The organism is Halorubrum sp. GN11_10-6_MGM, from assembly GCF_005435165.1.
Lineage (GTDB): Archaea > Halobacteriota > Halobacteria > Halobacteriales > Haloferacaceae > Halorubrum.
The window spans coordinates 1-50,312 of record NZ_SGUC01000022.1; the positions used below are offsets into that span (position 1 = coordinate 1).

Annotated in this window: 48 protein-coding genes and 1 pseudogene; 29 read left to right on the plus strand and 20 right to left on the minus strand. The window is 71.5% G+C overall.

The window, feature by feature from the left end; genetic code table 11:
* Positions 1–239: 239 nt before the first annotated feature.
* The 3 genes from mutL (at position 240) to EXE46_RS11200 (ending at position 4,249) form a co-directional block, all read left to right on the plus strand.
* Positions 240–2,573 carry a DNA mismatch repair endonuclease MutL gene (mutL, locus tag EXE46_RS11190; RefSeq protein ID WP_137688476.1) on the plus strand — a complete coding sequence of 778 codons (2,334 nt, stop codon included), beginning with the start codon at positions 240–242 and terminating at the stop codon, positions 2,571–2,573.
* An 81-nt stretch (positions 2,574–2,654) separates the two neighbouring features.
* Positions 2,655–3,815 carry a thiolase family protein gene (locus EXE46_RS11195; protein ID WP_137688477.1) on the plus strand — a complete coding sequence of 387 codons (1,161 nt, stop codon included), beginning with the start codon at positions 2,655–2,657 and terminating at the stop codon, positions 3,813–3,815.
* Complete coding sequence (locus tag EXE46_RS11200; RefSeq protein ID WP_137688478.1) at positions 3,812–4,249, plus strand: Zn-ribbon domain-containing OB-fold protein; 438 nt, start codon at positions 3,812–3,814, stop codon at positions 4,247–4,249. Before EXE46_RS11195 ends, EXE46_RS11200 begins: the two co-directional genes overlap by 4 nt.
* A 20-nt stretch (positions 4,250–4,269) precedes the next feature.
* On the opposite strand, the gene EXE46_RS11205 is transcribed toward EXE46_RS11200, so the two are convergent.
* From EXE46_RS11205 to EXE46_RS11215, 3 genes are read right to left on the minus strand one after another with little or no spacing between them, the layout of a single operon-like run.
* Positions 4,270–5,055, minus strand: coding sequence for a metallophosphoesterase (locus EXE46_RS11205; protein ID WP_137688479.1), 786 nt, complete (start codon positions 5,053–5,055; stop codon positions 4,270–4,272).
* The gene (locus tag EXE46_RS11210; protein WP_137688480.1) at positions 5,055–6,713 is read right to left on the minus strand and encodes a hypothetical protein; all 1,659 of its coding nucleotides are present in this window, start codon (positions 6,711–6,713) and stop codon (positions 5,055–5,057) included. Before EXE46_RS11210 ends, EXE46_RS11205 begins: the two co-directional genes overlap by 1 nt.
* Positions 6,710–7,984: a Single-stranded DNA binding protein gene (locus EXE46_RS11215; protein ID WP_137688481.1), complete on the minus strand. Its 1,275-nt coding sequence runs from the start codon at positions 7,982–7,984 to the stop codon at positions 6,710–6,712. The genes EXE46_RS11210 and EXE46_RS11215 overlap by 4 nt, the downstream gene beginning before the upstream one ends.
* 138 nt (positions 7,985–8,122) lie before the next feature.
* On the opposite strand from EXE46_RS11215, the gene EXE46_RS11220 reads away from it, so the two are divergent.
* The gene (locus EXE46_RS11220) at positions 8,123–8,437 is read left to right on the plus strand and encodes a hypothetical protein (RefSeq protein ID WP_137688482.1); all 315 of its coding nucleotides are present in this window, start codon (positions 8,123–8,125) and stop codon (positions 8,435–8,437) included.
* A 323-nt stretch (positions 8,438–8,760) separates the two neighbouring features.
* Here the strand turns inward: EXE46_RS11220 and EXE46_RS11225 are convergent, their stop codons facing one another.
* The 6 genes from EXE46_RS11225 to EXE46_RS11250 all read right to left on the minus strand — a co-directional run bounded on the left by EXE46_RS11225 (position 8,761) and on the right by EXE46_RS11250 (position 13,177).
* Entirely contained in the window at positions 8,761–9,789 is a 1,029-nt protein-coding gene (locus EXE46_RS11225) for a glycosyltransferase family 4 protein (protein WP_137688521.1), read from the minus strand.
* 131 nt (positions 9,790–9,920) lie between these two features.
* Complete coding sequence (locus EXE46_RS11230; RefSeq protein WP_137688483.1) at positions 9,921–10,199, minus strand: DNA-directed RNA polymerase subunit L; 279 nt, start codon at positions 10,197–10,199, stop codon at positions 9,921–9,923.
* Positions 10,200–10,395: 196 nt separating this feature from the next.
* Positions 10,396–11,043, minus strand: a complete 648-nt coding sequence (locus tag EXE46_RS11235) for a 30S ribosomal protein S3ae (RefSeq protein WP_137688484.1) — start codon at positions 11,041–11,043, stop codon at positions 10,396–10,398.
* A complete protein-coding gene (locus tag EXE46_RS11240; RefSeq protein WP_137688485.1) occupies positions 11,040–11,447 on the minus strand; it encodes a KEOPS complex subunit Pcc1 in 408 nt (135 codons plus the stop codon). Before EXE46_RS11240 ends, EXE46_RS11235 begins: the two co-directional genes overlap by 4 nt.
* A gap of 1 nt (position 11,448) precedes the next feature.
* Positions 11,449–12,657 carry an exonuclease RecJ gene (locus EXE46_RS11245; RefSeq protein ID WP_137688486.1) on the minus strand — a complete coding sequence of 403 codons (1,209 nt, stop codon included), beginning with the start codon at positions 12,655–12,657 and terminating at the stop codon, positions 11,449–11,451.
* Positions 12,658–12,709: 52 nt separating this feature from the next.
* Positions 12,710–13,177: a 30S ribosomal protein S15 gene (locus EXE46_RS11250; protein WP_137688487.1), complete on the minus strand. Its 468-nt coding sequence runs from the start codon at positions 13,175–13,177 to the stop codon at positions 12,710–12,712.
* A gap of 382 nt (positions 13,178–13,559) precedes the next feature.
* Between EXE46_RS11250 and EXE46_RS11255 the strand changes: the two genes are divergently transcribed.
* From EXE46_RS11255 to EXE46_RS11270, 4 genes are all read left to right on the plus strand, one after another.
* Positions 13,560–15,134, plus strand: coding sequence for a Na+/H+ antiporter NhaC family protein (locus tag EXE46_RS11255; protein WP_137688488.1), 1,575 nt, complete (start codon positions 13,560–13,562; stop codon positions 15,132–15,134).
* A complete protein-coding gene (locus tag EXE46_RS11260) occupies positions 15,131–15,397 on the plus strand; it encodes a hypothetical protein (RefSeq protein WP_137688489.1) in 267 nt (88 codons plus the stop codon). The genes EXE46_RS11255 and EXE46_RS11260 overlap by 4 nt, the downstream gene beginning before the upstream one ends.
* Positions 15,398–15,908: 511 nt before the next feature.
* Positions 15,909–16,592 (plus strand): PHP domain-containing protein, encoded by a 684-nt coding sequence (locus EXE46_RS11265; RefSeq protein WP_137688522.1) that lies wholly within the window; start codon positions 15,909–15,911, stop codon positions 16,590–16,592.
* Positions 16,593–16,596: 4 nt separating this feature from the next.
* The gene (locus EXE46_RS11270; protein ID WP_137688490.1) at positions 16,597–17,859 is read left to right on the plus strand and encodes an asparagine synthase C-terminal domain-containing protein; all 1,263 of its coding nucleotides are present in this window, start codon (positions 16,597–16,599) and stop codon (positions 17,857–17,859) included.
* Between the two features lie 278 nt (positions 17,860–18,137).
* Here the strand turns inward: EXE46_RS11270 and EXE46_RS11275 are convergent, their stop codons facing one another.
* Entirely contained in the window at positions 18,138–18,818 is a 681-nt protein-coding gene (locus EXE46_RS11275; RefSeq protein WP_137688491.1) for a uracil-DNA glycosylase family protein, read from the minus strand.
* Between the two features lie 309 nt (positions 18,819–19,127).
* On the opposite strand from EXE46_RS11275, the gene EXE46_RS17175 reads away from it, so the two are divergent.
* Positions 19,128–19,304: a hypothetical protein gene (locus tag EXE46_RS17175; protein WP_199234155.1), complete on the plus strand. Its 177-nt coding sequence runs from the start codon at positions 19,128–19,130 to the stop codon at positions 19,302–19,304.
* Between the two features lie 197 nt (positions 19,305–19,501).
* Positions 19,502–20,233: an archaeal proteasome endopeptidase complex subunit beta gene (psmB, locus tag EXE46_RS11280; protein ID WP_137688492.1), complete on the plus strand. Its 732-nt coding sequence runs from the start codon at positions 19,502–19,504 to the stop codon at positions 20,231–20,233.
* A gap of 85 nt (positions 20,234–20,318) precedes the next feature.
* On the opposite strand, the gene EXE46_RS11285 is transcribed toward psmB, so the two are convergent.
* The 3 genes from EXE46_RS11285 to EXE46_RS11295 all read right to left on the minus strand — a co-directional run bounded on the left by EXE46_RS11285 (position 20,319) and on the right by EXE46_RS11295 (position 23,301).
* The gene (locus EXE46_RS11285) at positions 20,319–21,059 is read right to left on the minus strand and encodes a protein sorting system archaetidylserine synthase (protein ID WP_137688493.1); all 741 of its coding nucleotides are present in this window, start codon (positions 21,057–21,059) and stop codon (positions 20,319–20,321) included.
* 99 nt (positions 21,060–21,158) lie between these two features.
* Positions 21,159–22,211 (minus strand): Brp/Blh family beta-carotene 15,15'-dioxygenase, encoded by a 1,053-nt coding sequence (locus tag EXE46_RS11290; RefSeq protein WP_137688494.1) that lies wholly within the window; start codon positions 22,209–22,211, stop codon positions 21,159–21,161.
* Between the two features lie 709 nt (positions 22,212–22,920).
* On the minus strand, positions 22,921–23,301 hold the full coding sequence (locus EXE46_RS11295) for a SlyX family protein (RefSeq protein WP_137688495.1): 381 nt from the start codon (positions 23,299–23,301) through the stop codon (positions 22,921–22,923).
* 178 nt (positions 23,302–23,479) lie between these two features.
* Between EXE46_RS11295 and EXE46_RS11300 the strand changes: the two genes are divergently transcribed.
* Positions 23,480–24,259: a bacteriorhodopsin gene (locus tag EXE46_RS11300; RefSeq protein WP_137688496.1), complete on the plus strand. Its 780-nt coding sequence runs from the start codon at positions 23,480–23,482 to the stop codon at positions 24,257–24,259.
* A gap of 64 nt (positions 24,260–24,323) precedes the next feature.
* Positions 24,324–24,545, plus strand: a complete 222-nt coding sequence (locus EXE46_RS11305) for a hypothetical protein (RefSeq protein ID WP_137688497.1) — start codon at positions 24,324–24,326, stop codon at positions 24,543–24,545.
* A 25-nt stretch (positions 24,546–24,570) separates the two neighbouring features.
* Here the strand turns inward: EXE46_RS11305 and EXE46_RS11310 are convergent, their stop codons facing one another.
* Positions 24,571–26,637, minus strand: coding sequence for an AAA family ATPase (locus tag EXE46_RS11310; protein WP_137688498.1), 2,067 nt, complete (start codon positions 26,635–26,637; stop codon positions 24,571–24,573).
* Positions 26,638–26,838: 201 nt separating this feature from the next.
* Between EXE46_RS11310 and EXE46_RS11315 the strand changes: the two genes are divergently transcribed.
* The 4 genes from EXE46_RS11315 (at position 26,839) to EXE46_RS11330 (ending at position 31,212) form a co-directional block, all read left to right on the plus strand.
* On the plus strand, positions 26,839–28,842 hold the full coding sequence (locus EXE46_RS11315) for a bacterio-opsin activator domain-containing protein (protein ID WP_137688499.1): 2,004 nt from the start codon (positions 26,839–26,841) through the stop codon (positions 28,840–28,842).
* Positions 28,839–29,297: an SRPBCC family protein gene (locus tag EXE46_RS11320; RefSeq protein ID WP_137688500.1), complete on the plus strand. Its 459-nt coding sequence runs from the start codon at positions 28,839–28,841 to the stop codon at positions 29,295–29,297. The genes EXE46_RS11315 and EXE46_RS11320 overlap by 4 nt, the downstream gene beginning before the upstream one ends.
* 78 nt (positions 29,298–29,375) lie before the next feature.
* Positions 29,376–30,512: an SPFH domain-containing protein gene (locus EXE46_RS11325; RefSeq protein WP_137688501.1), complete on the plus strand. Its 1,137-nt coding sequence runs from the start codon at positions 29,376–29,378 to the stop codon at positions 30,510–30,512.
* A gap of 88 nt (positions 30,513–30,600) precedes the next feature.
* The gene (locus EXE46_RS11330) at positions 30,601–31,212 is read left to right on the plus strand and encodes a MarR family transcriptional regulator (RefSeq protein WP_137688502.1); all 612 of its coding nucleotides are present in this window, start codon (positions 30,601–30,603) and stop codon (positions 31,210–31,212) included.
* 28 nt (positions 31,213–31,240) lie between these two features.
* On the opposite strand, the gene EXE46_RS11335 is transcribed toward EXE46_RS11330, so the two are convergent.
* The 3 genes from EXE46_RS11335 to EXE46_RS11345 all read right to left on the minus strand — a co-directional run bounded on the left by EXE46_RS11335 (position 31,241) and on the right by EXE46_RS11345 (position 33,118).
* Positions 31,241–31,513 (minus strand): hypothetical protein, encoded by a 273-nt coding sequence (locus EXE46_RS11335; protein ID WP_137688503.1) that lies wholly within the window; start codon positions 31,511–31,513, stop codon positions 31,241–31,243.
* 223 nt (positions 31,514–31,736) lie between these two features.
* A complete protein-coding gene (locus tag EXE46_RS11340; RefSeq protein WP_137688504.1) occupies positions 31,737–32,321 on the minus strand; it encodes a DUF84 family protein in 585 nt (194 codons plus the stop codon).
* Positions 32,318–33,118 carry a cobalamin-binding protein gene (locus EXE46_RS11345; protein WP_137688505.1) on the minus strand — a complete coding sequence of 267 codons (801 nt, stop codon included), beginning with the start codon at positions 33,116–33,118 and terminating at the stop codon, positions 32,318–32,320. The genes EXE46_RS11340 and EXE46_RS11345 overlap by 4 nt, the downstream gene beginning before the upstream one ends.
* A 129-nt stretch (positions 33,119–33,247) precedes the next feature.
* Here EXE46_RS11345 and EXE46_RS11350 point away from each other — a divergent pair, with 129 nt between their 5' ends.
* The 6 genes from EXE46_RS11350 to EXE46_RS11375 all read left to right on the plus strand — a co-directional run bounded on the left by EXE46_RS11350 (position 33,248) and on the right by EXE46_RS11375 (position 38,132).
* Positions 33,248–33,583 carry an AN1-type zinc finger domain-containing protein gene (locus tag EXE46_RS11350; protein ID WP_137688506.1) on the plus strand — a complete coding sequence of 112 codons (336 nt, stop codon included), beginning with the start codon at positions 33,248–33,250 and terminating at the stop codon, positions 33,581–33,583.
* A gap of 186 nt (positions 33,584–33,769) precedes the next feature.
* Positions 33,770–34,744 carry a transcription initiation factor IIB family protein gene (locus EXE46_RS11355; protein WP_137688507.1) on the plus strand — a complete coding sequence of 325 codons (975 nt, stop codon included), beginning with the start codon at positions 33,770–33,772 and terminating at the stop codon, positions 34,742–34,744.
* A gap of 80 nt (positions 34,745–34,824) precedes the next feature.
* Complete coding sequence (locus tag EXE46_RS11360) at positions 34,825–35,544, plus strand: type I 3-dehydroquinate dehydratase (protein ID WP_137688508.1); 720 nt, start codon at positions 34,825–34,827, stop codon at positions 35,542–35,544.
* A 358-nt stretch (positions 35,545–35,902) separates the two neighbouring features.
* Complete coding sequence (locus EXE46_RS11365; protein WP_137688509.1) at positions 35,903–36,883, plus strand: rhomboid family intramembrane serine protease; 981 nt, start codon at positions 35,903–35,905, stop codon at positions 36,881–36,883.
* Positions 36,883–37,767 carry an endonuclease V gene (locus EXE46_RS11370; RefSeq protein WP_137688510.1) on the plus strand — a complete coding sequence of 295 codons (885 nt, stop codon included), beginning with the start codon at positions 36,883–36,885 and terminating at the stop codon, positions 37,765–37,767. The genes EXE46_RS11365 and EXE46_RS11370 overlap by 1 nt, the downstream gene beginning before the upstream one ends.
* Positions 37,768–37,859: 92 nt before the next feature.
* Positions 37,860–38,132, plus strand: a complete 273-nt coding sequence (locus EXE46_RS11375) for a hypothetical protein (protein WP_137688511.1) — start codon at positions 37,860–37,862, stop codon at positions 38,130–38,132.
* A gap of 54 nt (positions 38,133–38,186) precedes the next feature.
* On the opposite strand, the gene EXE46_RS11380 is transcribed toward EXE46_RS11375, so the two are convergent.
* Positions 38,187–39,515, minus strand: a complete 1,329-nt coding sequence (locus tag EXE46_RS11380) for a rhodanese-like domain-containing protein (RefSeq protein WP_137688512.1) — start codon at positions 39,513–39,515, stop codon at positions 38,187–38,189.
* 517 nt (positions 39,516–40,032) lie between these two features.
* Here EXE46_RS11380 and EXE46_RS11385 point away from each other — a divergent pair.
* The 6 genes from EXE46_RS11385 (at position 40,033) to EXE46_RS11410 (ending at position 47,031) form a co-directional block, all read left to right on the plus strand.
* On the plus strand, positions 40,033–40,800 hold the full coding sequence (locus EXE46_RS11385; RefSeq protein WP_137688513.1) for an AAA family ATPase: 768 nt from the start codon (positions 40,033–40,035) through the stop codon (positions 40,798–40,800).
* Entirely contained in the window at positions 40,797–41,396 is a 600-nt protein-coding gene (locus EXE46_RS11390) for a hypothetical protein (RefSeq protein WP_137688514.1), read from the plus strand. The genes EXE46_RS11385 and EXE46_RS11390 overlap by 4 nt, the downstream gene beginning before the upstream one ends.
* 183 nt (positions 41,397–41,579) lie before the next feature.
* Positions 41,580–42,209: a hypothetical protein gene (locus EXE46_RS11395; protein WP_137688515.1), complete on the plus strand. Its 630-nt coding sequence runs from the start codon at positions 41,580–41,582 to the stop codon at positions 42,207–42,209.
* Positions 42,210–42,587: 378 nt separating this feature from the next.
* Complete coding sequence (gene ppsA, locus EXE46_RS11400) at positions 42,588–44,942, plus strand: phosphoenolpyruvate synthase (protein ID WP_137688516.1); 2,355 nt, start codon at positions 42,588–42,590, stop codon at positions 44,940–44,942.
* 77 nt (positions 44,943–45,019) lie between these two features.
* Complete coding sequence (mfnA, locus tag EXE46_RS11405) at positions 45,020–46,129, plus strand: tyrosine decarboxylase MfnA (RefSeq protein WP_137688517.1); 1,110 nt, start codon at positions 45,020–45,022, stop codon at positions 46,127–46,129.
* Positions 46,130–46,392: 263 nt separating this feature from the next.
* A complete protein-coding gene (locus tag EXE46_RS11410) occupies positions 46,393–47,031 on the plus strand; it encodes a halocyanin domain-containing protein (RefSeq protein ID WP_137688518.1) in 639 nt (212 codons plus the stop codon).
* Positions 47,032–47,082: 51 nt separating this feature from the next.
* Here the strand turns inward: EXE46_RS11410 and EXE46_RS11415 are convergent, their stop codons facing one another.
* Complete coding sequence (locus EXE46_RS11415) at positions 47,083–48,132, minus strand: glycosyltransferase (protein WP_137688519.1); 1,050 nt, start codon at positions 48,130–48,132, stop codon at positions 47,083–47,085.
* A gap of 121 nt (positions 48,133–48,253) precedes the next feature.
* Between EXE46_RS11415 and EXE46_RS11420 the strand changes: the two genes are divergently transcribed.
* On the plus strand, positions 48,254–50,059 hold the full coding sequence (locus EXE46_RS11420; protein WP_137688520.1) for a S9 family peptidase: 1,806 nt from the start codon (positions 48,254–48,256) through the stop codon (positions 50,057–50,059).
* A gap of 154 nt (positions 50,060–50,213) precedes the next feature.
* Here EXE46_RS11420 and EXE46_RS11425 read toward each other — a convergent pair.
* Positions 50,214–50,312, minus strand: a pseudogene (locus EXE46_RS11425) (IS1595 family transposase); the annotation flags it as partial.

The following is a 50,312-nucleotide window of genomic DNA, read 5'->3' on the forward strand; positions in this document are numbered from 1 at the left end:
GTCCCACCCCGCACAGCCCCGCACCTCACGCCTCCCCAGCCTCGTCGGTCGGCCTCCGCGTTGCTCCGGCCGACCGACTCCCTCGCGCGTGCTGTCTCGCGGTCGCCGGGGGCGACCGCTCACAGGCACGCGCCACCGCAGTTCGGCTTATGAATCGTCGTCGCCCGATACGCGTTCCGTCCCGGTCGCCGCCGCCGACAACGCCTTGAAGTGCGCGCTCGTCGGACTGACGGTAACGCATGGAGCCGCCAGACATCGAGCGGTTGGACGAGCGGACCGTCCAGCGGATCGCGGCGGGCGAGGTCGTCGAGCGCCCCGCGAGCGTCGTGAAGGAGTTGGTCGAGAACAGCCTCGACGCGGGCGCGAGCCGCGTCGCCGTCTCGGTCGAGGCGGGCGGCACCGAGGGGATCCGCGTCCGCGACGACGGCGTCGGGGTCCCCGAAGACCAGTTGGAGGCGGCCGTCGCAGAGCACGCCACCTCGAAGATCGGCGACATCGAGGACCTCGACCGCGGCGTCGGCACGCTCGGCTTCCGGGGCGAGGCGCTGTACACAGTCGGCGCCGTCTCGCGACTGACGGTGCGGTCGCGTCCGCCCGACGCCGAGGCGGGCGCGGAGATCACCGTCGAGGGGGGCGACGTGGGCGAGGTCCGCCCCGCCGGCTGTCCGGCCGGGACGACCGTCGAGGTCGACGACCTCTTCTATAATACGCCCGCGCGCAAGAAGTTCCTCAAGCGGACCGCCACGGAGTTCGACCACGTGAACACCGTCGTGACGGGGTACGCGCTGGCGAACCCCGACGTCGCGGTCTCGCTGGAACACGACGGCCGGGAGACGTTCGCGACCGAGGGGAACGGCGACCTCCGGTCGGCCGTCCTCGCCGTCTACGGCCGCGAGGTCGCCGAGTCGATGATCGACGTGGCGTGGACGCCGGATGGGCGCGAGGGCGACGCGAGCGACGGCGCCGAGACCGACACCCCGGTCCACCGGGTTACGGGGCTCGTCTCGCACCCGGAGACGGCGCGCTCGACGCGCGATTACCTCTCGACGTACGTCAACGGGCGGTACGTCACCGCGAGCGCGCTCCGCGAGGCGACGCTCGACGCCTACGGCGGCCAGCTGGCGCCGGACCGCTACCCGTTCGCCGTCCTCTTCGTCGAGGTCCCGCCCGGCGACGTGGACGTGAACGTCCACCCGCGCAAGCTGGAGGTCCGCTTCGACGAGGAGCCGGCGGTCCGCGGCGCGGTCGAGACGGCCGTCGAGGAGGCGCTGCTCGACCACGGCCTGATACGCTCGACGGCGCCCCGCGGCCAGTCGGCCCCCGACGAGACCGCCGTCGACCCGGAGACGCCCGACGCCGAGGCCGTCGGCGGCGCGGACACCGACCACGAGCGCGCCGCGTTAGAGGGGCGCACGTCGGCGACATCGACCGAATCGGCGAACTCGACCGAGCCCGCGAGTTCCGAACGCTCCCGGGACACCGCGCTCGACGCCGAGACGACGCGGACCGACGCCGAGACGACGCAGACTGACGCCGACGCCCGCGACCCCTCGACCCCGACCGAGCTGGACCCCTCCGACGACGCCGCGTGGGCGGTCGACGGCCTCGGCGACCAAGACGGTGGATCGGACGGAGCGACCGAGCAGTCGACGGGTAGCGGGGGCGGCGACGCGACCGATGCCCGGCCTTCCCCGCGCAGCTGGCAGGAGGACTCCGCGGAGCGCGCGCCGAGTCCGTCGACGGGAGCGGACGGGTCGGCCCGCGACGAGGCGTCGGCCAGCGAGGCGTCGCTCGGCGGGGACGACCCGGCCACGGACGAGACCGGTTCCGCCGACCGGGCGGCCGAGGGCGAGGAGCCAGCCGTCCGGTCGGCGGCGCGGTCGGCTCCCGGAGCCCGCCCGCCGACGCGACAGCGGACCCTCGACGGCGAGGCGACCGAGAGCGAGCGCGCGTTCGACTCGCTCCCCTCGCTGCGGGTGCTGGGACAGCTCCACGAGACGTACGTCGTCGCCGAGGCGCCCGACGGGCTCGTGCTGATCGACCAGCACGCCGCCGACGAGCGCGTGAACTACGAGCGGCTGAAGGCGACCTTCGCGGACGGCGCGGACGCGCAGGCGCTCGCGGAGCCGGTCCGGATCGAGCTGACGGCGCGCGAGGCGGCGCTGTTCGAGGAGTTCGTTGACGACCTCGCCGAGATCGGGTTCCGCGCGGAGCGCGCCGGGGACCGCGAGGTCGCGGTGACGGCGGTCCCGGCGGTCTTCGACGCCGCGCTCGATCCCGACCTCCTGCGGGACGCGCTGTCCGCGCTGGTCGACGACGCCGCCGCGGGCGACGAGCCGGTCGCGGACGTCGTCGACGAGCTGCTCGCCGACCTCGCCTGCTACCCCTCGGTGACGGGGAACACCTCGCTGACCGAGGGCCGGGTCGTCGACCTCCTCGATCGGCTCGACGCCTGCGAGAACCCCTACGCCTGTCCGCACGGGCGCCCGGTCGTGATCCGACTCGACCGCGACGAGGTCGGGTCGCGGTTCGAGCGCGACTACCCGGGCCACGGCGGTCGGCGCGCGGAGTAGCCGGCGGGGAGACCGGCCGTCGGCCGGTCCCCGCCGACCGCAGAGAGGTACGTTTTAGGTGACTGCGGTGGACCCACGCGTATGGAACGCGTAGCGATCGTCGGCGCGTCGATGACCCGGTTCGGGCAGCGCGACGCCTGGGTTCGGGAGCTGCTGGCGGAGGCGGGCGCGGCCGCGCTCGACGACGCCGGCGTCGACGGCGACGACCTCGATCACCTGTACGTCTCGAACATGGCCAGCGGCGAGTTCGAGGGGCAGACCGGCGTCCCGAACGCCCTCGCACACGATCTGGCGGCCCAGCCGGCCTACACCGCGCGGATCGACCAGACCTCCTCGTCGGGCGGCGCGGGCGTGTACGCCGCGTGGCAGTCGGTCGCCTCGGGCGCGAGCGACCTCACCATGCTCGTCGGCGGCGAGAAGATGACCCACCGGACCACGTCCGAGGCGACCGACGTGATCGCGTCGCTCACGCATCCGGTCGAGTACAAACAGGGCGTCACGCTCCCGTCGTTCGCGGGGCTCACCGCTCGGCTCTACCTCGACACCTACGACGCGCCCCGAGAGAGCCTCGGGAAGGTCGCCGTGAAGAACCACAGGAACGGCGTGGACAACCCCCACGCGCAGTTCCGGAAGGAGGTCGACCTCGACACCGTTCTCGACTCGCCGATCGTCGCCGACCCCCTCCGGCTGTACGACTTCTGCCCGATCACGGACGGCTCCGCGGCGCTCGTGTTCTGTCCCGAGTCCGTCGCGGAGGAGTACGCGCCAGACGGCAGCTACGCCGTCGTCTCGGGGATCGGCGGCGCAACCGACACCCACGTCGTCCACGAGCGCGCGGACACGACGACGATGGGCGGCGTCGTCGACTCCTCCGAGGTCGCCTACGAGATGGCCGGGATCGGCCCGGACGACGTCGACGTGGCCGAGCTCCACGACATGTTCACCATCCTCGAGTTCCTCCAGAGCGAGGACCTCGGCTTCTTCGAGAAAGGGGAGGGGTGGAAGGCCGTCGAGGAGGGCGTCACCGACCGCGACGGCGACCTGCCGATCAACACCTCGGGCGGACTCAAGTCGAAGGGGCACCCGCTCGGGGCCAGCGGCGTCGCACAGGTGTACGAGATATTCAAGCAGGTCACGGGCGACGCCGGCCCGCGACAGGTCGAGGCCGACACTGGGCTCGCCTGCAACGTCGGCGGGTTCGGGAACTGCGTGACGACGACGATTCTGGAGGGAAGCCAATGAGCGAGAACACCCAAACGGACGAACAGACCTTCGAGGCGGCGGAGTACGCGGACGGAACCGTCACCTACCCCCCTCACACCGTGAGCCCGAACGGCGCCGAGCGCGTCGGGACGATCGACCTCCGCGAACACGAGGGACGCGTCCTCACGTGGACGACCTCGACCGCGACGCCGCCGGGCGTCCGCGAGCCCAACACCCTCGCGATCGTCGAGTTCGACATGGGCGAGGGGTACGACGGGCCGCCGGTCCGCGCGCTCGGACAGATCGCGGAGCGCGAACCCACCGGAGAGACGTTCGACGTCGACATCGGCGACCGCGTCGAGCCGGTGTACGCCGACGAGCTGCGCGAGCCGGGCGCCGGCATCCGCGAGCCCGACAGCCAGGAGTGGGACGGGTTCCGGTTCCGGCCGGTCGAGGAGTCGGTCGAAGCGTAGTCGACGTCCCTTTCCGCGGGTCAGACCCTCCGATAGTCGCCGAGCCGCGTCCCGTCGAGCAGGTACGCGTCCGCGGCGGGCAGCGCCGCGGGGAGGTACGGCGCGAGGAACGACTCTCCCTCCACGTTGACCCACGTGCCGCCGGACCGCTCGTTGAACGCGGGGAAGACGACGAGTTCGGGCGGGTCGGCGGGAGCGGTCTCCCCCGCATCGCTCTCCGCCCCGTCCTCGCAGAACGCGTCGGGGTCGAGTTCACCCCGGAGCCACGCGCGCTCGACGCGCGAGCCGCCGACCGCGTCCTCCAGCCGCACCTGCGGGTGTTCGTGGCCGGTACATATCACGTCGCCGTCGAGGAGGTTCGGGTTCGGCCACGTGTGGCCGTGACAGACCGCGACGTCCGACCCGGATCCGCCGCCGAGAAACCCGCCAGCGGGCCCGATCACGTCGAGGTCGTCGGCGAACGCCTCCGCGACGCCCGCGTCGTGGTTCCCCTCGACGAGCGTCATCGGCACGCGGTCGGTGACGGCGGCGATCAGCGTCTCCAGTTCCTCGCGCTCGTCGCCGTCGGGCGCGCCGATCCGGTGGGCGAGGTCGCCGAGGACGACGAGTCGGTCCGCGTCGGTCTCGGCGAGGAGAGTACAGAGCCGCTCGCGGCGCGAGTCGGCGCGGGAGTCGAGCTCGACGCCGCGCTCGTAGCGCAGGCCGACCTCGATGCCGGCGTGGACGTCCGCGACGAGCAGCGCGCGCTCACCGCCGAGGTCGGCCACGGCCGCGGGCTCGCCGACGACCGGCTCGACCCGCGCCATCAGATCGGCTTGAGCAGTCCGTCGCCGGGCTCGTAACACTGGCCGCTCATCAGGGCGTCCTGAATGGCGTCGTCGACCGCCCCCGGCTCGACGCCGTGGTCGGCGGCGACGCGCTCGACGACCGCCTCGCGGGGCGCCCCGTCGCCGTCGTCGAGGTCGTCCATCGCCGCGACCGCCGCGGCTTCGAGGTCGACGTCGTCAGCGTCGTCCCCCGACTCGTCATCCTCCGACTCGTCTCCGCCCTCAGGGGGTGCGGCGTCGGCCCCATCACTCTCGCCGGCGTCAGCGTCGTCCGGGGCGGAGGCGGGGTCGTCGACCGGCTCGTCGTCGAGGTCCTCCGGATCGGGGACGTCGATGTCGGCCTCGCCGGGCTCGTCGACCTCGGTCCCGGTCGCGAAGTCGGTGCCGAACTCGGACTCGATCTCCTCGCGCTCCTCGTCGTCGAGCTGGTACATGTCGTCCGCGTCCGCGTCCGGACCGACGTCGGCCGTCGCGTCCGGCTCCGAGTCGGCGTCCGCAGTCGCGTCTCCCCCGTCGCCGGCGTCGAAGTCACCGAGTCCGCCGTCGTCGGTCGCGGCATCGGGAGCGGACTCGTCGGCCGCGGCGTCGTCGCCCGCTGCGTCGCCGTCGGCGATCGTCTCGGCGGGAGTGGTCGCGTCGCCGACCGATTCGGGTTCGGCGTTCGAAGTCGACCCGGGATCGGACGCTTCGTTCGTCTCGGGTTCGGCGGGCTCGTCGGACGCCGTCTGGGTCGTCTCGTCGGCAGGCGACGAATCGGCGTCGGGAGGCGACGAATCGGCGTCGGCGGTCGGCTCCGAGTCAGCGATCGGTTCGGCGTCGCTCTCCCCGGCGGACGGTTCCGGCTCGGAATCGTCGCCCACGTCGACGGGGCGGTCGGTCTCGCCCGTCGCCGCCGGCTCCGCGACCGTCACGTCGGTCTCGGGGAGCGGTCCGATCGCGGTCTCGCCGCCCTCGTCGGGGGCGAGGTCGAGCGCGCGGACCTCGTCGCGGTCGCCCGCGATCATTTCGAGGGCGTCGACCGCGAGCCGACGGACCGCCTCCGCGTAGGCCGCGGTCGTGCCGTAGTGGTCGAGCGCCCGCGGGATTCCCGCGGCGAGCGGTGCCGGGGCGCCGCCCGCCTCCAGCGCCGCGCGGAGGTCGTCGCCGCGCAGGTCGGATTCGAGCGCCTTCGCGAACACCGCGAGGCGGTCGAGGGTGGCCTCGGCGGCGGAGACGACCCAGCGGTCGCGGGTGTCGGCGTCGACCTCGTTGAGGCTCTCCGGGCGGACCGAGGTGAACACGCGGTCGGAGTCCTCCGGCTCGAAGGTGCGCGCCTTCCCCGTCAAGGCGACGAACGCCGGCGGTTCGGCGCGCTCCAAGAAGGTCTGCGCCTCCGGCTGGTACTGGCCCGCGTACGTGACGAAGGCGCCGGAGGGGTCGACGACGCGGCCGCGGCGCGTCTCGTCGTTGACGCGCTCGACCTCCGTGAGCACGCCGGCCGTGAACAGCCGGTTCACCCGCGCGCCGGTCGGGGTGACGACGTAGTTCGGGGCGCGCTCCTCGTCGCTCTCGGAGTACGACAGCGAGGCGTCGTCGAACTCGGCGGCGAACAGCCGGTAGGCGACCTCCCGCGTTCCGGGACCGTCGTCGCCGCTCATTCGCCCACCTCCGCGAGCGCGGCGCGAGCGTGTGCGGCCGGGTCGTCGGCGGCGAGCTCGAACTCGGCCGCGTCGAGGGTGGCGCCGTAGTCGTCGACCGAGAGGTTCCCGCGGACGCGGTAGGCGCGCCCGACGAGGGTGTCCGCGATGGCGTCGGCGACGACCTGCTTGTCCATCGCGTCCTTCGCCGCGTCGAGGGCGTCGTCGAGGCCGCCGCCGTACACCTCGGCGGTGAGCTCGTCGTCGAGGACGACCGTCACCGTGTCGGTACCGTCGTCGAGGATGGCCTTCACGCGGAGGTCATCCTCGCCCTCGACGTCCCCGTGGCTCCGGCACTGGCCGTTCTGGACGACGCGGCCGCACTCGGGACAGCGCTCGATGAGCCCGGAGCCGTCGCGGACTTCGAGGACGTTCCCGACGACCTCGACGTCGAACATCCCGCCGGAGCCGACCGCGTCGGCGACCGAGAGCCGGGGCGCGTCCTCCGCGACCTCGACGGGGTCTGGCAGCGGCGTCACCGACGAGAACTCGGTGAGGTTGATCGAGGGGACGCCGCGGAACTCCCGGACGTACACGTCCTCGATCCGGAGGTCCGCGCCCGCCTCGATCTCGGGCCGGGGCTGCCAGTCGGTGAACGGGAGCTTCGCCGTCTCGTCGCCGACGACCCCTTCGAGGATCTCCGTCTCGCCGTCGCGGCCGGAGATGGTCTTCTCGTCGACCTCCAGCACGCGGACCTCGACGTTGCGCCCGCGGTCGCCGGCGGCGATGTCGACGAGGCTCCGGTCGCCGCCGACCTCGCGATCGACCTCGACCGGCTCGTCGGCGATGGCGACCGTCGTCGAGTCGTTGAGGTTGAGCTCCGGCGCGCCCTCCCACTCGCGGACGCCGGCGTTGCCGATCGTCAGCGAGTCGCCCGGCTCGAAGCCGAAGTCCTGCCACGCGGTGTAGGAGATGACGCCCGTCTCGTCGGCGACCTCCCCCTCGCGGATCGTGAGGTCGTCGCCCTGGTAGCGGATGGTGCGCGTCCCCTGCGTCAGCACGCGGACGGTGACCGTCACGCCGTCGTGGTCGGTGGTTATCTCGCCGACGTCGACCGCGTCTGGCGTCGGGGTCGAGCCGCCGCCACCGCCGCCGTGCTTCCGGCGGACGCTCTGTTTCGCCTCGTCGATCGGCACGCTGTACTCCAGTAGGTTCTGTAGGTCGGCCTTGACCTCCTCTTTGTCGACGCCGAGGTCGGAGGCGAGCTCCTCGGCATGGCTGTTGACGTCCATCGGAGCGAGGTTCGGCGCGGCCGCACAAAAGGATTCACCACCCGAGGCCGCCTTCACCACCCAGCGCCGCCGGACCGGGCCTCGACGCCCGCGGGGACGGCCGGTAGCGATAAACCGCCCCCGTCCGCAGTGTGGGGCATGGACGAGATCGATATCGACGCGCGCGTCACGGACGACCGCACAGTGATCGACGTGAGCGGCACGCGAGACGTCGCGGTCGTCGTGCGCTCCGGCGGCGGCGAGCGGATCTACCTCCCGCCGGAGGGGTTCGACGACCCGATCGACGGCTCGCCGTACACCTCGCCGTATCAGGGCGCCGGCGCGGGCGGCGAGGAGAGCCCGTACGGCGGCGGGAGCAGCAGCACGCGCGGCGTGATAGACACCGCGGACGGGTTCCGGATCACGCACCCGGAGCCGGCGACCGAGTTCGACGTGTTCCGAGGCGACAAGTAGGCAGCGATCGGGGATACCACGATCGACACGAACACCGCCGAAGCCCCAGTCGCGAGGCGGGCAGACGCTTGCTGCGCTCCTCGCTCGCGTTGCTCGCTGCGGTGCTTACAGCGCCTCTGCCCGCCTCGCGACTGCCCCTTCGAGTCCCGCACCGCCCGGCACCACACCTCACGCCTCCCCAACCTCGTCGGCTAGCCTCCGCTTCGCTCCGGCTAGCCGACTCCCTCGCGCGACGCTCCTCGCGGTCGCCGGAGGCGACCGCTCGGAGGCGCGCGCCGTCTGTACTAGTTCGGTTCAGCGATGTTGGAAGCGTCCGACAGCGATTACGCCACGTCTTCGTACACGGCGAGCGTGTCCTCGGCCACGTCGAGCCACTCGCGGCGCTCGTACTCCGGCGGCTCCTCGCGGTCGAGCGCCTCGATGAGCCCCTCGACGATCGACTCCGAGTCCGTCTGGACCTCGACGAGGCAGTCGTCGGGGAGCACCTCGGCGACGCCCGAGGGCGTCGCGACGACCTGCGTCCCCGCCTCCAACGCCTCCGTGATCGTGATCCCGAACGGCTCCGCGTACGAGGGGGAGACGAACGCGTCCGCGGCGGCGTAGTAGTCGCCAAGCTCCGCCTCCGGGACGTAGCCGACGAACTCGACGCGGTCGTCGATGCCGAGCAGCTCGGCGAACCGCTTCAGCTGCTCCGTCTGGTGGCCCGACCCGCCGACGACGAGGGTCACGTCGCGGCCGCGGAGCTTCTTCGCGGCGTACAGGAGGTGAGAGATCCCCTTCTGGTCGGTGTGGCGGCCGACGAAGAACAGCATCTCGCCGTCGATGCCGAGGTCAGCGCGCACGTCCTTCCCGGAGAACGTCGGCGTCGAGAACCCGTTGTACACGACCCGCGAGTCCGCGCCGTACAGCTCTCGGATGTCGCCGCGGACGATCTCGCTGACCGCGATGTTCGTGTCGGCGGCGTTCGCGAGCCGACGCTCGGTCTCGACCTCGCGGCTCGGCGGGTCGATGTTGCGGTCGCTCGCCAGCGAGTGGAACGAGGAGATCCACGTGGCGTCGGACTCGCGGGCTGCGGCGCGGCCGGGCCCGTAGCCGAACCAGTCGTGCGTGTGGATCACGTCGTGGTCGGGCGCCAGCTCGGCGAATCGGTCGGAGAGTCGGCCCACGCGCGCGGCGACGTCGCCCTCGCCGGTCTCGACCGGTTCGAGGCCGGATACGTCGTCCGGCGCGAACTCCGCCGGCAACACCAGCGTGACGTCGACGCCGAGCTCGTCGCGGAGCCCGGTGAACAGTTCTCCCACGTGGACGTCGAGCCCGCCGGTGATGTTCGGCGGGAACCCCCACCCCAGCATGAGTACGCTCGGCGGCATACCCTCCCGTTTCGGGAGTCACCACTTAGGTATGCCCCTCGGAGGGCACGGAGCGGAACGGCAACGAGACGAAGCGAACGGAGCGTCGGGCGGAAAAGAACGTCCGACGGCGATCAGGCCGCGCGGACCGCGTCGCGCAGCGCGTCGGTGCGCTCGGTGAGAGACCCGGCGGCGTCCGCGAGCACGTCGAGCGGGTCCCCCTCCTCGGCCTTGACGGTGAGGACGGGTTCGGTCTGGCCCCCCGACTGCTCGGGGTTCATGTCGTAGGTCGCGGCCGCGACGTCGTCCGACTCCAGCAGGGCGCCCTTCAGCACGTTCATGAACGTGTGGTCCTCGCCCGCGATCTCGATGTGGAGTTCCGTGTCGGTCTTCTCGATGACCCGCAGTTCCATACCTGTGAGGTCGGGCGAGCGGCGTTTCAAGCTTTCGTCTCCCGGAGATCGCCGGATGCGGACGAGTCGCATGCGAAGGCGGCTTAGGGGAATCGCGTCACCAGACGGTGGCCTCGATCGCGGCGGCCTGCGCCGGCGCGGCCGCTACGCGGTTGATAAACGCAAAACGAGTCGCGTCGGTCCGCGCGGCGAGGCGTTACTCGTCGGCGTCGACCGCCACTTCGTCGGCGTCGACGTCGACGGCGGCCTCCTCCTCGGCTGCGACCTCGCTCGGGCGCGCTTCGAGGGTCAGCTTCTGGACCTCGACGCGGCGGAGCGGGTAGATCTCCTTGGCGTCGCCGTAGATGGCCGACGAGAGGTTCCCGTCGACGATGGCGTCGACGAACGCCTCGAAGGTGCGCTCCTCGGCGGCGGCGTGGACCTTGTCGATCATCACGCGGCGGATCGCCTTCTCCTGCGAGCGGTCCGCCTTCTTCGTCGTCAGCGCGACGGGCTGGACGCGGATGCGGTAGTCGTCCGTCGTCAGCACCGTGATCGACGCCTCGACTTTCGAGGCGCCGCGGCGGACGAGCGAGCGCAGGTAGTCGCGCGTCAGCTCGTACTTGATGAACTCGGTGTACGCCGAGTCGCTGCCGACGTCGGTGATCTTGAACGTCAGCTTCGTGTTGTTCGCGTTGGAGTCGCCCGTCAGCTCGTCGAGCGTCGTCGTGATCGTGCGGCCGACGACCTGCTGGGGCTCCTCGGCGAGGGTCTCGCCGAGCTCCTGCCGGTCGAACTGTTCGGGCGCCAGCACGGTGTACCAGCGCTTCTGTTCTCTGCTCTTGGATACGGATCGTTCGCTCATGTGTCGGGTTGTGTGTCGGTGTCGGTCGTCTGCGGTTCGTCTGTGGAGTCGAGTGCGTCTGTGGAGCCGAGTGCGTCTGCGGCGTCCGTGGAGCCGGGTGCGTCTTCGGCGTTCGCGGAGTCGTCCGCGGCGTCCGGGGCGGAACCGGTGCGATGCGTCCGAGCGCGCTCGACGACGCGGTCGGCGACGCGCAGGTTCACGAGGTGGTCGTCCAGCGTCGACTGGAGCCCGCCCGCGGTCGGCCGCGAAACGGTACAGGCGACCACGTCGCCGTCGACGCGCGTGCGCATCGAGTCGGTCTCGTCCGGGCCGAGCGCGGCCGCGACCGTCGCGGCGTCGGCGTGTTCGGTCCGGACCGTCGCGGTCCGGTCGGCGGCTGTCGGCGGGGAGTCGTCGCCCGCCATCTCAGATCGCCTCCCGGAGCGCGGCCAGCGCCGCGGTGACGTCGGTACCGTCGGCCTCGGTCGCGTCCGTTGTGACCGCGATCCCGCCGCGGTCGGGGGTCCCCCAGCCGTCGCCGCCGACCTCGCCGGCGGCGGTCCGGCAGGCGTCGCCGAGCCCGATCGAGTCGGTCGCGGCGGCCGCGAGCCGACCCGCCGTCTCGTCGACCGCGACCGCGACGGGCTCCGGCGACCGGAAGTCCCGGACGAGCCGGGCGACCGTCGGCAGGACCGCCTCCGAGGCGTCCATCCGGGCGACGACGCAGCCGTCGTACCGGCCGACCGTCGCGTCGGCGAGCGCGCGGTGGGCCGCCAGTCCGTGGCGGCGCCACGCGTCGAGCGCGGCCGTCCTGAGCGACGGGGTCGGGTCGCTCGCGAGCGCGAGCGCGACGCCGGTCCCGGGCGCCTCCCGGGCGAGCGCGCCGAGGACGTCGGCGTAGCCGCCGACCGTCTCGAACGGTCCGTCCGTCGCGTACGGGCGGAGCGCGCGCTCGACCGCCGAGGCCGCGCGCTCGCTCGCGTCGTCGCCGTCGACCGCGTCGACCGCGACCAGCGACGCGAAGCGCCGTCGGTCGTCGTCGTCGAGGTCGCCCGGCAGCGCCAGCGGGGCGAGCGCGTCGCGCGCCGCCTCGGGGTCGCCGGAGTACCGCGTCGAGACGAGCGTCGAGGCCGCGAGGGCCTCGGCCCGCGAGGGTGCGTCCGCGGTCCCGTCGTCCGCGCGGTCGCCCGAGACCGGGAGCGCGACGCCGGGGCGCCGCTCGACGCGACCAGCCCGCTCCGCGGCGTCGAGCGCGTCACTCGAGCCGTCGGCGCCGGGGATCGACCCGGCCGCGACGACGCCGGCGAGCGCGACCACGGGGTCGGGCTCGACGCCGAGCGCTCGGGCGACCGCGAAGGCCGCCGCGCTGGCCGGTCGCCCGTCGCCGTGGATCGCGTGCGGGCCGCGGTCGACGCCGACGGCCACCGCGACCCCGTCGTCGATGTCGCCGGGCACCGGGTCGGGGTCGACGCGCGCCTGGAACGGCGTGCCCGTCGCTCGGAGCGCTCGCGCGAGCAGCCCCGCGGCTGCCAGCGCGTCGCCGTCGTCGGTCGCGACGAGCCGGACGAACGGCGCGTCTGCGAGGACGCCGGCGAGCGCGTCGGGGGCGGGCGTGGCGGACGTGGCTTCGGTCATTGGGTGTGTGTCGGTCGAGAGTCGCCTCCTCGGCGATCGCCGCGTGAGACGCTTACTCCTCGAGGAGTTCGACGGCGTTCTCGTAGGTGTACGTGAACTCCTCGTCGATCTCGTCGCCGCGGTAGTAGTTCGCGAGGCGGCGGATCTTCGACTCCGTGTTCTGGAGCGCGCGCTTGTTCTGGTGGTCCTGCCCGTTCTCCTCCATGTGCTCGCGCAGGCGGATCGCCTGCGACATGAGGTTACGGAGGTCCTCGGGGATGTCGGCGTCGGCGTCGTGTTCCTCGAGAATCTCGGTGACCTTCTTGCCGGTCGCCAGCTTCACGTCGGGGACTGGGACGCCCTTGACGCCCTCGTCGCGCAGCTTGAGGCCGATGACGCTGGGGTCGTGGCCCTGCTCCGCCAGTTCGACGACGCGGGACTCGATGTCCTCGGCGTCGACGTCGCTCCACTCCGGGGTCTCGTCCGTCGCCGGCTTGTCCGAACCGGACGAACCGCGACGGCGCGTGTGCATTCGTGCCATTGTCTGTCTGGTTGGAACGGCACAACCGCAACGTGACCGCGACTCCGCGCGGCGCGGCTACGGACCGCTCGCGGACCGAGCGATCCGACCGGACGGCCCGCGCGAGCGGGCCGCCCGACCGCGACGCCGGAGGCGTCGGCGCACTGCTACATTCCCAAGCCGCGGGCGAAAGAGGCCCGGGCGAGTCGGATCTGCAGCTGTGCTGTTCCCGTACGATGAGTCGCCGGCGGGGTTCTTAAGCGTGTTCTTGTCGCGCGACGGCGTCGAGCGCGTCCGCGGAGCCGACGGCGTTGAGCGCGTCCCCGAAGCCGACCGCGTCCGGCGAAGCGGACACACGGGGATTTACGTGGGTCGTCGGCCTGCGGAGGGGTGTGAGACTCAGATGACCGACGCAGCAGACGGCGACCAGACCGCGACGGACGGCGGAGAGCCACCGGACGGCAGCGAGTTCGGCGTCGGCGAGGGAGACGGCGACGGCACCGACGGCCCGCGGATCGAGTTCCGCGGGGGGAAGTGGGCGAGCACGGTGCCGCTCGTCTTCTTCATCGGGTGGGCGATCCTCCAGAGCGGGGTCCTCGGGATCGGCGACACCAACGGGCTCGTCGTCGGCGCGCTGATCGGGACGACGCTCGGGATGTTCCTCGTTCGCGGCGACTGGAAGGCGTACGCCGACACCATCTTCGAGGGGATGACCCAGCGCGTGGCCGCGACCGCGATCGTCGCGTGGCTGTGGGCCGGGATGTTCGCCGAGACGCTCCAAGTCGGCGGCTTCGTCGAAGGGCTCATCTTCGCGGCCGACGCCCTGAACGTCGGCGCGTCGACGTTCCCGGCGGCCGCGTTCGTCCTCTGTGGCCTCCTCGCGACCGGCATCGGGACGGGGTACGGCGCGACCGTCGCGTTCGTCACCCTCTTTTTCCCGGCCGGCGTCCTCATCGGCGCGAACCCCGTCCTCCTGTTCGCCGCCATCCTGTCCGGAGCGGTCTTCGGCGACAACCTCGCGCCCGTCAGCGACACGACGATCGTGAGCGCGGTGACGCAGGACGCGGACATCGGCGGGGTCGTCGCCTCGCGGTTCAAGTACGCGATCGCGGCGGCGGTCCCGGCGTTCGTCGCGTACCTGATCGCCGGCTCGGTCATGTCCGGCGTGGAACTCGAAGGCGCCGTCGCGCTCCGCGAGTCCGCGAACGCGCTCGGCTTGGTCCACCTGCTCTCGATGGGGATAGTCATCCTCACGGCGGTCGCCGGCCGCCACATCGTCGAGGCGATCTCGTGGGGCCTGATCGTCGCGGTCGCGTTCAACCTCCTGTTCGGGCTGTCAAGCGCGAGCGACATCGTCGCGTTCACCGTCACCGAGGCCGGGTCGCTCTCGGGACTCCCGGTCGTCGAGGTCGGCGAGACCGCCGGCGTCGGCGGGAGCCTCTACGCCGGCGCGGTCGGCTTCTTCCCGCTCATCGTCCTCACGCTGCTCATCGTCGCGATGGCGCAGATCATGATCCGCGGCGGCGGCTTCGAGGCGATCCAGACGTTCCTCCTCGACCGCGTCGCGACGACCGTCCGCCGGGCTGAGCTGACGATGGTCCTCGGCACCGCGACGATCAACGGGATGATCACGATCAACACCGCGGCGGAGATCGCGATCGCCCCGTACGTCGCCCGCATCGGCGAGAAGTTCAACATCAACGGCTACCGCCGCGCGAACATCCTCGACGCCAACACCTCCGCGCTCGGCTACATCTTCCCGTGGGCGGGCGGCGTGCTGGTGGGGTACCAGGTGATGGTCGGGCCGAACGGCCTCGGCGCCGAGTACGGCTCGGCGATGGTCGTCAACCCGATCGACGTCGTGCCGTACGTGTTCCACGGCTGGTTCCTCGTGGCGATCTTCGTCTTCGCCGCGGTCACCGGCTTCGGACGGGAGTACATCCCCGACCGCGTCTCAGAGGAGGTGTCGCGCGCATGAGCGTCTTCGACAAGTTCCTCGCCGGCTGGTCGTTCCGCGGGTCGAGGCCGGACTACGACGCCGGCGACGTCCTCGAAGTGATGGTGACGGGCGAGGACGACGGAGGGCACGTCGCTCGCATCGGCGACTCGACGCTCCGGATCGAGGGCGCGCCGGACGACGCGATCAACACTCGCGTGATCGTCGACGTGGAGTCGTGGGACGACGCGACCCACAGCGGGCGGGCGACCTACCGGAAGACGGTGGGCGAGAGCGCGTTCTGATCGGCGGTCGGCGGTTCGGTCCCCGTTTTTGTCGATTCCGTCGTTCATTTAGAAACAATTGCTGGCGGGTTGACGGCAAACACCTCCAAAGCTCCAGTCGGCTACTTATAAATAGTCCACTGCGGATCGACGACGAACACCGCCAAAGCCCCAGCCGCGAGGACTCGATGCGCTCGCTGCGCGCCTCACTCGGTCACTCCGTTCCCTCGTTGCGGTGCTTACATCGCGCGTCTTCGTCCTCGCGGCTGCCCCTTTGAATCCCACCCCGTACCGCACGGCCCCGCACCTCACGCCTCCCCAGCCTCGTCGCTGGCGGTCTTCGCTTCGCTCGACCGCCAGCGACTCCCTCGCGCGTGCTGGCTCACGGTCGCCGATGGCGACCGCTCGCAGGCACGCGCCACCGCAGTTGGTTTAAATAGTGTATCTCCAAATCGGGGTTCAGCCGCCGGGAATCGACCGGGAGCCGGCGCGGACCGGGGCGCTTTTTATCACCACGGCCGAAGCGACGGACGTGCTATCGGTCGAGCTTCACGCGCACTCCGCGCTGTCGTACGACGGGCGCGACCCGGTCGACCTCCTCTTGGAGCAGGCGGCCGCGGTCGGGCTCGACGCGCTCGCCGTCACCGACCACGACGAGATCGACGCCAGCATCGAGGCGGCCGAGAGGGCCCCCGACTACGGCCTCGTCGGCATCGTCGGCATGGAGGTGACCTCGGCGGTCGGCCACGTCCTCGCGTTCGGCATCGAGGAGCGCGTCGAGAGCGGCCTCCCCTTCGACGAGACGCTCGACCGCATCCGCGATCAGGGCGGGATCGCGGTCGTCCCCCACCCGTTCCAGAAGTCCCGCCACGGCGTCGCCGCCCACATCACCGACGAGCAGCTCGCGAGCGCCGACGCCCTCGAAGTGTACAACTCCCGGCTGTTCACCGGGCGCTCGAACCGACAGGCCGAGAAGTTCGCCGTCCGCAACGGCCTGCCGATGACCGCCGGCAGCGACGCCCACATCTCCGAGATGGTCGGGCAGGCGGTGACGGAGGTGGGCGCGGACGAGCGCTCCGCGGCCGCGATCCTCGACGGCATCGCCGACGGCCGGACGAGCGTCGTCGGCAAGCGCACCCCGTGGCGCGTCTCGCTCAAGCAGTTCGGCGGCGGGGCCAAGCGCCGCGCCCTCCGCGCGCTCGACGCCCTCCGGTGAGCGCATGACGGTACCCTCATCGTCCGATCTGCGCGGCGCCCCCGCGGACCGCGTCAGAACCGCGCTCCGCGACGGCGACCCCCTCCCCGGCGGGCGCGGTTTCGCCGGGCTGTTGGCCGACCCCCTGAGCCGGGGCTCGGGGGGGCGAGACCCGCCGGACCGCGAGGGGTCGGTCCTCGTCCGCGACGTCCTCGGCCGCCAGCCCCTGTTCGTCGAGGCCGAGGCGCTCGACGCCGAGACGGGGGCCGACCCGACCGCTCCCGCCGCGTGGAGCTTCGACCGCACCGACCTCGACGAGCCCGAGTCGGTCCCGGCCGGGACCGTCGTCGGAGCCGGCGGTGACGACCGAGTCTGGGAGCTTCCCGACCCGGGGCCGACCGCGGACCGCGAGGCCGCGCTGGCGGCGGTCGACGACGCGGTCGGCGCCGCCCTCGACGACCTCGCGGTCTCGGCTCCCGCCGCGAACGCCGACGGGCGCGACGCGACCGGCGACGACGGCGGCCTCGCGGTCGCCTTCTCCGGCGGGGTCGACTCCGGGCTCGTCGCCGCGGCGGTCCTCAATGCCCCTTGCTACGTCGCCGGCTTCGAGGGGAGCCACGACGTCGCCGCGGCGCGCGAGGCCGCGACCGCGATGGGCCGCGAGCTTCGGGTCGTCGAGATCACTCACGACGACCTCAGGCGCGCCGTGCGCGCGGTCGCGGCCGCGACCGGCCGCCGGAACCCGATGGACGTCGCCATCGCGGTGCCGCTGTTCCTGACCGCGGAGGCGGCCGCGGCCGACGGATTCGACCGGCTCGCGGTCGGGCAGGGGGCCGACGAGCTGTTCGGCGGCTACAGCAAGGTCGTCGACCCCGCCGAGGACCCCCGCGTCGAGGCCGACACCGTCCGCGGGGCGCGGACCGAGACCGTCCGCACGCTCCCCGACCAGTTGGAGCGAGACGTCCTCGCGCTCCGCGCCGCCGGCGTCGAGCCCGCGACGCCGCTGCTCGACGACCGGGTCGTCGCCGCCGCGCTGGCGCTCCCCGACGACCTGCTCGTCGACGGCGACGAGCGGAAGGTCGCGCTCCGGCGGACCGCGGCCGGACGCGTACCGGAATCGGTCGCCGCCGCGGACAAGAAGGCGGTCCAGTACGGCACGTACGTCTCCCGCGAACTCGACCGGCTCGCGCGGCGCGCCGGCTACAAGCGGCGGATGGACGACCACGTCGGGAAGTACGTCGAGGCGCTGTGCGCCGAGGAAAAACCGGCCGGTGAGGGCCGGGACTGACCAAGTCGCCGCGCGGAGTACCAGTCCTGCGGCCGACGCCCTATCGAACGGGCGTCTACGTACAGATCGACAGGACAGATATAAAATCCGGGCAGTAGCGACAAATATGACACCTTCGCGGCCGAGTAGAAAACGATCGTCCGTGGACCCGGGGTATTACTGCCGTATCACCTCATGAGCCGACCGCTTTGCCGGAGAAAGCGCACGTCCATCCGGTCGAAAACCGAACGGGTCGGAGGTTCGACGAACGGGTCGCGGGCTCGGTTGGCGGCGCCGCGTCAGCGGACCATGTACGGGTCGCTGCCGGCGATGAAGCGACCGAGGTCGCTCTCCCGGCGGAAATCCGTCGACCGGAGTTCCCTGAGCGAGTCGACGAACCGGTCGGCGTCACCGTCGGTCCAGTCGGCGGGGTCTTTGATCGGGACGACGAGCCAGCCGGCGCCGAGCAGCTCCTCGCCGTGGAGCGCGTCCATGTCGATCTCGGTCTTCCAGGCCCGCGCGGTGTACGTTTCGAGGACGTGTTCGGTCGCCCGCGCGCCCACCGGGAGCAGCACGTGGGCCGCGATGGCGCGGAGCTCGGCGTCGAAGAACCGCTCCATGTCGTCGTAGGCCGCGTCGTCCGGGGGGTCCTCGCTCGCGCACATGTGGAGGTACGAGAGGAAGGTTCGGTCGGTCCGAACGGGGTCGACCGCCGTCGGGTCGCCGTCTCGCGCGACGCCGTCGGGGGCGACCCCGTCGGCGAGCCCCGCGATCAGTCCGGCTTCCGACAGCGCCGACAGGAACGCGGGCGACCACGGCTCCCCGGTGAAGGGGACGCCCGCTGCGGTCCCGCCGTGAACGCCGGGGTAGTCGCCGACGACGTGGAAGTCGGCGTTGGCGTCGCCGTAGCCGGGCACGAACGAGGGGCAGTCGGGGCGCATCCCGAAGGGGTTCCGGATCCGGTCGGTGACGTTCTGCACGCGACTCGCTAGGCGCGGGCGCGGTTAAATCCGATTCGGTCCGACCCGAACGGTCCGGGCGCGTCCCGACGGAGCGACGGGCGAGTCGAGCGGGCCGATGCGAGGCGCACGAGGCGGCGAGGATTCTCATAAGTTATGACGATAAACGAGGTCAAACCGGGCTGGGATACGCGTCGATCGGCTGGACCGGCGGGATGTTTCAGGATCGTTAATTTACGACCGGAAAACGCAAGACAGCGTCGGGGTAACTTCGGCGACAACCGCGGAAGATATTTATACTATCACCCGTTCGGGTCGGGCAGAAGTCCAATGTTCGACCGCATCCGAACGGCGGCCCTCTTCGGGCTCCACCAAGCGACCGTCGCCGCCGGGATCGCGCTGTTCCCGGTGGCCGTCTTCGCGCGCCGGCGCCTCGGCGTCAACGTCCCCGTCGGCCGACTCGTCGAGACCAGCACCGAGGCGATCGAGACCGCCGCCGAGGAGTGATCGTCCGGTCGTAGCCGCTCGTTTCGCGTCGCCGACCTCGAACCGAACCGTCCCGAGCGGTTGCGCCGCCCGTCGCTCGGAGCCCTCCACCGCTTCGCAGTCGGCCGGTCTCGACCCGTGACGGATAGGCCCGTCGGAACCGGTCGGCGGCCCCCGAAGGGTTGCCTTTATCAGCGCGCCGGGCGAACGTGGGCGTAATGCGAACACCGACTGGCGACCTCTCAGACGGGCCGGCTGCCGACTTGGGCCGCGACCAGCCCGTCTTCGGACCGGAGCTCGGCGAGTTCGAACACAGCGAGCGCCGCGCCGCGAAAGCGGAGGGCGACGGCGAGATGAAGACGGGCACCACGACCGTCGGCATCAAGGCCGAAGACGGCGTCGTGATGGCGACCGACATGCGCGCCTCGCTCGGCGGCATGGTCTCCTCGAAGGACGTCCAGAAGGTCGAGGAGATCCACCCGCGCGGCGCCCTGACGATCGCCGGCTCCGTCTCGGCGGCGCAGAACCTCATCTCGACGCTCCGCGCCGAGACGAGCCTCTACGAGGCCCGCCGCAGCAAGGACATGTCGATGGAGGCGCTGTCGACCCTGACGGGGAACCTCCTCCGCTCCGGGGCGTTCTTCGTCGTCCAGCCGATCCTAGGCGGCGTCGACGACGAGGGCGCGCACATCTACTCCATCGACGCCCTCGGCGGCACCACCGAGGAGGAGTACACCGTCACGGGCTCCGGGTCGCAGTACGCGCTCGGTGTCTTAGAGCAGGAGTACGACGACGACGTCACCATCGACGAGGCGAAGACCATCGCCGCGAAGGCGATCCAGTCCGCCGTCGAGCGTGACCTCGCCTCCGGGAACGGGATCAACGTCGCGGTCGTCACCGACGACGGCGTCGACATCACTCGGTACAAGGAGTTCGACGAGCTGCTGTAGTCGGCGCGTCGACGCCGCACCACCTCCCCCGCTTTCTCCCGACCGCTCGCGCGTGAGCGGTGACTCCGGCGCTGCGGTTCTTCCGTCAGCGACGCAGCCCCGGCGGCGCACGAATGCCGTCGCCCCAGTAGAAGCGTGGGCCGAGCAGGAGGTAGCCACAGGAGAGGAACAGCAGCGCGAACGCGAACCCCTCGCCGATCCACGCCGGGAGCGCGTTCGTCGCCATGTGACCGGCGGGGGTGAGGATCACGGCGACCTGAACGACCCCCATCACGAGCGCGTCCTGCGCGTGGAGGTCGGGGTACGTCACCGTCGACCCCATCAGCAGCGCGAACGTCACCGTCGCCGCGACGAGGAGGAGCGGAGCTGTGTAGCCCGCGATGACCGCGGCCGCGAGCACCGTCGCGGCCAACGTGGTCGGGACGCCCACCGTCTCCCGCGCCCCGTCCTCGTCGGCGGTGTAGAGCCCGAGCCGAGCGACCGCGGCAGCGACGAACAGGGCGCCGGCGCCGACGCCGACCGCGACGAGGACCGGGTCGGTCGCAAGCGAGCGCCCGTCGCGGACGACCGCGGCCACGAGTGCGGCCGGCGCCACGCCGAAGGAGGCGACGTCGGCCAGCGAGTCGAGGTACGGGCCGGCCGCGGTCGAGCCGCGGTGGCGGGCGACGACGCCGTCGAGCCCGTCCGCGACCGCGGCGAGGAGGACGAGGCGGGCCGCGAGCGCGACGTCGACCGTCGCGGCGACGACGGCGAGGAAGCCGACGGCGGCGTTGGCCACGGTCACCGCGTCCGCGAGCCCGAGCCGCCGAGCGAACCGCAGAGGCATACCGTATCGGTCGACGAGCCGGGTTTTAGGGCTTGTTATCTCGTCGACCGCGGGCGGTTCGCGTCGCGAGCGCGGTCTCGCCGACGCGATCCGTCGCGGTCAGGGCACGTACCAGATGCCGCGCCCGAAGTCGAGCCACTCGCCGACGACGACGTGCGGCATCGCGATGACGCAGACGAAGATGGTGTAGAAGGCGACGGCGCCCGAGAGCAGCGAGCCGCCCGCCATCGGGTTCGGTGCGACGACCCACAGGGCGGTCGCGACGGTCGCCGTGACCAGCGCGCCGACGACGAGGACGCCCCACGCGACGACGAGCGAGACGCCCTCCGTCCGGTCGGGCTGTTCGCGCTCGACGACCACGCTCCGCGCCGACTGCCGGAGCGAGTACCACAGCGGGAAGTAGAGCCCGATGGCGACGACGACCGGCACCAAGGCGAAGTACGCGACGAGCAGCAGCGTCTCCGCGGCGTCGAGGAGCCACGACCGGCCGACGCCGTCGGTCGAGCGCAGGCTGGTCGCGAGGCCGCCGCCGAGGTGCGCGAGCACCGCCAGCCCGAACGCCCCGCCGAGCGCCGTCGTGAACGCCTCCGGGTTCGACGCGGCCGGACCCGCCAACCGACCGTCGAAGACGCCGAGCATGATCCCGGTGAAGCCGTAGAAGGTCTCCGTCGAGAAGACGGCCGGGACGACCATCACGGCCCCGCCGCGGACCAGCGCGGCGAGCGCCCGCTGCGGCCGGGTCGGGAGGTGGTCGGTGCCGACCAGCGCGTCCATCACGCGGAGGTCGCCGTGACCGCCCTTCGCGACCGCCGTCCCGAAGGCGAGCGCGAGCGCGGGCAGCGGCGCGACGACGAACAGCGCCACGAACGAGGCGACGAAGCCGAGGTACAGCGCCACGTACCGCGCGCCGAACGGGAGGCCGCGCCGCCGGAGGTTCGAGAAGTGTTCGTACCCCCCGTGCGGGAGGTTCAACGCGACCATCCCCACGAGGTACGCGATCATCTGGGTCCGGAGCGACACGTCGGTGCCGGCCGCGGACAGCGCGCCGAATCCGAGGGCGAGCAGGAGCAACGCCGCGCGAGAGGCACCGATGGCCGTCCGTTCCGGTTCGCCGAGGAGCCGCCGCGCCGGACTCGCCGTCGACGTCGACATGGGTGACAATACGGGCGTTACGGGGTTAGGGCCTCGTCGCCATTATTCGGTCTTTTATATCCCCGGCTCCGTCGGAACCCCCTCTTTTCAGATGAATCTCGTCTGAAACGGTCGGTCGCTGAGGAGTGTTCCCTGGTCGGTTTCGGGAGTGGGTATCGCAGATCGACGCTGACGGTCTTAGTATGTTTGAGTAGAGGTGAACGACGGCAGCTGTTGTATATAAAAAGCGGTGCGGTGGCGCGTGCCTGTGAGGCCGCGTCGCGGCCGAACAGCACCGCGCGAGGGAGTCGCGAACGTAGTGAGCGACGAGGTTGGGGAGGCGAGAGGTGCGGTCGCGGTGCTGTACGGGTGGGACTCAAAGGGGCAGTCGCTGCGACCGCGCAGGCGACGCAAGCACCGCAACGAGGGAACGAACGGAGTGAGTGACCGAGAGAGGCGCGCAGCGAGCGTGCGCGGTCGCAGCGACTGGGGCTTTGGACGTGTTCACCGCCAATCCGTCGTCAGCCGTTTATAAACAACCAGCGGCAAGGCCACTCGATCAGTTATAAACAACCACCGAGTCATCGTAATTCACTCACTCCCGAAATCGCTCGCCGCTACCTCTGTACTGACCAGCGACAGTTCAGAACGCGTCACCTGTGAGGGTTCAACGGAGCCGCGTGTCTGTTCGGCGACGCGCTGAGTGGAGAGCGAGGGGTTCGGAACGGGCTCAGTACGTGTGGATCACTTCGCCGCAGCGCGTACACTCGATCGTGTCCGAGCGGAACAGCCGCTCCTTCTTCTCGGTGGGGCCGTTACACTCGGGGCAGACGCCGAGGTTCCGGCCGTCGGCCACGCGCGCGGAGAGGTCGAGGAACTGGTTTTCGAGCCGGTCGATCTGTTCGGACTGCGCTTCGACGACCGACCGGAGCTCTTCGATCGTCTCCTCGCGCTCCTCGACCGCGGCCGACAGCTCCTCGATGCGCTGCTCGTACGAGTCTATCGCCTCGACGTCGATGGTGACGTCGTCGGTGGCGTCCGCCTCGGCGTCCCGTTCGGTGGCGGTCTCGGTGGTCGATTCCTTTTCCGCCTCGGTGTCGTCGTCGGCCATGTATCACCCGTGGTTCCCCACGGTCATTACTTTCGGGGCGACGACGTCACCCTCGACCGGTGGTTCGTCAGCGGTGCGGAGCGTCGATCACCCGGTCGGATCGCCGACCGTCCGCTCGCGGTACCTGACTGGGTTGGCATCGATCTGAATAGCATATATACTGTATCACGATGTGGGTATGGACCCGATAGCGCTACAGGCGGGATACGACCTGCTCGGGGACGGTCGCCCCGAGACGCTCTGGTTGGGAATCGGCACGATACTAATGCTCATTGGGACCTTCTACTTCATCGCCCGCGGATGGGGCGTGACTGACAAGGAGGCCCGTGAGTACTACGCGATCACGATACTCGTACCGGGGATCGCGTCGGCCGCGTACCTAGCGATGTTCTTCGGCATCGGCGTGACGGAGGTCGAGCTCGTGAGCGGAGAGGTGCTCGACATCTACTACGCCCGGTACGCCGACTGGCTGTTCACCACGCCGCTGCTGCTGCTCGACCTCGCGCTGCTGGCGAAGGTCGACCGCGTCACCATCGGGACGCTGATCGGCGTCGACGCGCTGATGATCGTCACCGGCCTCATCGGCGCGCTCTCGCACACGCCGCTCGCGCGGTACTCCTGGTGGCTGTTCAGCACGATCGCGTTCCTGTTCGTGCTCTACTACCTCCTGACGAGCCTCCGCAGCGCCGCCGCGGAGCGCTCCGAGGACGTACAGAGCACGTTCAACACGCTGACCGCACTGGTCGCCGTCCTCTGGACGGCGTACCCGATCCTGTGGATCGTCGGGACCGAGGGCGCCGGCGTCGTCGGCCTCGGCGTCGAGACGCTCGCGTTCATGGTCCTCGACGTGACCGCGAAGGTCGGGTTCGGCTTCGTCCTGCTCCGCAGCCGCGCCATCCTCGGCGAGACCGAGGCGCCCGAGCCGTCGGCCGGTGCCGACGCGCAGGCGGCGGACTGATCGCGGAGTCGACCCGACGCGACCGAACAGCACGGTTCAACCCCATTCACCGTTCATTTTTCACATGGCTCACACCGACACCGAACAGCCGCCGGCGCTGCGGACGCGCTCCGTCGTCGGGCTCGCTGTCTGCCTCGTGACCGCCCTCGCCGGGATATTCGTGATCCCGACGCTGGAGGGGCGCGCGGGGTTCGGCCCGACGTTCTGGGGAATGGCGGCGATGGAACTGCTCGCGATGGTCGGCGTCGCGTACTTCGTCCTCAACCTCCACGAGGAGCCGACGTGAGGCGGGCAGAGAGGCCGGCAGCCCGCTACTCGCCGGAGCGCTCGGCGTCGCCGCGCCCGTCGCGGGTCGACGGAGCGGTCTCGGCCAGCGCGCGGTCGAAGTGGTCGCGGCCGACCGTCGGCTCGGCCGCCGGTCCGTCGTCGACGATGGCGTCCTCGATCGCGAGCAGCCCGGCCTCGCGGACCAGCGCCGCGAGGTCGCCGCCGCTGTAGCCGCCGGTGCGCGCGGCGAGGGCGTCGAGGTCCACGTCGGCGGCGACGGGCGTCTCTCGCGCGTGTATCTCCAGGATCTCGCGGCGCGCGTCTCGGTCGGGGAGCGGCGTCTCGACCGCCTTCTCGATCCGGCCCGGCCGGAGCAGCGCCTCGTCGATGCTCTCCGGCCGGTTCGTCGCCGCGATGACGGCGACGTCGGTCAGCGGCTCCAACCCGTCGAGTTCGGTGAGGAGCTGCGAGACGACGCGCTCGCCGGCGCCCGTGTCGTCGCCGCTGCGCCTCGGCGAGACCGCGTCGACCTCGTCGAAGAAGATCACCGCCGGGGCGTTCTCGCGCGCGGTGGCGAACAGGTCCCGGACCGCCTTCTCGGACTCGCCGACGTACTTGTCGAGCAGCTCGGGGCCGTTCACGGGGATGAAGTTCGCGTCGCTGAGGCTCGCCGCCGCCCGCGCGAGCAGCGTCTTCCCGGTCCCCGGCGGGCCGTACAGCAGCACGCCCGAGGGGGGGTCGATCCCCAGCTCCGCGAAGCGGTCGGCGTACTCCAGCGGCCAGTACACCGCGCGCACCAGCTCGCGCTTGGCGTCGTCGAGCCCCCCGACCTCGTCCCAGCCGACCGCCGGGAACTCGACCGTGACCTCCCGGAGCCCGCCGGGTTCGACGTCGTCGAGCGCGGCCTCGAAGTCGGCCAGCCGGATCGCGGTCCGCCCCTCGCGGCGGACCGCCCGCTCCAGCGCCGCGTCCGCGAGGGCGGTCAGGTCGGCGAACACGTAGCCGTCGAGCCGCGCGGCGATCGCCTCGAAGTCGACGTCCATCGCGAGCGGCGCGCCCTCGCAGAGCGCTTCGAGCGCCGCGGCGCGCTCGCCGGTCGTCAGCGGCGCGACCGCCAGTTCGCGGTCGAACCGCCCGCCGCGGCGCAGCGCCGACGGGACGCCGTCCGGGTCGGTCGTCGCGCCGATCACGACCGTCCGGTCGCCCGCGCGGAGCTCGTCGACCGTCGACCGGAGGCGGTCTGCGAGCGCGGAGTCGCCGCCGTCGGTTCCGAGCGCTTCGAGGTCGTCGAGGAGGACCACGGTCGGCTCGCCGGTCGGGACGGCCTCGACCAGCCGATCGAGCCGCTCGGACCGGTCCCCCGCGCGCTCGCCTCGGAGCCGGGCCGCCGAGACGCGGACGAGCGCGGCGTCGGTCGCGGCCGCGACGGCCTCGACGAGCGTCGTCTTCCCCGACCCGCGCGGCCCGTGGAGGAGCAGTCCCAGCGTCGGGTACCCCGCGGCCTCGAACGTCTCGGCCGCGTCGAACCGGGTCACGGCCGCGTCGCGGAGGCGCTCGAACGTCGCCGTGGGGACGAACTCGTCGCCCGTGCCGGTGCCGCCCGAGCGCTCCGTGACGACCGACGGCTCGCTCTCGTCGGCCGCGACGGTGATCTCGGTCTCGTCGGTGACGACCGCCGGCGACGCGGGAGTCACGTCCCGCACGTCGAACCGGAGCGTGAGCGCGCCGCCGAGGCGGGTGACCTCGACCGCGTCGCCGACGGCGACCACCCGCCGATCGAGCCGGCGACGGACAGCGTCCTCGCTCCGCTCCACGTCGATCGACTGGCGGAGGCGCAGGGCGACCGACGACGCGACCGGGAGGGTCGACGGCGTCACGGTCGCGGTCTCGCCCGCGTCGAGTCCGGCGGTCCGGCGGAGCCCCTCGGGGAGGAAGACGCCCGGCGAATCGACGTCGACGCGGACGACCGGGGCGACGACGCGGTGGACGCCCTCGACGACCGCCGCGTCGCCGGGACCGATCCTGACGTCGGCGAGGACCGCCTCGGGGAGCCCGACGCGGTCCTCCGGAACCGACGTGGAGGGAGCCCTGACGGGGACCCGCACGCTCATGCTCCGCGGGCTCGGCCGAAGGGGTGCTCGTCGGTGGCAACGGTCGGCGCCATGACTCGACCGTGGCTCGGCGAGCCAAAAGGGACTCGGCCTAACTGGACAGTCGCTGCCCGGCGCTCGGTCGCTCGGCCGATCGGGCGACGGCTCAGGTCCTCGGAACACGGGCGACCGTTTAACTCGACCCGGCGCGAAGGATCGCTCATGGCGAACGCACGAGCGCTCCTTGTCCACCCAGAAGCGGGGAGCGATCGGATCGAGACGGCGCTCGGCGCCGCGGGGTTCGACGTGACCCGCACGGACACCGCGGCGTCCGCGGTCGCGAAGGCGACGACCGGCGAGTACGACTGCGTCGTCAGCGAGTACGCGCTGGCCGGCGACGACGGGGTCGCCCTCGCGAGCGCGATAGAGGAGTCCGACGCCGGCGTGCCCGTCGTGATGTTCACGGCGACGGACGAGGAGGGCGTTCCGGAGGCCGCCTTCGAGAGCGGCGTCGACAGGTTCCTCCAGAAGAACGGGTCGGCGTCGATCGAACGGCTCGTCTCCGACGTCTCGACGGTCTGTTCTGCGGTCCCGACCTCGGAGCCGCGACAGGACGTCTCCGACCACGAACCGACGGCGTCGGAGGTGCGGCGGGCCGTCGAGGACGCCCCGATCGGGATCAGCATCAGCGATCCCGACCTCCCGGACTACCCCCTCGTGTACGTCAACGGCGCGTGGGAGGACCACACCGGCTACCCGGTCGAGGAGGCGCTCGGACGCAACCCCCGGTTCCTCCAAGGGCCGGGGACGGACCCGGAGACCGTCGCGGAGATCGCGGAGGCGCTCGGGAACGAGGAGCAGGTGACCGTCGAGATCCGGAACTACCGGCGCGACGGCACGCCGTTCTGGAACGAACTGACGGTCGCACCGGTGTACGACGAAGACGGCGAGCTGGCCCACTACGTCGGCTTCCAGAACGATATCAGCGACCGGAAGGAGGCGGAGCGGCTCGCCGAGGAGCGCGCCGAGAAGCTCGCGACGGAACGCCGCTCGCTCGACAGGGTCCTCGGCCGGGTGAACGGGCTGTTCGCCGACATCAGCCGTATCCTCGTCGAGAACCGTGACTCGGGCGTCATCTCGGAGCGCGTGTGCGAGGTCGTCGCCGGAGAGCCGGGGTACGCCGGCGGGTGGATCGGCGAGGTGTCGTCGGCGACCGGTCGGCTCGAGATACGCGCCGCGAGCGGCGTGTCGGTCGAGCCCGGCGCGACGTACGAGATCGACGAGACGCCGAGCGAGGTGCGGGAGGCCATCGAGACCGAAACGAGCCACAGCGGGTCGATAGAACGCGTCGCCGACGGACCGCTCGAACCGGAGTCCGCCGGCGGGCGGCGGCTCCTCGTCGTGCCCCTCACCTACGGGGAGCGGCGGTACGGGCTGTTGGGGATCTACGGCAGCGGCGCGGACGTGCTCGACCGCCGGGAGCGGCGGGTGTGCGAGTCGGTCGGGAAGATGATCGCGAACGGGCTCCACTCAATCGAGACGACGGAGATGCTCACGACCGACCGCGTCGTGGAACTCGTGGTCGAGATCCGAGACCCGGCGGCGGCGCTCGCGCGGATCGCCGACGCGGTCGGCGGAGAGGTGGAGCACCTCGGGACGACGCGGCTCGACGACGACGCCTGCGAGCTGTACTTCCGCGCGGACGGCGAGGACCCGGACCTCGACGAGCTCGCCGCCCTGCCGCTGGTCGAGTCGATGCGGACCGTCTCCGAGACGAGCGACGGCGTCAGCTTCGCCGTCACCGTCACCGAGTCGCCGCCGCTCACGCAGCTGGCCGACCACGGCGGCGTCGTCGCCGAGGCGACCGCGACGCCGGAGGGAGCGACCCTGACGATCGAGGCGCCGCCGGAGCACGACGTCCGGTCGATCCTCGACGTGCTCCGCGACGAGTACGCGGGCGTCGAGCTCCGGTCGCGCGTCGAGCGCGAGAGCCGTGACCGCACCGTCGCGGAGTTCGCGGCGGCCGTCGACGAGCGACTCACCGAGCGACAGCGCGCCGCGCTGAAGACCGCCGAGCTGAACGGCTACTTCGAGTGGCCGCGACCGGTCGACGGCTCGGAGATCGCGGCGCAGATGGGGATCACGCGACAGACGTACCACCAGCACCTCCGCGCGGCCGAGCGGAAGCTGGTCGAGGCGTACGTCGACCCCCGATCGAGCGAATGAGCCCGACGGCGGGCGACGACCCCTTCGCCGCGAGCGACGCGATCGTCGTCGCGGCCGACCCGGAGGCCGTGTTCGCGTTCCTCGACGACCCCGAGAACCACGCGACTATCACGCCCGGTCTCGGCGACGTGCGAGACGTCGAACCGCTCGCGAACGGCGGGAAGCGCCTCTCGTACACCTACCGGACGGCGGGGATCGGGATCGACGGCGAGATCGTCCAGACCGTCCACGAACCCCCGAAGCGCCACGTCTTCGAGCTCCGCGGCCGGCTCACTGGGACCATCGACCTCGAACTCGAACCCGTCGACGGGGGGACGGAGTTGACGTACGCCGCGACGTACGACCTGCCGGAGAGCGCGCTCACGAGGGTCGGCGCGCCGATCGTCCGCCGGTTCAACGAGCGGCAGCTCCGGGCCGCGCTGGAGAACGTCGCTGCGGCGTTCGACGCGGAGTAGCGGAGACGACCGAGAGACGGCGAGCCGATCGCCTTCGGCGTGCGAACTATTAAGCGTGCGATGGCCTAAGCGGAAGGCATGGATCCGATCACCCTCCAATCCGGCCTCGGCTTCGGGCTCGTGAGCGTCGGCCTGCTCGCGCTTTTGCTCGTGGTCGTCACGCTCTGGCAGTCGTTCGAGATCGTCGACGCCTACGAGAAGAAGACGCTCACCGTCTTCGGCGAGTACCGGAAGCTGCTCGAACCGGGTATCAACCTCATCCCGCCGTTCGTCTCCCGAACGTACCCGTTCGACATGCGGACCCAGACGCTCGACGTCCCCCGTCAGGAGGCGATCACGCGGGACAACTCCCCGGTGACCGCCGACGCGGTCGTCTACATCAAGGTGATGGACGCCAAGAAGGCGTTCCTCGAAGTGGACGACTACAAGAAGGCCGTCTCGAACCTCGCGCAGACCACCCTCCGCGCCGTCCTCGGCGACATGGAGCTCGACGACACGCTGAACAAGCGCCAAGAGATCAACGCGAAGATCCGCAAGGAGCTCGACGAGCCAACCGACGAGTGGGGGATCCGCGTCGAGAGCGTCGAGGTCCGCGAGGTCAACCCCTCGAAGGACGTCCAGCAGGCGATGGAGCAGCAGACCTCCGCGGAGCGCCGTCGGCGCGCGATGATCCTCGAAGCGCAGGGGGAACGCCGCTCCGCCGTCGAGCAGGCGGAGGGTGACAAGCAGTCCAACATCATCCGCGCGCAGGGTGAAAAGCAGAGCCAGATCCTCGAAGCGCAGGGGGACGCGATCTCGACCGTCCTCCGCGCCCGCTCCGCGGAATCGATGGGCGAACGCGCCATCATCGAGCGCGGCATGGAGACCCTCGAAGAGATCGGCAAGGGCGAGTCCACCACCTTCGTCCTCCCGCAGGAGCTCACGAGTCTGGTGGGCCGCTACGGCAAGGCGCTCTCCGGCTCCGACGTCCAGCAGATGGAGGGGCTCGACGGGAAGGAGTTCGACGACGACACCCGGAAGATGCTCGGGCTCGACGACATCGACGAGATCCTCGGCCAGATCGAGCAGTCCGCGGAGATGGACGTCGAGGAGTTGGAGAAGGAGGCGGAGGCGGTGAAGTCGGGCGACGCCGGCGCGAACATCAAGTCCGCGGACGAGGTCATCCAGGAGATGGACGACGAGGAGGCGGCCGCGGAAGTCGAGAAAGAAGAATAGATCCGCGCGAAGCGAGGCGGTAACCGCGTTTTTCGCCGCTCACCGTCACGAGCGAAGTGCTTTTGTCGAGGCGTCGGCTACTACGGCCGTGACAGAGGGGTTCGACGGGCAGAAGCGCGAGACGCTCCGGCGGTTCGCCGCGGTCGGAGCCGCGGCGCCGTTCGTCGGAACCGCGAGAGCGGACGACGGCGTCGACGACACCAACGAGACGCGGGAGGCGATCCGCGGCTACGTGCCGACGACCCCCGGCGCGCACTTCTCGAAGCTCCGCGACGACCTCCGTCTCGGCACCGGCGAGGCGCAGTACCACCTCCGGAAGCTGGAGGCGGCGGGCGCGATCGAGTCGGAGAAGGACGCCGACTACCGCCGCTTCTTCCCCGCCGGACGGTTCGACGAGACCGACAAGCGGGCGCTCGGCTACCTCCGCCGGGAGACGCCGCGCGGGATGGTCCTCGCGCTGTTGCGCGACCCCGACGCGACCGGCGCCGACCTCGCGAGCGCCCTCGGCGTCTCGCGCCCGACCATAAGCGCCGCGGCCGCCGACTTGGAGCGCGCGGGCCTGCTCGACCGGACCGACGGCTACGCGCTGACCGAGCCGGAGCGGCTGCTCACGCTCGTCGTTCGCTACGCCGACTCCTTCGGCGCCGAGGCGGTCGCGTTCGCCGACGACGCGGCGTCGCTGGTCGCGTACGACCCGTGAGACGCGCCCCGTCGCGGGCGGTCCCCGTTCAGGCCGTGACCATCCACGTCGTGCCCGACGAGTAGCCCCACTTCTCGACGTCGACGTCGGTGGCGGCCTCGGCGACCGCGCCCATGTTCGCGCCGACCTCCTTCGCGGAGAGTCCGAGGTCGTCGGCGATCAGCCGCGACTTGAAGTACGTCCGGTCGGCGGCGTTCTCCCGGAGGTATCCCAGGATGCGCGCCTGCTTCGCGGAGAGTCCGTCGGATTCGACCGAGACGACGCCCTGTTCCGCGACCGCGTCCGAGTGGACCGTGCTCATACAGACACCACGTCGGGATCCCGCATAAGGCGGTTGGTACGTCAGGTTAACGCGCCGCAGTCGTGCGGTCTTACGCGCTGGAGGGGTCGAGACGGCCGGTCGATCGCCGCGTTTGGGTACGGCCTTCGAACCGCTTCGCACCCGGAGACCGGGACGGTCCGGCGGCGCGACACCCGCCGGAGAACCGGGAGAGTACGGCGGCGCGACACCCGCCGGAGAAGCGTCAGTACAGCCCGGACACGAACAGGCCGAGCGCGCCGCTCACCGCGGTCGCGAGCGCCTCGGACCGATCGACGCGACCGTTCGTGAGCGCGCCGGCGGCGCCGCCGCGCTTCGCGATTCCCTCGGTGTCGAGGAGGTCGTCCATCACCGGACCGAGTTCGCTCCCGTCGTCGATGCGGGCGGCGACGTCGGCCGGGAGTGCGAGGGACGGGCCGGCGCCGCGGCCGACACGGTCGCCGTCGGTCACCGCCGCCCACATGATCAGGTAGCGATCGTCGGCGCCGTCGAACTCCGCGACACCGCCCTCGATCCCGACGCCGAGGTCGTAGGCTGCGGCGCGGTCGGCTCCCGCACCGTCGATCGGGTCCGGGTCGAGAACCGCCGCGGCGCGGTTCTCCGCGCCTGCGATCGTCTCCGCGTGGCCGGTCGGCTGTTCGCTCACGCCGGAGTCGACGGGGACCGACTCGACCGCGACACCCGTCGGGTCGCCCGGAAGGTCGGCGTCCGCCGCCGCACCGAGCGCCAGTTCGACCGCGCGCCGCTTCACCGGGTTGCCGCTGCCGACGCCGACTCGCAGGGTGGTCATGCCTCGGCGTCGTCGCCCGCGGCCGAAAACGCCTCGGGATGGAGCAAGCGCGCCAGTCGCTCGACGCCGTCGAGGAGCGCGGGGCTCGGCTGGTTGAGGAGGGAGTCGTCGAGGACGTGGACCGGCGCGTCGACGGCCCAGTCGCGTTCGGCGACGGTCGCGGGGTCGACGCGGTCGCCGTGCCCGCAGACGTGGACGACCACGTGGTCGGGGTCGGCCCGCTCGACCGCGGCGGGGTCGACCTCGCGGGAGCGCTCGCCGGGGTCAGCGAAGGGGTACCGCCCGCCCGCGGCGCGGACGGCGTCGGGGACCCAGTTGCCGGCCGCCATCGGCGGGTCGGACCACTCCTCGCAGTAGACGGTGGGGCGGGGGCGGCCGGCGACGGCGTCGGCGATCCGGTCGAGCCGGTCGCGCGCGTCGGTCGCGAGTCGCTCGCCGGCCTCGGGGCGGCCGACGTCGGCACCGCGGGCCGCGAACGCCTCGACCGCGTCGTCGAGGGTCTCCGGCTCGCGGTGTGCGACGGCGAGGCCGCGCTCGCGGCAGTCGTCCGCGAGGTCGGACTGGAGGCCGTCGCTCGTGAGGACGACGTCGGGGTCGAGGGCGGCGACGCGGTCGAGGTCGGGGTTCAGCCAGCCGCCGACGGCGTCGGGAGCCCCGGTGCGGTGCGCGGAGCCGGCGTCCGCGTCGGACGGGAGGTCGCAGTGGTGCGTGACGCCGACGAGGCGGTCGACCGCCCCGAGCGCGGCGACCGTCGCGGTCGCGCTCGGGGCGAGGGAGACGACGCGGGGCTCAGTCATAGCCCGTGGTCGGGGCGCGAACGGCGCAAGCGTTTCGGTCGGATGCTTTGAAACGAGCGACGGAAGGGGTCATCGAGAGACTCTGAGACACAAAACATGAATATGTAGGCGCGACGGAAAACAGACGATATGGCCGGAAAGTCGTGCGTAGTCTGCGGATCGGCCACTAGCTCCGACGGAATGCTGTATCGGTGCGCCTACTGCGGCGATCCAGTCTGTCCGGATCATCGTCTCCCCGAAAACCACGGCTGTACCGGCGAACACCTCGATGAAGACGAAACACCAGAAGATCGGGGACCGCAGCCGATGGACCCGGAAGAAGTGACGACGATGGGAACAACACCGGAAGACATCGGACAATCGTCACCGGATGTTGCTCTCGACGGCTCGATCGCGGGCGAACAGTCGACAGATTCCGACGAGGAAGGATCGGAATCGTGGTGGCGAAAACTGCTTCCGTGGTGAGTTCACGGCGTCCGAACCGCGAAGCCAACGGTCCGGACGACGACCGGAGATCGGTGAAAACACGTGATAGATCGTGTCCTTTCGTCGGGATTCGAGCGACACGTTCCGGTCGTTTTAAGTTGTGTTCCGTCGACGGTAACGTAAGATCGCTCTCGGGCAGTTTCAGTTTCCGGGGGCAACCGAGCTATGAGTGAACGACTACACACACGGGGGAGTCGCACCCGAACGGAGACGAACGAGGAGGAATCGGAGAGCACCGACGAAACGCTGAGCTGCCCGGAGTGCGGCGGGCACGTCGTCAACGACGAGGAACACGGCGAGACGGTCTGTAGCGACTGCGGGCTCGTCGTCGAGGCGGACTCGGTCGACCGCGGTCCGGAGTGGCGCGCGTTCGACTCGCGCGAGAAGGACGAGAAGAGCCGCGTCGGCGCCCCGACCACGAACACGATGCACGACAAGGGGCTCTCGACGAACATCGACTGGCGCGACAAGGACGCGTACGGTCGGTCGCTCGGCGCGCGCCAGCGCCAGAAGATGCAACGGCTCCGCAAGTGGAACGAGCGGTTCCGCACCCGCGACTCGAAGGAGCGCAACCTCAAGCAGGCGCTCGGCGAGATCGACCGCATGGCCTCGGCACAGGGCCTGCCGGACAACGTCCGCGAGACCGCCTCCGTCATCTACCGCCGCGCGCTCGACGAGGACCTCCTCCCCGGTCGCTCCATCGAGGGCGTCTCCACCTCCTGCGTGTACGCCGCCGCCCGGATGGCCGGCGTCCCGCGCAGCCTCGACGAGATCGCCGACGTGTCGCGCGTCGAGAAGGCCGAGATCGCGCGGACGTACCGCTACGTCGTCCGCGAGCTCAAGCTCGAAGTGAAGCCGGCCGACCCCGAGCAGTACGTCCCGCGGTTCGCCTCCGACCTCGAACTGAGCGAGGAGTCGGAGATGCGCGCGAAGAGCCTCCTCCGCAACGCCAAGGAGAAGGGCGTCCACTCGGGCAAATCGCCGGTGGGTCTCGCCGCGGCCGCCGTCTACGCCGCCGCGCTCCTGACGAACGAGAAGACGACGCAGGCCGCGGTGTCGGAGGTCGCCGACATCTCCGAGGTCACCATCCGGAACCGGTACCACGAGCTGCTCGAAGCGGAAGACGGCCTCGTCGCCTGACCGGCTTCTCGCCGACCCCGTTCTCCGCGTCCGCTCGGCGGACGCACACACCTAAGTCCCCGCCCGCGGAACGCCCGCGTATGTTCGAGGAGTTCGTTCTCGCCGCGAGCACGGCCGACCTCTCCGAGGAGCCGGCGGCTCGCGAGCACGCGGACGCGGTGGAGTTCCGGCTGGACCTCGCGAGCGACCCGCTCGACCAGCTGGCGGGCTACGACGGCGAGCTCCCGCTGCTCGTCACGAACCGGGCGTCGTGGGAGGGCGGCGAGGCCGAGGGGCTCGGCCGCTACGACGCGCTCTCGACGGCGATCGGCCACGACGCGGTCGCCGCGGTCGACGTCGAACTCGCGGCGCTGCGCGGGACGCACCCCGACGCCGCGGAGGAGTCGCACGCCGCGGCCCTGCGCGACGCGGCCCGCGAGGCCGGCGTCGAGGTCGTCGCGTCCGTCCACGACTTCGAGTCCACCCCGGAGCCCGCCGCGATCGTCGACCTCCTCGCCGACGCCGCGAGCGAGGGCGACGTGGGGAAGCTGGCGACGACCGCCACCGCGCCGGCGGACGCGCTCGCGATGATCGAGGCGACCCACGAGGCGACCGCCGCCGGGCACCGCGTCGCGACGATGTGCATGGGTGAGCCGGGGCGGCACACCCGCGCGGTCACCCCGATTTACGGCTCGAAGATCGGCTACGCGCCCGTCGACCCCGCGAACGCGACCGCGCCCGGGCAGTACCCCCTCGCGACGCTCCGCCGGCTCGTGGACGACCTGAGAGACGGCGATTCGGAGACGCCGAGCGACGACTGAACCGACTTCCGCGGTGGCGCGTGCCTGCGAGCGCCCGAAGGGCGTGAGACAGCACGCGCGCGGGAGTCGCTGGCGGTCGAGCGAAGCGAAGACCGCCAGCGACGAGGTTGGGGAGGCGCGAGGCGGTCGCGGCCGGGCGGGACTCGAAGGGGCAGCCGGGAGGACGCCGCAGATGACGTAAGCACCGCAGCGAGCAGCGCGCGCGAGGAGCGCAGCGAGTGTGCGGCGTCCTCCCGGCTGGGGCTTCGGCAGTGTTCACCCACGTGATAGTGAATCCAGCACGTGAACCACCGACCGCCTCATACGAAGCCACCTAAAGAGCCAAACCGCTTTACGACCGCCCCCGTAAGTGCCGCCAATGGCGACGTGCGACGAGTGCGGGGAGTACGAGAACCTCCCCTACCAGTGTAAGCGGTGCGGCCAGACGTTCTGCGCCGAACACCGACTGCCGGAGAACCACGACTGCCCGGGGCTCGCCGGGTGGGACGACCCCGGCGGCGTCTTCGACAGCGGGTTCGACGAGAGCGTCGAGGGCGGGGCCGCGGACGGCACCGGCGGGGGCGGGGGCGCCTCCGCGGGGGCCGGCGGCGTCGTCGACCGCGTCAAGCGCCGAATCGACCGCGAGACCGGCACCGGCGGACTGGTGAGCTACTTCCGGAACAACGCGACGTACGCCATCCTGCTGGCGATGTGGGTGACGTTCGTCGCGCAGTGGATCGCGCTGTTCGTCGGCGGCCAGTCGCTCCACAACACCCTGTTCGTGCTCCAGTCGGAGGCGATCACGAACGTCTGGACGTGGGTGACGTCGGTGTTCTCGCACGCCCCCGGACAGCTGTTCCACATCATCGGGAACAGCGTCGTGATCCTGTTCTTCGGTCCGCTCGTCGAGCGCGCCGTCGGCTCGAAGAAGTTCGTGGCGTTCTTCTTCGGCGCGGGGATCGCCGCCGGGCTCGGCCACGTCCTGTTCGCGATCGCGACGAACGCCCCGCCGACCGGTGTTCTCGGCGCCAGCGGCGCCGGCTTCGCGATCCTCGGCGTGCTCACCGTCTGGCGGCCGAACATGCAGGTCCTCCTCTTCTTCGTCATCCCGATGAAGATCAAGTACCTCACGTGGGGGATCGCTGCCGTCTCCGCGCTGCTGGTCGTCACGAGCGGCACCGGCGGCGTCGGTGGCATCGCGCACCTCGCGCACCTGATCGGCTTCGCCATCGGGCTCGCGTTCGGGAAGCGCAACGAGGGGCTGGCGCGCTCCGCGGGCGGCGCGGGCGGCGTCTCGATGGGCGGCGCGCGCGGCCCGGGCGGCCCGGGCGGGCCGGGCGGCCCCGGCGGACGGCTCTGATGGACCTCGCGCGGCCCGACCTCCGACCCGATCCGTCGCTGTCGCGCGCGGAGATGGAGGCGCTCCAACGCGAGATCGCGGCGGCCGCGACGTTCGCCGACGACGGCACGCCCGACCCCGCCGCCGTCGCGGTCGAGGAGGGCGTCTCGCTCGCGGACGGGCTCCCGCCCGCGTGCGACGGCGCACAGGAGCGACTGAACGCGGGCGGCGAGTCGAGCGTGAACGCGAGCGCCGATTCGGGCGACGACCGCGACGCAGGCGCCCCGACCGTCGTCGGCGTCGATCAGGCGTTCCGCACCGACCGCGGCGATCGGCCCGACGCCGCCGTCTCAGCCGCGGTCGCGTTCCGGAACGGCCGCGTCGTCGAGTACGCGAGCGCGACGACGCCGCTCGCGATTCCGTACATCCCGGGCCTGCTCGCGTTCCGCGAGGGGGAGCCGATACTGGCCGCGCTCGACGCGCTCGACGCCGATCCCGACCTGCTGGTCTGCGACGGCTCCGGCCGAATCCACTACCGGGAGGCCGGCCTCGCGACGCACGTCGGCGTCCTCCGCGACGTGCCCAGCGTCGGCGTCGCGAAGAGCCTCCTCTGCGGCGAACCCGACGAGCCGACGGCCGAGCGCCCCGCGGGCTGGCGGACGCCGGTCCGCGCCGACGACGCGGTGACGACCGCCGAGCCGGGAACCGTCATCGGCCACGCGTTCCAGTCGCGTCAGTACCCCAACAGCAGGCGGGTGAACCCCCTGTACGTCAGTCCCGGCCACCGCGTGTCGGCGGACGGCGCGGTCGACCTCGTCGCGGCGCTGTGTGGGGGGTACAAACTCCCCGAACCGACGCGGCTCGCGGACGCCCACGCCGAGCGCGCGAAGCGAGACGGCGAGTGAACGCGGAGTCCCGGCGGCCGCCGCTGCCCGAAACGTGCCAGCAGTTGTCACTGGCAGGCGGTTTTTAGACGGGCGCCCGCGAACGTACGCTCATGGGAGACGACGACGTCGAGAGTCCGATGTCCGCCGAGGAGTTCCGGTCGCTGACCGACGGGCTGGTGCGCCAGAGTTCGGGCGGCGGCACGACCGTCTACAAGAACGCGGCAGGGGTCGGCTGCCCGAACCCCGACTGCGACCGCGGCGTGTTCCAGACGCTGTTCGTCAGCGACCACGGCTGGCAGCAGATCGGCGCGACCCGAGACGGGATCGACCTCTGTCTGGTGAACACGGAGTCGAAGCGGCTCGTCTTCATCCACGACGAGTAGGCCGGTCGCTCCGCGGGGACTGACGCCTCGGCGGCGCCTCGGCGACCCCGTTCCTCAGTCGTCGTCCGCGACGGAGTCGGCGCCCGGCTCGGCCGCGCAGCGGTTCGGCCCGAGTTCGAGTTCGATGGCGGCCGTCTCGTCCGCCGGCGACTCGACGCCGCGGTTGGCCGCGATCACCGACTCGTAGTTCGGCGGCTTCTCCGGGAGCGTCCGCGTGATCCGGTCGACGAAGTCGCTCGCGTCGAGGCCGAGTATCTCGATCTCCCGGCGCGCGTCCCCGACCGTCGTGGAGACGGGGGCGCCGGGCTCGACGTCGCCGGTCGTCCCGTCGTTCGCGACCGCGAAGTGCCCGGGGCAGACGACGACGCCGTCCGGCTCGGCGAGGAGGGTGCCGTGGAGCGAGTCGTACAAGCGGCGGGCCGCGTCGGCGGCGCCCGTCTGTGATCCGGCTTCATCACCGCCGCCCGCCGAGAACTGGAGCTCCGTCCGCCCGACGCCCTCGGTGAACAGCGTGTCGCCCGTGAGGACCGCCGCGTCGCCGACGAGGTAGCTCGCGCCGTCGTCGGTGTGTCCGGGCGTCGCGAGCGCCTTCAGGTCGACGCCGCCGACGTCGAGCGTCTCGTTGCGCCCGATCGGCTCGAAGTCGTACGCCACGTCGCGCTCGGCGGCCGCGGCCGGGAGGACGTACGGGACGCCGAGCTCGTCCGCGAGCGCGCGACCCCCCGAGAGGTGGTCGGCGTGGACGTGCGTGTCGAGGACGGCTGCGATCGACGCGTCGAGTTCGGCGGCCGCCTCGACCCACTCCTCGCCGTGTCTGGAGACGTCGACGGCGACGGCGATACGAGGCGAGCCGCCGGAGTCGGCGACGGCGACGCGGTCGGAGCCGTCGGAATCGCCCGCGGAACCGTCAGCGGGGACGTGGTCCGCCTCGCCCGACTCGCGCCCGCCGACGACGAGGTAGCCCAGACACCCCTTCGCGCGGCGCTGTATCTGGACGACGTCGAGCGGCGGGGCGTCGTCGGGCGCGTCGGGTAGCGGCACCGGGGTCCGGTCGTACACCGCGGACCAGCCGCGCATGCCGTCAGCGACGACGACCACGTCCTCGTAGCCCGCCGCGTCGAGTTCGACGGCGAAGGCGTCCGAGGCCTTCCCCTTCGCGCACAGCGTGATCACGCTGTCGTCGGCCGAGAGACCGGTCTCGCGCTCGAAGTCGTCGACGTCGAACTCGTGGAACGGCTTGTAGAAGTAGTGGACGGCGTCCGCGACGCGCCACCCCTCGAAGCTCTCCTCCGGTCGCGTGTCGACCACGGCGAACGAGCGCTCGCCGCGCCGTCGCTCGTCGAGCCTGTCGCGGAACTCGTCGGCGGAGATCGTTTCGACCATACCGGAGTCTTGTTCCGCGTGATCAAAAGCGCTCGGACGAGAAGTAGGGGTGGATCAGCGGCGGCGAGATAGCGCTGCGTGCTGGTGCTCTCCAACGGCTCGCTGATAAATGAACGATGACGCTGCGGTGAAGACCGCCAAAGTCCCAGCCGCTCGATTATAAATAGCAAACGGCAGATCAACCGCGAACACCGCCAAAGCCCCAGCCGCGAGGACTCGCGCGGTTGGCTGCGCTCCTCGTCACTCACTTCGCTCGTTCCTGTGGTGCTCACGTCGCCGAGCTTCGTCCTCGCGGCTGCCCCTTTGAGTCCCACCCCGCACCGCACAGCAACCGCACCTCACACCTCCCCAGCCTCGTCGACCTCCCTCTGCTTCGCTCCGGTCGGCCGACTCCCTCGCGCGTGCTGCTCGCGGCCAAGGGCCGCTCGCAGGCACGCGCCACCGCGATCCGCAGCAGGTGAGCATCACCGCGACCGCGATGGATAGCTTTTATTCGGACCGCCCGGAGAGCGGGCGTATGGTCGAGGCGTTCGCGGTCGCCAGCGGGAAGGGCGGCACGGGGAAGACGACGAGCACGCTCGCGCTCGGGATGGCGCTCGCGGCCGACCACGACGTGACGGTCGTGGACGCCGACACCGGGATGGCGAACCTCCTCTTTCACGCCGGGCTCGACGACGCGGCGGTCACCCTCCACGACCTCCTCGTCGAGGGCACCGCGACCGACGTGAACGAGGCGGTCTACGAGCGGTTCGGGCTCTCGGTCGTCCCCTGCGGCACCTCGCTCGCCGGCTTCGAGGCCGCGGAACCGGAACGGCTCCGCGACGTGGTGGCCGAGCTCGCGCGCGACACCGACGTGCTCCTACTCGACTCGCCCGCCGCGCTGGGCTCGAAGTCAGCCGTGTTACCGGTCGTACTCGCGGACCGCGTCGTGGTCGTCGTCGAGCCGACGATCCCCGCGCTCTCGGACGGGCTGAAGGTCCAGGAGTACGCGCGATCGTACGGCACGGAGACCGCGGGCGTCCTCTTCAACAAGGTCCGGAGCGAGGCCGACGACGTGGCCGCGCAGGCAGAGCGCCACTTCGGCGGCCCCGTCCTCGCGAACGTCCCCGAGAGCGACGCGGTCCGAGCCGCCCGGCGAGCCGGCGAGCCCCTGCTCGCGCACGCCCCGGAGAGCGAGGCCGCCGCGCGCTACCGGCTGGCGGCCGACCGGCTCGACGTGCGCGACGGCGACGGCGACGCGGTCGCCGACCGGTTCCGCAGCGCGGTCGTCCCCGACACGCCATGAGCGGACGCACGGAAGGCGACGGCGCGGGCTCGCCGACGCTCACCATCCCGCGGGGGACCCTCCTGCGCTCGCGGGTCGTCTCCGACGTCGGCACGACGCTGTCGCGCGCGCTCGACCGCGGGCTCACCGGCTACGCGACGCTCGTCCCGCAGGAGACGCTGCTCCTGTCCGGCGAGGCCCGGGGCGTCATCACGTTCGACGACGGCGTGCCCGTGCTGGCGTACAACACCGTGACCGACAGCGGCGGCCCGGGCGCCCTCGCGGAGCTGGCGGTCCCCGGCCCCTACCGCGTCGAGCTGTACGCCGTCGACGCCGACGGACTGGCGGCGGCCCACGAGGAGGAGGCGTTACGGGTCGCGCCCGACGCGGCCGCGACGGAGCTGGCCGACGACGCCGACCTCGCCGACCGGACCCGCGAGGCGGCGCCCGACGAGCGGCTGCGAGACGCCGCTGACGAGGACGACGCCGTCGCCGCCTTCCTCGCGGACGACGACCGGATCGACGCGATCCGCGAGCAGGCGCGGTCGGAGGCGCGCGACCGCGCCGCCGAGTGGGGACTCGACGACGCGCTCGACGGACCGACCGAGTCCGAGTGACCGAGCGGACGTGTTCCGGCTCGGTCCGACCCCCGACCCGGCGCGCCGGGGCCGAACGGTTATCTCCGTCCGGTCCCTCCGATCGGTATCACAGTCCTCCGCCTCCTGCGACTGACGACGCCCGCCGACTTCGCGGCCTGGTACGAGGCCGGTCGCGCCTACACGACCGGCGTCGCCGAGGGGATGGGATTCGACGGCGTCGACGCGCTCGACGACGACCGGACCGTCCGTCGGCTCCGGACGGCGCCCGACGAGCTGACGCCGGGCGAGGCGCGCTCGGTCGCGGCGACGCTGCTCGCGGACGGCGCGTTCTCCGAGCCGTACTGCGAGTGGCTGCCGACGTGGTACGAGCTCGCGCTGATCGCGCCGGTCCGGTACGCCGACTGGCGGCTGCGCCGCGTCGCCGGGGCGGTCGCCGAGCGCGCGTCCGTCACGGCGACCGCGCCCCGGTTCTCGCGCCCGACGGACGTCCGGATCGACGGCGCACCGGCGCTGTCCCGGGTCTCCGGCTTCCGGGAGCGGTTCCTCCTCGCCGACTCGCTGCTCCACCTGGAGTGGTTCGACCACGTCGCGGCCGCCGACGGGATCGACGTGCCCGACGCCCTCGTCGCGCGGACCCGCGAGGAGTCGCTGTCGTACTACGGCGGCGAGCGCGACCGCCTCTCGCCGGACGTGCGGCGGTTCCAGCGCCACCTGTTCGCCGACGACCGCTGGGTGCGGTGCGTGGACGAGGCGTACGGCCTCGACAGCGCGCTGTTCGGGCTCTGGGAACGGCTGCTGCGCGACGAGCGACGGCGGCTCGACGAGGACTGACCCGGAGTGCGAACCGCCTCCCGGGTCGCCCGGGATCTGTTACAGGACCTGTAACTCGTTACAGTGTCTGATCGCAGAACGGCAGGTAAGTATAGGACTGCCGGTCTATTACGGAGTGGTACGAACCGCGACTCGGTTCGCTGTCCTCGACGCTTCGGCCCTCGTTTTCCGGACCTGACGCGCTCCGCGCTCGCTCGTGTCGCACCTGACGCTCTGCCATCCGTGCTACCGCTCCGCGATCCGTTCTACAGCTCCGCGATCCGCTCTGACGCTCCGCGATCCGCACCGGGACACAACTCGGTCCCGAGTTGTCTTTTATTCACCATTGCGCGTGCCGGAAGCTTCATAGGTCGGCTCGCGGATCCTCCGGGTACACGAATGGCAGTACTCTTGCTGGAGGACGTCGACGCCGACGACGTCGGGACCGTCGGCGGGAAGGCCGCGTCGCTCGGCGAACTCATCGGTGCGGGGCTCCCGGTGCCGCCGGGGTTCGCCGTCACCGCGGGGACGTATCGGACCTTCATCGAGGAGGCCGGGATCGACGACGAGCTGTTCGAGGCGGTCGACGTCGACCCCGAGGACTCCGCGGCGCTCCGGGAGGCCGAGGCGCGAGCGGAGGAACTCATCCTCGACGCGCCGTTCCCCGAGGACGTGCGCGAGGAGATCCTCGAAGAGTACCGGGCGATGGGCGAGGACGGCGAGGAGGCGTTCGTCGCCGTCCGCTCCTCGGCCACGGCCGAGGACCTCCCCGACTCCTCGTTCGCTGGCCAGCAGGAGACGTTCCTCAACGTCCGCGAGGACGACCTCCTCCGGCGCGTGAAGGAGTGTTGGGCCTCGCTTTTCACCCAGCGCGCGATCTACTACCGACAGCAGCGCGGCTTTCCCCACGAGGACGTCGACATCGCGGTCGTCGTCCAGCGGATGGTCGACGCCGACAAGTCCGGCGTGATGTTCACCAGCCACCCCTCGACGGGCGAGCCGCAGGTCACCATCGAGGCCGCGTGGGGCCTCGGCGAGGCGGTCGTCTCCGGCACGGTCTCCCCCGACAACTACGTGTACGACCGCGGGCGCGGCGCGGTCGACGAGGTCACCGTCGCGGACAAGAAGGTGGAGATGGTGAAAGACGACGAGACCGGCGAGACGGTCCAGCTCGACGTCGGCGAGGACCGGCGGAACGCGCGGGTGCTCTCCGACGCCGAGATCGGTGACCTCGTCGAGCTCGGCGAGCGCGTCGAGGACCACTACGGAACGCCGCAGGACGTCGAGTGGGCGATCTACGACGGCGAGATATACATGCTCCAGTCGCGCCCGATCACGACGATCCGGGAAGACGAGGGGGAGGAGGAAGCGGACGCGTCCGGCACCGGCGGCGAGACCCCGCGGAAGTCGACCGCCGGCGACGCGTCGTCCGGCCAGCCGGGCGCCGCCAGCGTCTCGAACGGCGGCGAAGAGGAGGACGTCCTCGTCGACGGGCTCGGCGCGAGCCCCGGCGTCGTCTCCGGGGCCGTCCGGATCGTCCACAAGCTCGACCACCTCGACCAGGTCCAGGAGGGCGACGTGATGGTGACGGAGATGACGATGCCAGACATGGTGCCCGCGATGAAACGCGCCGCCGGCATCGTCACCGACGAGGGCGGGATGACGAGCCACGCGGCGATCATCTCGCGCGAACTCGGCGTCCCCGCGGTCGTCGGCACCGGCAACGGGACCCGCGTCCTCGAAGACGGCCAGCAGGTCACCCTCGACGGCGACAAGGGGACGATCCGGGCGGGGCAGTCCGAGTCCGCCGAGTCCGGCGAGGAGTTCGAGCCGGTGGAGGCGGCGCGCCCCGAGACGCCCGTCAAGCCGATGACGGCGACGGAGGTGAAGGTGAACGTCTCGATCCCGGAGGCGGCCGAGCGCGCCGCGGCGACGGGCGCCGACGGCGTCGGGCTGCTCCGGATCGAGCACATGGTGCTGTCGCTCGGGAAGACGCCCGAGAAGTACATCGCCGACCACGGCGCCCGCGCCTATCAGGACGAGCTCATCGAGGGCGTCCGGCGCGTCGCCGACGAGTTCTATCCGCGACCGGTCCGGGTGCGGACCATCGACGCGCCGACCGACGAGTTCCGCGAGCTGGAGGGCGGCGAGGGCGAACCCGCCGAGCACAACCCGATGCTCGGCTGGCGCGGGATCCGCCGGAGCCTCGACAAGCCGGAGCCGTTCCGGCAGGAGCTGGCCGCGTTCGCGCGCCTCTACGACATGGGGTACGACAACCTAGAGGTGATGTTCCCCCTAGTCAACGACGCGAGCGACGTCGAGGGGGTCAAACGGCACATGCGCGAGGCCGGGATCGACCCCGAGACGCACCGCTGGGGCGTGATGATCGAGACGCCCGCCAGCGCGCTCCAGATCGAGGAGCTGGCGGCCGCCGGCATCGACTTCGCCTCCTTCGGCACCAACGACCTCACGCAGTATACGCTCGCGGTCGACCGCAACAACGAGCACGTCGCCGACCGGTTCGACGAGCTCCACCCCGCCGTGTTGCGGCTCATCGGCGACACGATCGAGACGTGCCGCGAGCTGGGCGTCGACACCAGCATCTGCGGGCAGGCCGGCTCGAAGCCCGAGATGGTCGAGTTCCTCGTCGAGAAGGGGGTCTCCTCCATCTCCGCGAACATCGACGCGGTCCGCGACGTCCAACACGAGGTGAAGCGGACCGAACAGCGCCTGCTGCTCGATTCGGTCCGCTGAGACCGTCCGAGCCGACCTTTCACGCTCAGAGCCGAGAGCGGAACGAGTAAGAGCCGCGCCCGGTAACGGGAAGTCGAATGCAACGGCCGGAACCGGAGCCGCGGTCGTTCGACCGGGTGCTCTCCTCGATGTGCACGGAGCCGCATCCGGACGCCCGCGCGGCCGCCGAGCGGTTCCTCGCGACGAACCCGGGCGACCCCGCCACCTACGACGCGGTCGCGGATTTGGAGGCGCGCGCGGTCGAGGGGCTCGCGACGCTGGCCGACCACCCGAGCCCGGGCGACGCCGCGGGGTACGTCACCTCCGGCGGCACCGAGGCGAACGTCCAGGCGGTGCGGTCGGCGCGGAACCGACACGACGGCGGACGTGGCGCGAGCGACGGGAGCGGCGGCGGCGGACGCGCCCTCAACGTCGTCGCCCCTGCGAGCGCGCACTTCTCGTTCCACAAGGCGGCGGCGGTGCTGGGCGTCGAACTGCGGACGGTCCCCCTCGACGGCGACTACCGGGCCGACACCGACGCGGTCGCGGCCGCGGTCGACGACGCGACCGCGCTCGTCGTCGGCGTCGCCGGGAGCACGGAGTACGGGCGGGTGGACCCGATCGGAGAGCTGGCGGCGATCGCCGACGAGGCGGGCGCGCGGTTCCACGTCGACGCCGCGTGGGGCGGGTTCGTCCTCCCCTTTACCGACCACGCGTGGTCGTTCGACGACGCGCCGGTCGACACGCTGACCATCGATCCCCACAAGTTCGGGCAGGCGCCGGTGCCGGCGGGCGGGCTGTTAGCGCGCGAGGACGCCGCGCTCGACGCGCTCGCGGTCGACACCCCCTATCTGGAGACGCGGTCGCAGGCGACGCTCACCGGGACCCGGAGCGGCGCCGGCGTCGCGGGCGCGGTCGCGGCGATGGACGCGCTGTGGCCCGACGGCTACCGCGAGGCGGCCGAACGCGCGGCCGACAACGCCGACTGGCTCGCCGAGGGGCTCGCCGACCGCGGGTACGACGTCGTCGAGCCCGAACTCCCGCTCGTCGCGGCCGACGTGCCCGAACCCGAGTTCGCCGCGCTGCGGGACGCCGGCTGGAAGGTGTCCCGGACCGGCGCGGGCGAGCTCCGCGTCGTGTGTATGCCGCACGTGACGCGGTCGGCGCTGCGGGCGTTCCTCGACGACCTCGATCGGATTCGGCGATAGCCCGCGTTTAAACACCGACCACCGCGGCGACGTCTGTTGATGGTTCGAGGAGCGGTGGCGCGTGCCCGCGATCGGCCGCTCGTGGCGGCCGTGAGCGGCACCGCGCGAGGGAGTCGGGCGCGACAAGGGCGACCGAAGGGAGCCCGCGGGACGCGCCCGACGAGGCTGGGGAGGCGTGAGGGGCCGTGCGGGGCGGTCGATCGCGGCGGCGGTGCCACGTCCGGATCAACATATTCACTACGGGGCACCACGAACCGGGCTGTATGAGTTCGGACGACGTCTCTCGGCGCGCGTTCATGCGGACGGCCGGCGGTGCGGCGGCCGCCGCCGGCGCGGCGACGGCGACGGCGGGGACGGCGGCGGCACAGGAAGTGGCACCCGACTGGCCGAGCGGGGCCGAAGGGAACGTCGGGTCGTACACCGACGCCCGCGGCCAGGACTCGGTGACCATCTCGGTCGGCGCCGGCGACCAGGGCCTCGCGTTCGACCCGACGCTGGTGTGGGTCGACGAGGGGACGACGATCGTCTGGGAGTGGACGGGCAACGGCGGCGACCACAACGTCCAGACCGTCGACGGCGGCGGGCCGGCCAGCCTCGACAGCGGCAGTCCGGTCGGCGAGGAGGGGAACACCTACGAGTACGAGACGTCGGGCGAGGACGCCGGCATCACCCACTACCACTGCGTCCCCCACACCGCGGTCGGCATGCACGGCGGCATCGCCGTCGGCGGGGACGTCGCCACCGTCGAGACCGGCGGGGGCGGAGGGTCGAACGCGGTGTTCGTCCCGGACGCCGCCCGCGCGCTCGGCATCGCGACGTTCATCGCGATGGTGAGCACGCTGGGGCTGGCGTTCGTCTTCATGAAGTACGGCGGTTCGATCACCGGCCGCGAGCAGGCGTAGCGGACGGCGATCGGTCCCTTTTCACAGTCGTCGCCGGCCGGCTGCCCGGTCTCACTCCCCGTCGAGGAGCTCCTCGTACAGCGCGACGTAGCGGTCGACCACCGCCTCGTGGTCGTACGAGGCGAACTCGCAGTCGACCGATCGCCGGTCGAGATCGCCGACCGCGACGAACTCGTCCGCCAGCTCCGCCGGGCTCGTCACGAGCCGTCCGCGCTCGCGGCCCTCGACGAGCTCGTGAGCGCTGGAGTCCGCCTGGTACTCGACGAGGGCGACGCAGCCGCAGGCGACCGCCCACAGCAGGTCGGTCGCGAACGTCTCCCACGTCGCGGTCGCGACGGCGACGTGCGTCCCCTTGAGTATCGGGAGCCGCTCCTCGACCGGCAGGTCGCCGAGGAACGCGACCCGGTCGTCGATCCGGAGGTCCGCGGCGGTCGACTCGATCCGGCCGCGCTCCGGGCCGTCGCCGATCACCGCCGCGGTCCAGTCGCGGCCCCGAAGCTCGGCCAGTCCGAGGAGGAACGTCTCGACGTTGGCGTGGCGGTCGAGCCGTCGCGAGTACACCGCGTCGAACCGGTCGTCGACGCCCGCGGTCTCGACGGCGTCGAAGTCGATGCTCTCGGGGAGGACGCGGACGTCGTCGCCGTCGGCGCCGTGTTCGCGGACGCGCGTCTTGGTGGTCCGCGAGGGGGTCGCGACCGCGTCCGCGCGCCGCGCGAGCGGCCGGTACCAGCGACGGGCGTCGGCGGGATGGTCGCGCCACCAGTCGACGACGACCGGGGCCCGTGAGAGCGACCCCCCGACCGTGGCGGCCAGCGCGGGCGTCGGCGGGCTGTTGACCGCGTGGACGACGTCGGGGGCGACGCGGCGGAGGGCGGTCGGCAGCCGCGCGACGAAGGCGGCGGGCGCGGGCTCGACGGTGACCGATCGATACTCGATGCCGTCCTCGTCGAAGACGTCGTGGTCGCCGCCCCACCAGCGGGCGCAGAGCCAGACGACGTCGTGGCCGCGGTCGGCGAGGGCGCGAGCGGTCCGCAGGGTTCGCGTTCGCGCCGGGGTCTCCCCGTGTCCGGGGGCGAAAAGCGAGACGAACGCGACGCGCATACGCCGACCGCACGGGGGGCGCCGGTAAAAAGACACGGCATCCGGACGGGAGATGGCGCGGCGACCGCGTCCGAGGTCCGCCACCCGAAACGGTTTCACGACACGCGCGGAACCGAGTGGCATGCGACAGTACGACATCGAGCGCTACCTCAACGTGCGGAGCGCGGGCGGCGCCGACCTCGGTCCCGACGGCCGGCTCTCCTTCCTGCTCGACACGACCGGGACCGGGCAGGTGTGGTCGGTCCGCGAGCCCGAGTCGTGGCCCGAACAGCACACCTTCTTCGAGGAGTCGGTCTCCTTCGTCGACTCCTCCCCGGAGCGCTCCGAGGCCGTCTTCGGCATGGACGAGGGCGGCAACGAGCGCGCGCAGCTCTACCGGCTCGACTTCGAGTCGGGGGCGATCACGGACCTGACGGCCGAACCGGAGTCGAAACACCGGTGGGGCGGCTGGGACTCGGCCGGCGACCGGTTCGCGTTCGCGTCGAACCGCCGCGACGAGGCCGTCTTCGACGTGTACGTTCAGGGCCGCGAGGAGACCGGCAACGACGCCGAACTCGTCTACGAGGGGGACGGCTGGCTCTCGGTCGCCGGGTGGTCGCCGAGCGACGACCGCCTGATCGTCCACGAGGCGCACTCCTCGTTCGACCACGACCTGTACACCCTCGACCTGTCGAGCGGCGATCTGACTCACCACACGCCACACGACGGCGACGTCCGGTACGCCAGCCCGGAGTGGGGCCCCGACGGCGAGGGAGTGTACCTCGTCACCGACCGCGAGAGCGACACGCTCCGCTTAGAGCGGCTCGACTTGGCGACCGACGAGTTCGACGTCGTCGCCGACGGCGACGAGTGGAACGTCGACGGCGTCGCGATAGACGAGGACTCCCGGCGGATCGTCTACTCCCGGAACGTCGACGGCTACACTGAGATCACCGCGGGCGAGCTCGTCGCGCCCGACCGGATCGACGAGTTCCCGACGCCGGACCTGCCGCGGGGCGTCGCCGGCGGCGTGAGCTTCGGCCCCGAGGGCGACCGGTTCGCGGTGACGACGACGGGCAGCACGCACAACGCGAACGTCTACGTCGTCGACGCGACCAGTGGCGAGGCGGAGCGCTGGACCCGGGCCTCGACCGCGGGCGTCCCCGCGGACACGTTCGTCGAGCGCGAACTGGTCCACTACCCCACGTTCGACGGCCGCGAGATCCCCGCGTTCTTCTCCGTGCCCGAGACGGAGCCGCCGGAGTCGGGCTACCCGGTCGTCGTCGACATCCACGGCGGGCCGGAGTCCCAGCGTCGCCCCTCGTTCGCGTCGGTCACGCAGTACCTGCTGAACAACGGGTACGCCGTCTTCGAGCCGAACGTCCGCGGTTCATCGGGGTACGGGAAGGCGTACTCCGCGCTCGACGACGTCGAGAACCGGATGGACTCGGTGAAAGACATCCGGGAGGGCGTCGGCTGGCTCCACGACCACCCCGAGGTCGACCCGGACCGCGTCGTCGCGATGGGCGGTTCGTACGGCGGGTTCATGGTGCTGGCGTCGCTGACGGAGTACCCGGAGCTGTGGGCCGCCGGCGTCGACATCGTCGGCATCGCGAACTTCGTCACCTTCTTAGAGAACACCGGCGACTGGCGGCGCTCGCTGCGCGAGGCCGAGTACGGCTCGCTGGCGGCGGACCGCGAGTTCCTGGAGTCCGTCTCGCCGATCAACAACATCGAGCGGATCGAGGCCCCCCTCTTCGTCCTCCACGGGGAGAACGACCCGCGGGTGCCGGTCGGCGAGGCCGAACAGATCGTCGAGGAGGCCCGCAAGCAGGGCGTCCCGGTCCGGAAGCTGATCTTCGATGACGAGGGGCACGGGTTCGCGAAGCTCGACAACCGGATCGAGGCGTACCGCGAGATCGTCGACTTCCTCGCCGAACACGTCTGAGAGGACGATTCCTGTCGAATTTTTGGATAGGTTCGGATGGTCGCAGTTCTTTATTTATAACTGAGAGAGCGCAGTGCGGCGGCGGATATCTTCAAAGCCTCACTCAGCCGTTTGTAAATACATGACCGCTCTTGTGGCGGAGATTGTTGGTGAGTCATAGCGCAGTTTCGAGGATGGTTTTGAGCGCTTCTTTCCCCGGTTTTCGGAACACTTCACGACGGAGCTGAAACGCTCGGAGATATGGTGTGAGTCT

What these genes read in the sequence shown, in the direction of transcription:
- EXE46_RS11390 (WP_137688514.1), top strand. Translation starts at nt 40,797, where the DNA reads ATGAGCGGACGCACGGAAGGCGACGGCGCGGGCTCGCCGACGCTCACC.
- EXE46_RS11325 (WP_137688501.1), top strand. Translation starts at nt 29,376, where the DNA reads ATGGATCCGATCACCCTCCAATCCGGCCTCGGCTTCGGGCTCGTGAGC.
- EXE46_RS17175 (WP_199234155.1), top strand. Translation starts at nt 19,128, where the DNA reads ATGTTCGACCGCATCCGAACGGCGGCCCTCTTCGGGCTCCACCAAGCG.
- EXE46_RS11320 (WP_137688500.1), top strand. Translation starts at nt 28,839, where the DNA reads ATGAGCCCGACGGCGGGCGACGACCCCTTCGCCGCGAGCGACGCGATC.
- EXE46_RS11225 (WP_137688521.1), bottom strand. Translation starts at nt 9,789, where the DNA reads ATGCTGGGGTGGGGGTTCCCGCCGAACATCACCGGCGGGCTCGACGTC.
- mfnA (WP_137688517.1), top strand. Translation starts at nt 45,020, where the DNA reads ATGCAACGGCCGGAACCGGAGCCGCGGTCGTTCGACCGGGTGCTCTCC.
- EXE46_RS11410 (WP_137688518.1), top strand. Translation starts at nt 46,393, where the DNA reads ATGAGTTCGGACGACGTCTCTCGGCGCGCGTTCATGCGGACGGCCGGC.
- mutL (WP_137688476.1), top strand. Translation starts at nt 240, where the DNA reads ATGGAGCCGCCAGACATCGAGCGGTTGGACGAGCGGACCGTCCAGCGG.
- EXE46_RS11300 (WP_137688496.1), top strand. Translation starts at nt 23,480, where the DNA reads ATGGACCCGATAGCGCTACAGGCGGGATACGACCTGCTCGGGGACGGT.
- EXE46_RS11350 (WP_137688506.1), top strand. Translation starts at nt 33,248, where the DNA reads ATGGCCGGAAAGTCGTGCGTAGTCTGCGGATCGGCCACTAGCTCCGAC.
- EXE46_RS11245 (WP_137688486.1), bottom strand. Translation starts at nt 12,657, where the DNA reads ATGACCGAAGCCACGTCCGCCACGCCCGCCCCCGACGCGCTCGCCGGC.
- EXE46_RS11365 (WP_137688509.1), top strand. Translation starts at nt 35,903, where the DNA reads ATGGCGACGTGCGACGAGTGCGGGGAGTACGAGAACCTCCCCTACCAG.
- EXE46_RS11385 (WP_137688513.1), top strand. Translation starts at nt 40,033, where the DNA reads ATGGTCGAGGCGTTCGCGGTCGCCAGCGGGAAGGGCGGCACGGGGAAG.
- EXE46_RS11235 (WP_137688484.1), bottom strand. Translation starts at nt 11,043, where the DNA reads ATGAGCGAACGATCCGTATCCAAGAGCAGAGAACAGAAGCGCTGGTAC.
- EXE46_RS11335 (WP_137688503.1), bottom strand. Translation starts at nt 31,513, where the DNA reads ATGAGCACGGTCCACTCGGACGCGGTCGCGGAACAGGGCGTCGTCTCG.
- ppsA (WP_137688516.1), top strand. Translation starts at nt 42,588, where the DNA reads ATGGCAGTACTCTTGCTGGAGGACGTCGACGCCGACGACGTCGGGACC.
- EXE46_RS11260 (WP_137688489.1), top strand. Translation starts at nt 15,131, where the DNA reads ATGAGCGTCTTCGACAAGTTCCTCGCCGGCTGGTCGTTCCGCGGGTCG.
- EXE46_RS11315 (WP_137688499.1), top strand. Translation starts at nt 26,839, where the DNA reads ATGGCGAACGCACGAGCGCTCCTTGTCCACCCAGAAGCGGGGAGCGAT.
- EXE46_RS11240 (WP_137688485.1), bottom strand. Translation starts at nt 11,447, where the DNA reads ATGGCGGGCGACGACTCCCCGCCGACAGCCGCCGACCGGACCGCGACG.
- EXE46_RS11360 (WP_137688508.1), top strand. Translation starts at nt 34,825, where the DNA reads ATGTTCGAGGAGTTCGTTCTCGCCGCGAGCACGGCCGACCTCTCCGAG.
- EXE46_RS11215 (WP_137688481.1), bottom strand. Translation starts at nt 7,984, where the DNA reads ATGGACGTCAACAGCCATGCCGAGGAGCTCGCCTCCGACCTCGGCGTC.
- EXE46_RS11310 (WP_137688498.1), bottom strand. Translation starts at nt 26,637, where the DNA reads ATGAGCGTGCGGGTCCCCGTCAGGGCTCCCTCCACGTCGGTTCCGGAG.
- EXE46_RS11415 (WP_137688519.1), bottom strand. Translation starts at nt 48,132, where the DNA reads ATGCGCGTCGCGTTCGTCTCGCTTTTCGCCCCCGGACACGGGGAGACC.
- EXE46_RS11370 (WP_137688510.1), top strand. Translation starts at nt 36,883, where the DNA reads ATGGACCTCGCGCGGCCCGACCTCCGACCCGATCCGTCGCTGTCGCGC.
- EXE46_RS11305 (WP_137688497.1), top strand. Translation starts at nt 24,324, where the DNA reads ATGGCTCACACCGACACCGAACAGCCGCCGGCGCTGCGGACGCGCTCC.
- EXE46_RS11420 (WP_137688520.1), top strand. Translation starts at nt 48,254, where the DNA reads ATGCGACAGTACGACATCGAGCGCTACCTCAACGTGCGGAGCGCGGGC.
- EXE46_RS11255 (WP_137688488.1), top strand. Translation starts at nt 13,560, where the DNA reads ATGACCGACGCAGCAGACGGCGACCAGACCGCGACGGACGGCGGAGAG.
- EXE46_RS11295 (WP_137688495.1), bottom strand. Translation starts at nt 23,301, where the DNA reads ATGGCCGACGACGACACCGAGGCGGAAAAGGAATCGACCACCGAGACC.
- EXE46_RS11285 (WP_137688493.1), bottom strand. Translation starts at nt 21,059, where the DNA reads ATGCCTCTGCGGTTCGCTCGGCGGCTCGGGCTCGCGGACGCGGTGACC.
- EXE46_RS11355 (WP_137688507.1), top strand. Translation starts at nt 33,770, where the DNA reads ATGAGTGAACGACTACACACACGGGGGAGTCGCACCCGAACGGAGACG.
- EXE46_RS11195 (WP_137688477.1), top strand. Translation starts at nt 2,655, where the DNA reads ATGGAACGCGTAGCGATCGTCGGCGCGTCGATGACCCGGTTCGGGCAG.
- EXE46_RS11220 (WP_137688482.1), top strand. Translation starts at nt 8,123, where the DNA reads ATGGACGAGATCGATATCGACGCGCGCGTCACGGACGACCGCACAGTG.
- EXE46_RS11250 (WP_137688487.1), bottom strand. Translation starts at nt 13,177, where the DNA reads ATGGCACGAATGCACACGCGCCGTCGCGGTTCGTCCGGTTCGGACAAG.
- EXE46_RS11210 (WP_137688480.1), bottom strand. Translation starts at nt 6,713, where the DNA reads ATGAGCGGCGACGACGGTCCCGGAACGCGGGAGGTCGCCTACCGGCTG.
- EXE46_RS11270 (WP_137688490.1), top strand. Translation starts at nt 16,597, where the DNA reads ATGACGGTACCCTCATCGTCCGATCTGCGCGGCGCCCCCGCGGACCGC.
- EXE46_RS11205 (WP_137688479.1), bottom strand. Translation starts at nt 5,055, where the DNA reads ATGGCGCGGGTCGAGCCGGTCGTCGGCGAGCCCGCGGCCGTGGCCGAC.
- EXE46_RS11200 (WP_137688478.1), top strand. Translation starts at nt 3,812, where the DNA reads ATGAGCGAGAACACCCAAACGGACGAACAGACCTTCGAGGCGGCGGAG.
- psmB (WP_137688492.1), top strand. Translation starts at nt 19,502, where the DNA reads ATGCGAACACCGACTGGCGACCTCTCAGACGGGCCGGCTGCCGACTTG.
- EXE46_RS11340 (WP_137688504.1), bottom strand. Translation starts at nt 32,321, where the DNA reads ATGACCACCCTGCGAGTCGGCGTCGGCAGCGGCAACCCGGTGAAGCGG.
- EXE46_RS11345 (WP_137688505.1), bottom strand. Translation starts at nt 33,118, where the DNA reads ATGACTGAGCCCCGCGTCGTCTCCCTCGCCCCGAGCGCGACCGCGACG.
- EXE46_RS11380 (WP_137688512.1), bottom strand. Translation starts at nt 39,515, where the DNA reads ATGGTCGAAACGATCTCCGCCGACGAGTTCCGCGACAGGCTCGACGAG.
- EXE46_RS11290 (WP_137688494.1), bottom strand. Translation starts at nt 22,211, where the DNA reads ATGTCGACGTCGACGGCGAGTCCGGCGCGGCGGCTCCTCGGCGAACCG.
- EXE46_RS11375 (WP_137688511.1), top strand. Translation starts at nt 37,860, where the DNA reads ATGGGAGACGACGACGTCGAGAGTCCGATGTCCGCCGAGGAGTTCCGG.
- EXE46_RS11395 (WP_137688515.1), top strand. Translation starts at nt 41,580, where the DNA reads ATGGGATTCGACGGCGTCGACGCGCTCGACGACGACCGGACCGTCCGT.
- EXE46_RS11230 (WP_137688483.1), bottom strand. Translation starts at nt 10,199, where the DNA reads ATGGAACTGCGGGTCATCGAGAAGACCGACACGGAACTCCACATCGAG.